The sequence below is a fragment of the Prosthecochloris marina genome (assembly GCF_003182595.1).
GTDB classification, from domain to species: Bacteria; Bacteroidota; Chlorobiia; order Chlorobiales; family Chlorobiaceae; genus Prosthecochloris; species Prosthecochloris marina.
In genome coordinates this window covers 230,687-287,843 of record NZ_PDNZ01000001.1, presented here as the reverse complement: position 1 = coordinate 287,843, position 57,157 = coordinate 230,687, and the positions used below count along the sequence as shown (strand labels likewise).

Genomic DNA, 57,157 nt, shown 5'->3' with positions numbered 1-57,157 from the left:
GAGACGATAGTCGGTATAGAATATAATCAGGATTTGTGTGGGATCGCTTGTAGAAATCTCTCCATTACAAAATGTAGCCGGGCAGAGTTATTTTGTAAGGATGTTTTTGAGTATGATGGTTTTGGCGACGATACGGTATATTTTGCATTCAACCCGTTCGATAAACAGCTTACTGAAAAAGTCGCAAAAACAGTTGGGTGCTACGGTAATGTGTATTTTATTTACAACAATCCTTCCTATAAGGAGGTTTTCGGGGGGTGGCAGCTCGTTGACAGAACCGTGGGTTACTGTCCCAATCGGGAGGTAGATATTTATTATCGTCAGGCGAGTCCCTGAGTGACAGATAAGAACAAAAAGAGCGTAGCTTCTTCGATTTTGGGTACCCCTGTTATTATTAACATACAAGAATGAATTGTAAAAAGCAGTTTCCTTTCAGAGTTGGTACAACTTCTTATATCATTCCTGATGAGATTATCCCGAATATAGAGTACCTGAAAGACAAGGTCGATGATGTCGAACTGGTTCTGTTCGAGTCGGACGAGATAAGCAATTTGCCATCGGAGCGTGATATTGCAAAGCTCTTTGCCATCGGCGAAAGGCATGATCTAACCTATTCGATCCATTTACCTCTTGATGTCTATCTCTGCAGTTCCGATTCCGCTATTCGTGAACGGTCGGTTGAGAAATGTCGCAGGGTTGTCGAACTGACGGAGGCGTTACAGCCTTCTGCCTATGTTATGCATGCTGAAGCAGGGCAAGGCATGAATGTCAATGATTTTTCTGAAGAGGAGAAAGTGGCGTTTGCAGACAGTTTCCGTGTTTCACTCGAAGGGCTTTTTTCTGCTGTTTCGGTGCAAGCGTCAGAATTTTGCGTCGAAACCCTCAATTATCCACTTCAGCTTCTTGAGAAGGTTATTTCGTCTTTCGAACTTTCCATAACCCTCGATATTGGACATCTTGAACTCTACGGCTATTCTGTTCAGGAGCATCTCGTCCGGTATCTGCCACGAGCACGTGTGATGCATATGCATGGTATAAAAAACGGAAAGGACCATAACGGGCTGCAGCACATGCGAGCTGAAACGCTCAGTCTGGTCATGCAGGCGCTGCATGACAATCGCGATCAGGCAAGGGTTTTTACCATGGAGATTTTTTCAGAAGATGATTTCAATGCTTCATGTGCCGAGTTGATGAAATACAGCACTTGATATCACTGTAAGTGATTTTCTCCATTTGTCAAGGATGTATCCGGCCTCGCTGTGTTTTTTTTCTCCGCCCTCGTTTCCTTTTCGTGTAAAACAGCGGGAGTTGTTTCTTCTCTGACAGTGAAGTCGATACCGTAGATGTAATCATCCTTAATGACTACCTCGTGCTTTACATCGGAAACGGATAGTGTGTAATCTCCCGGCTGGAGTCCTTTTGTTCTGTAGTAGCCAAAGAGGTTTGTCACGGCATGATCGATAACGTTACCTTTTTCATCCATGACGGTTACTTTTCTGTTTTCGAGAGCGATTGACCGGGTATCGGTAACTTGTCCGGCAATGGAGTATTCGACGAAAGCCGGTATGGTGATTTCGCTGACCGCACCGCTCATCACTTCGACATATGTTGTTTTGTTGGGTATGTTGAGTTCTAAAGGGAGGTTTTCGGCATCCACATCTACTGCATAGACGCCAGGTTTCAGATTGCCGACGAAAAATGAACCATCTACCTGGCGCTGGTTGAGCTTTTTCCCGTTGAGCAGGATATCGACGTTATTGATGTCGTCAGGTTTCAGAGTTGTTTCGTTGATGATTTTCATTGATCCGGCAAGCCCCCCTCGGGTATGGCTTATGGCGGTTCGGTTGATGGGGTAGAAGCGTTTACTCGAACGGCCAAGATCCCAGGTGAGGGCAAATGCGATGTACTGTCTCGCTTCAGGTGGGACAAAATTTGAAAAAGTGTCTTCCGTTTCAAGCCGTAAGGCATTGTTCATATTGTAACTGTATTGCAGACTTAGTTCAAGTCCGGCATTGATGAATTTGTTCCATGCGACAGAGTAGCCTGTTTGGCTGCCTGATGTAGAAGCCCCGAGCCGGATGAGATTGAAGCGGTTGCCTTTTGGATACCAGTCGAAGTATAGGCTGCTTACATTGTTTCCGGTGCTGAATGCATGTGAGTAGAGTGCTCTGCTCTGCAATGAACGGCTGAAATCATAATCGAGATCTGCTGCGATTATCTCATCCTCATAGGTGACGGAAAGATCACTCCGTGAAGTCACATTCATATTTGCTTCGTATCGGTATTGTTCTTCATCATTGGGAAGGGCGGACAACATGAGGCTTGGCATAACATACCAGTAGGCTCCGGGCAGCAGGTATTTTTCTGCAGGCTCGTTTCCTGTTTTGTTGTATCTGCCGTACAAAAGCAGGTCGAAAGGCTTGATGATTCCGGTGCTGAAGCGCAAGGAGTGGTTTTTTTGTTTTTCTTTACCGTCTTTTGAATAATTTTCCTGATTTAACCGCCCAAAATATGAAAGAGACCAATCTGTTCCTTTTCCTTCGAGTCTGAAATCCGTTGCGTAACGGTCATTGGATCTTCCGCCATAAAGTGCTATTCCCCAGTTACCGCCTATCGAGAGAACTGTCCCGGCAAATACTTCCCTGTTGATGTTTTCCGGGTTGTACTGGATTCCCGCTTCGATGGTCATCCGGTTGTGAACGCCGTAGATAATGTGACCGAACCCGGTCCATGATGTGCTGTCGCTTTCATTTTGATTCAGGGGGTTGCCAACTACCCCACCGCCAGCCCTTGCAAGGAGTTCTTTTGCCGGAAGCGTCCGGTTCAAAATCGACATTGTATAGTCAATGATTGTCAAAGGTTTCTCCCGCAATGTTCTTTCATAGATATAGACCTCGGTACGTCTCGGGTCGGACGTCATCCTGACATTGGGGAAGCGGAACCGGCCGTCAAGGCCTATTCGCTGTCTTGCGATAACAACTCCTTCGATCCTGAGTTCGGCGATAGATGCAGGAGGGGCGTTACCTTCAATGGTCCGTTGCTGTGTTCTGTCGAGAGAGAGGAAGGCATCAGAGTCACTGTATCGTTCAAAATCCAGTTGATTGAGAATTGTCTGGTTATTCCATCCTACCTGTATACCCGTAAAATCCAGATCATTTAGAAGAGAAAACAGGTCGGATGATCCGGTACCTGCTCTCAGGACCGAGTTGTTATTGTACGTTGTCCAGTGGTAACGCGAGGGTCGAAAGCGTGTTGTTGGATCGCCTTCAAAGGTTATGTCCCAGACACCGTTGGCGAATCTTCCTCCGGCTTCAATGAGCAAGTCTCTGTTTGTATTGTCGTTGAACTCATAGGAAACCTGTGGCTCGAATCTCAGAAAAGAGAGGGAACTGGATGGGGCCTGAATATCAGGAGTGATAACCGGTTTTGCAGCTTTTTTTCTCGAAGGCTTGCCGGAAGCCCATGGGACATCGAGCGCAAGAGCGAATACCGACTGTACAAAGCGTCCTTTGACATAAAAGGATTTTTCCAGCTGATCGAACGATATGCACTGAGTGTCTTCAATGACTTTCAGACTTTCCGGGTCATGGGAAAGTACTCCGAGAGTAGTTTGATAGCTGACTGTACCGTTTTCCGCAGGTTGACCTTTGAGCTTTGTTTGCTGAATGAAGAGGTCGAACGGAACCCAGTAGGTGTCCTGGTGACGATAGCAAATGAGGGTGCCGGCAGATTTCTTGTTGAAAAAAACTTCAACAAGAAGCGGTTCAGGCTGCCTTGAGTCAGCAGCCTGAACATAGTGTATCGCGCTATTGCTGTAGAGACCGGAGAGAAGGAAAGAAAGCGCAATGAGTCGCTTGGTGAAATCCATTGGCCGTTACCCTTTGCTGTGTCAGCGCGATACGGGATAGGTCTTTTCAATCTTTTTATCTCCAAGTTCTCCTGAAACTGCAACAATGTACGAGCCGGATTTTGGAAGAGAAGGGAGTTGAGTTATGATTGTACGGGTATTGCCGGGGAGCACAGGGGTCTGATTCAGCTGGCCCGATGCAACAAGCCCTTCAGGATTTTTATCGGCATCTTCATTCTTTACGTACTTTTCTGCATTCTGGATGCCGGGAAAGTCATCTTTTTTCCATATGGAATAACCGCCTGTCAATCTGGTGTGAACGTTTCCGCTGTTGATGATCGCCGCTTTCAGCGTATTGTCCGATTTATCGAGAGAGAGCGTTTTAAGCGTTGACGAGCGTTTCACGGGATTTGCATTTGCATATACTCCAACACCCAGCTTGAAGAGAACTTCTACCGGTTTTTTTTCTTCATCTGCTACGTTTTCCTCCATGGGTTCTTCTATGAAATAGATAAGTGCCCTGTGTTCTCCGGGATCGGGCTTGACCGGAGGACGAACGGATAAACGAACAACCTGGCTTTTTCCCGGCTCAAGGGTAAATGCGGTCGGGTTGATCAGCATCCATTGGTCAAGGGATTGTTCGGTTGGAGGCAGAAGTTTGACTTCGTTATTTTCATCGAGGGTCCAGTTATAAACCTCTACTTTTACGTTGGTCGGTGTTTTTTTCAGATTGAAAAGCCTGAGTGATTCGTTAACCGGTTCGGAACCGATCGAGAGTTCAAGCATCGAGGGAGATACACCTATCTGGCCGGGAGGAGCTGTTTCTTGAGCGTGAACATTGGCTGCCATTGTTACCATGGCAATGAGGAGCGCCGTGAGTAATTTTTTCATGATAGCGTTTAGATTGTTATGATTGTTATTTCGATGGTACCGAAATATTTTCCGGATTTTTTTGCCCGGGAGATGTCCAGATCCAGATCGACCCTGCCGAGACATCTGATCTTTTTCTTGTTTTTCCTTTCACACTCGATCGGTTTTTCGGTAAGGTACGCTTTGATTATCGACGAGCTGTCATTCTTGTGCGAAAGGGCATTTTCAACTCCGCTTCTGCTGAGAATTCTGTATTCAACATCAAATGCCCGGCCGCGGGAAAAACTATCATCATCGTCATCGTCATCACTATCGTCGAACTGGTAATACCACAGCAGCACGTTTTTACGGCTGATTCTCGTTGTGGTATATATTTGTTCCAAAAACAGTTCGGGGGTATCGACATCGCTGCTGTTCCATGTTACATCAGCTTCGAATGGACTGAGTGATGCAGAAACTCCGCTTTTTGATAAACCGATTTCACTCAATGTTACCTTGTCAAGCTTCCTGTTTTTGTAAATCTTCAGATTGTCTGCAGAAAAGGCAGGGCTTGCATGAGAGGTTGCCATTAGAAAAAAAGCGATTGTCACCAAAAGAGAGCGTTTGTTTTTTGGATCTGGCCACCGGATATTAGTCAATAGCCTCAACCTTATATCGTTGAAGCGGTTATAGTATACTGACCCCCGGCATGGCTGCCAGATCGGCTGGTTTCACTGAAATCAAGATCCAGCTCGATGCCTCCAAATGTTGCAGAGCTTTTTGCAATACCTCCAAGGTTGGCCTTGATCGAGCTGCCGCTGTTTTCTCCGTCGTTGACCTTCACGTTCGACATGCCGATTTTTGATTCCCCGTTTGAAAGCTCATCTCCTCCAGAAGGGATTGTTACGGTAACCTCTGCGTTGCCACTTTTTGAAAAACCTCTTACTGCCCAAACATTCGGCATTTTCACGGTTGTTTTTGTGCCATCGAGTTCAAGCTTGGCATCCATAAGACTGGCTGTCGAGAGTTCGTCTCCGGAGGCTGCGCCTTCCCATGATACTGCCATGGTATTGTCACCCTGATCAAGAGCTTCGGAAGTCGGGGTCTCGAAATTGAGCGTTAGGTTCGAGTAATAATGCAGCACGATGAATTGGGGGACATTTGCCGTGACTTTGGCTGTTCCGCTGCTCGATTGTTGTCCGCCGCCGACGACAGCATCTGCATTATCGATGGAAAATGCAAGAATAAGAAGAAAAACCGTACAGGCTTTTCCTGAAAATGATAATAACTTCATAATGAGAATTATTTAGGGGGTTAAAAGAAAGAAACTAAAGCACCTGCGTCTACCCTTGAATTTAAAAAAGATTTCCTGGATAGCGTGATGACAATTTACCGAGTCGCACTGATTTTTCAGCTTGTTGAGTATAGTCGAATCGACTGTTGTCCACTCTTCGGGTTCAGGAATCAGATTGTTTCTGCAGTGATTTTATATTGGCCACCGGTGTGAAGGCCCGCTTTGGTTGTTTCGGAAAAGTTCAGTGTTATGCGGACATTGCCGATGGTGGCTTCAGAACTTGTTATTCCTTTCAGACTTGTATTGATCGTTGTACCGGAATGACCGGCATTATCTTCTATTTGAATGTTCCCTTCACCTTCTTCTATGATAATTCTGGAGGAACCCGAGGTGAGAACATTGTTGTTGAGCGATATAGAAACTTTGGCATTTCCCGAAGGGGAGAGGCCGCGGATAGCCCAGACATTGGGTAGTTGCAGTGATACCCTGTCGGGTAAATCGATTTCTGTATTCTCGTCGTTCAGCTGGCTCGTGCTTTCGGCATCTCCGTTCCACTGAACATCGAAATCGGCCGAACGTCTGTCTTCTGCTGAGGAAAACTCTTCAAAATTAAGGGTCAGCCCGGAATAATAATGCAGGATAATGAGGTCCGGAAGAACGATGGAAATATTGGTACTACCCACGACACTTTGGGTTTTAGCGGGGCTTTCTGCCTTGGATGAATGAGGGTTGAGCAGAAAAATGCTCATACAGAATGCCATGAAAGTAAAGGCGCTTTTTGCCATCTCATTCTTTATGTTCCGGGGGGTTCAGGGGAACTCCAGAGGATACTTCGTATACTATCCTTTCTCTTATATTGTACTGAATTTCTGCTTGATCTCAAACATCCCTTCTCTTTATGTTCAAAGGACTGGTTTCGTAACACCGATCCAGTCAATGATTTTCGGTGCTTTTTATGGATTCCGGGGCATGACTCCTTTCTCCCGGTTATCCTTGGGCAAGCGAGAAGCGCGACTCGGGGATCCATTGGTTTTCCTGTTGCTCAGTATCGATGCCGCATCGAGTGCGGCATGACTCCATTCTCCAAGTCATCCTCGGGCAAGCGAAGCGCGACCCGGGGATCCATCTTCTGTCGAGAGTATCTATGGATGCATATCGAGTGCGGTATGATATTGTGGGGCGGAGAAGTAGTCTGAATGAAGCACATTACTGCTGTTCCCGGGACTCGGGTATGATAATGTCGACTTCAAACAGAAAGTCTTGAGTAATGGTAAAGTCTGTTTCCGTCACATGGTCCGGCTCGCCTTCTTTTGTTGTTGTTACCTTTGCCGTGTAGTTTCCTTGTCTCAGTCCGTCGATACGGTAGTAACCGAACTGGTCGGTTTTCGTCTGCTTTACGATTTTTCCGGCTGAATCGACGATACTGACCGGTACATTTGCAAGCATATGTTCCGAGGCAGTGCATACCTTGCCTGCGGCGCCATACTCCGTAAAAACAGGTATATTTACTTCAGTAACGGCTCCGCTCTGTACTTCGACTTTTATGTTCTGTTGCTCGATAACCATTTCTAATGGAAGATTTTCAGGATCGACCGAGACCGTGTATACACCCGGTCTGAGGTTCCCGACAAAAAAAGTGCCTCCAATCTGGCGTTGCCCCAGCTTTCTTCCGTTTATCAATATTGAGACATCATTGATCGACGATTGGCTGACATTTGTGTCGGTCATGATTTTCAAAGCTCCGGCCATGCCTCCTCTTGTCTGGCTTATAGCTGCTCTGTTGATGGGATAGAACCGTTTGCCGGAGTGTCCGAGATCCCATTTGAGGGTAAGGCTTATGGTGTGGTTGTCGTAATTATCCGATAGATAGGGGCTGTCTTCAATGGACAATCCGCTGGCATTGAACATGTTGTCGTAATAGGATAGAGCGATACTGAGCCCTGTATTGATATCCCGGCTCCACGAGCCGGAAAAGCCGAATCTGCCATGCATATGTGAGGCTCCGAGCCGGATACGGTCATTTCTGTTGTTTTGGGGATACCAGCTAAAATAGGCGCTCGAGGCATGCATCTCGTTTTTTGGCGCATAAGAGTGGTACAATTGCAGGCTGTTGCTGCCGTTCCTGAAATCGTAATCGACATTGGCGGTGATCACCTTGTCTTCGTAACGGAGTCGCACATCGGTATCTCTGCGTGGCCGCAGCGACGCTTCATAGTGGTAAGTGCCGTCACTATCGTATGGTATCGCCGACAATCTTGTTCGCGGAAAGATTTGCAGGTGAGCGCCCGGGAGAAGGTGACGGCTGATCACGCTGCCGTTTTCTTGCGTATAGTTGCCGTAGATAAAGGCGTTGAGCCAGGAAAACGGCCGTGCCTGCAGGCGCAGGATGTGGCGCTGCTTTCGCTCTCTGGTATCAAACCCGAACCCTTTTTCATTCCACTGGGATCGCTGGGAAACGCTCCATGTTTTTCCGTAGCCGTTAATCGAGACATCGGCTCCGTAATGTCCGTTTGACTGTGCGCCGTAAAATGATGTATTCCATCTGGAACCGACTGACATGACAAATCCCAGAAGCTGACCGATCGATTGTGCATAGGGATCATACTGTATGCTGCCTTCGAGCGTTACGCGCTCGTTCAGTCCGTAAAGCATATGAGTGAACCCTGTCAGGGAAGTGGAGCTCGAATAGTCTTCATCGAGAGGATTTCCCGATCGTCCTGCACCACAATGAAGTAGAATTTCATGCCGCGCGAGACTCCGGTTTGATGTCGATTGCGTGTAGTCGATAATGCGAAGAGGCTTTTCCAGGGTTGAATACTCGTAAATATAAACCTCGGTTATTCTCAGATCGGTTGTCATGCGGACATTGCTGAACATGAATTTTCCATCGAAGGAAATTCTCTGACGGGCAGCGACACGTCCGTCGAAACGCAACTCGGCGATGCCGGCAGGTGGGCCGGTGCCTTCGATTGTCCGGCGCTGTGTGCGGTCGATATTCAAAAGGGCATCGGAGTCACTGTAGTAGGTATCGTCCAGATTCTGTAATATGTTGCGGTTGTTCCATGCGAACTGAATGCCTGTATATTCGGAATTGTTGACAAGGTTGTATACCTGGCTTGTTCCTGTGCCTATTCTGAGAACGGTGTTTTTGCTGAGTGTTGTCCAGTGATATTGAGAAAGCGCCAGCTTGTCATGTTTGTATCCTCTTGTTCTGATATCCCACATGCCTGCGCCGATCCGTCCTCCGGCCTCTATTTCAAGAAAGTAATCACTGTTACTGTCGTGAAAGCTGTAGGATGCATCGCTTTCGACGTGGAGAAACGAGAGTGAGTTACGAGGGGCGGATATGTCGGGTTCAATGGCTCTTTTTTTCTTTCCTTTCAACGAGGTAACCGGTCGCCAGGGAACGAGGATTTTTATCGCGTAGAGATATTCGTTGAACAGCGGGTGGACATGAAAGGTTTCTTTCAGGGCTGTGAACGAAACGCACTGTTCTCCTTCGAACTCCCGCAAGGATGACAGGTCGAAATCGATGGGGCCGAGCGTTGTCGTCAGACGCATCTTGCTTGTGCTGTCCTCTACTGCCGGCAGGCGGGCATGTTGTTGAAACAGCTCGAAAGGAATCCAGAAATCGCCATTATGCTGGTAGCAAAGCTGTATGCCTGCGGACAGGTTGTCGAAAAACAGTTCGACCACGAGCGGTTGCTCCTGGTCGGCTGGTATTCGTTCTTCCGGAGAGTCCGATAACTTGTCGGTTGCGAAAAGAGGCGGTGCGTGAAAGAGCATACCGAGCGTCAGGAACGCAGATATCGTTTTCTGTGCTGTTGCTACCCATCGAATCAGCATGTTACGTTTGGGGTGCTACTGGGTAAGCTTGAACGTATGCAAACGGGGAACTCCGGCTAGTGTATCCTGAACGGCGACGATATAGTTGCCGTTTTCCGCCATACGGGGCAATGCGGTTGCAATGGTTCGCCTTGTGTCCGGCAGCACAGGAAAGCGGTTGAGACGGCCTCTAGCGGCGAGACCGTCCGGCTTCTCATTTTCCTTGTTCTTCGGAAATACTTTGTCCGGGTTGCTGCTTCCGGGAAAATCCTGTTCCTTCCAGATGGCGAAGCGCCCGCCGAACCTGACATGGATGTCGCCGGTATTCTCGATATCGGCGAGAAGTGTGTTCCTGTCCAGACGGAAGGCGTGCAGTTTGGCCTTTTTCTCTGCAGGGTCGGCAATTGCGTACACCCCGACACCGAGCCGGAACCTTGTCCTGATGGTTTGTTGCGCCGTCGTGTCGTTTTCAGCAGGAATTTCTGTGAAGTACACTATTGCGCGATGTTCGCCAGGTTCAGGTTGCATTCTCGGCCGAATCGAGAACCGTATGGGCCGGTTTTGTTTCGGCGGTACCGTGAAGTTCAGGGGATTGATGGTCATCCACTGGTCCAGCGATTGAGTGGTCGGTGGCAGCAGTTTGACCCTGTTACTGGTGTCGGTGGTCCAGTTGTGAACGCTGACCTCAACCCTGACCGGTTTATCTTTAAAGTTATAAAAACGGATGGTTTCGTTCACCGGCTTTGTGCCGATACGGATATCCTCGAAAATTTCCGGCGACAGCCCCACCTGTCCCTGAGGTATTATATCCTCTGCATACAGATCTTTGAAAGAAGCAACGGCTAACAAGAGTAAAACGGAAAGAAAAAAACGATATGTCATTATAATTATAACTCATAAAAAGGTTAGCGTTGTATGAACTGTTCCCGTGTATTCTCCGGAGCGGCGGGCCTTGGAAATATTAAAAGAAAAATGAGCCCATCCACAGAATCTGGTTGTATCCTCGTCGTCGTCATCGTAGTCATCGTCGTCATCCCAAGGAATAGTACGGGTTTCCAAAACTTTCACCTTGATCCACGAGCGTCGATCCGAGACATGGCTCAGTCTTCCGCTTCTGCCGTAGTCGTCTTCGACATCTATCGCCACATCGATCGATGGAACACGATTCCATTTCGTATCGCTGTCGTCATCATCATCATCGTCGTCATAAATGGTGATCTTCCAGAGGCAGGAACGGTTGCTATCCTGCCAGTGTGTCCATCGCGAGAATTTTTTGGTGTCATAGACACGTTTTATGTTACTGGTTGTAAGAGCAGGCTCAACGATGGTGCCATCCCAGGTGACGTCCGGTGAAAAAGAGCCCTCGTCTGCAAGATAGGTTGATGCATGATGGTTGTTGTTGAAAATCTCTCCCGGCATCATAGGCATGAACCTGATGCGTTTTTCGAAACGGACTGATATATAGCCGTTATTATCTTTTCCCAAAGAGTCTGACGGCTGTAGCACAGCAGTGGCAATAACGGTTATTGCCAGAAAGAACGCCAAGAGGCTCTCGTTGGAGAACCTCTTGCATATAATTGATACCATATACGCCATGAGCGGGGTGCTTGAGAAAAGATTACACTGCTTCAGCGGTTATGGTGTATACTCCCCCTGTGTATGTTCCCGTTGCATTGGCAGAACTCATATCAAGGGTGAGGTTGACATCACCGATTTCGGCTTGTGATTTGAGTATACCTCCAAGCGGAACATTGATTGGGTTGGATCCATTACTTGTAGAGCTTCCATGCTTGACCTGGGCAGCTGTAATCGTGATTGTCGCAGATGAGCCAGATGTTGTGTTCGTTATAGTCGGGGTGGTGAGCGCAACTGATACCTCTGCATTGCCTGAGCTGGAAATGCCGCGTACCGCCCAGACGTTGGGAATATGCACCGTTATCTTTCCATCTTCTGGTTCAGAGGCAGATGAGTCGAGGTTGCTATTAGTAAGACCTGCAGTGCCGGAAGCTTCGCCATCGGCCCAGGTGACATCCCATGTGCCAACTCCCTCATCGATGCCTACTCCTGATAAGTTATCGAAATTAAGGGTTATGCCGGAAATGTAATGAAGGATGACGATACCGCTCAAGTTTACGGATACATCCGTAGAACCTGTTGCTCCCGATACAACAGTAGCATGGCCGACTTTACCAAAAGAGGTAAGCAGTAATGCTGCGAGGGTAACAATTGCAAGTGTTTTTTTTGAGTTGTTTTTCAATAGAGTCTCCCTGTTTTTTTGTTTTTGAAATGATTACACTTTTAACTGATAAAATCATTTACTGCTTTTCGATGTATTATGTGTGCAAATATTGTGCCGTGTTTTTGTTATCAGGCAAAGTGGATATGTTTATTATATGAAGAGAATGCAAATTCTCTGCTATATGATATTTTTTTTAAATGCTTTGGAGCTTTTTCTGATTTGATGTTTCTGGTTGATGTGGTGAATTTGGCTCACGTTTGGTTTTGTCTGGGGCGTTATTTTTAGCGTAAGACTGTTTTGTTTTGAGTCGGAAGAGGTTTCGTTTTGAGAATACGGTCTCAATTCGGAGCGAAAGGTGAAGTTTTTTGTCTATGCTGTTATGGGGTTCTGTTTTTTTTAATTACAAGTATGGTTATTTCGAGGAACGTATTGATGAGAGACTTTTTTTCATTTTGATATAAAATTCGTTTCGCTATGGCTGATGTTGTTTTTCTTACGGGTGGTGCGAGAAGCGGTAAAAGTTCATTTGCTCTGAAACGCGCAGAACGATATGCTGAGAAAGCGTTTCTCGCTACAGCCGAACCTTTTGATGAAGAGATGGCTGCGCGCATCGATAAACATCGCGAGGAGAGGGGCGATCGGTTTGAAACCTTTGAAGAACCGGTCGATATAGATGCAACCTTGCGTGTTATACCGTCGTCGATCGATGTTGTAATTGTCGACTGCTTGACTGTATGGGCAGGAAACCTTTTGTATAAGCTCGGGTCGGATGAAATAATCATGAATCATGTCGATCGTTTGCTTGCTGTTTTGCAAAATCCTCCTTGTAATGTTATTCTCGTATCCAATGAAATAGGGATGGGGATCGTGCCTGAAAATGCAATGGCGCGGAAATTTCGTGATATAGCCGGCACCATCAACCAGAAAGTGGCTGGTGCTTCAACCGAGGCATGGTTGCTCTGTAGCGGTTTGCCGGTAAAGTTGAAGTAAGGCTCTTGGGTAATGGGGTTTAGGGTTTAGGAAAGAGGTCGTAGGGAATAGGGATCTCCGGAACCGCTCTATGAAGTCCTGACATAAATGTATATGAGGCGGCGGCTATTCATTCTTTCTTATAATAATAACGAACAGTGGAGTATATGTACGATCAGTTACAAGAGGTTCTCGGCAATATCAAGCCGGTTGATAATTCATTGAGGGGACCAATTCAGGCACACCTTGACGATCTCACCAAGCCAAAAGGTAGTCTTGGGCGTCTGGAGGAGATTGCGATGAAGTATGTTCTTGCAACGGGTTCCGATTGTCCGATACTGAAAAAGAAGAAAGTTTTTTGCTTTGCGGCAGATCATGGTGTGGCCGTGGAAGGTGTCTCGGCTTTTCCGGCTGAAGTAACCCCGCAGATGGTGTATAACATGTTGAACGGCGGGGCGGCGATCAATGTCCTTACGCGGCATGCCGGAGCTGGACTTGATATGGTCGATATTGGTGTGAACCATGATTTTCCGGACCATCCCGGCCTAAGAAAGTGCAAGGTTCGAAAAGCCTCTGCAAATATGGCAGAGGGAGCTGCCATGACTGTCGATGAAGCTCTGCAGGCGGTTATGGTCGGAATTGATCTTGCAAAAGAGGCTTATGCGGATGGGTACCATCTGCTTGCTACAGGAGAAATGGGCATAGCCAATACCACTTCCGCTGCAGCTCTGTTCGCTGTCCTGCTTGATCTTCCTGTAGAATCCATTACCGGTCGTGGTACCGGGATTGACGACTCGATGCTCGAGCATAAGATTTCGGTCATCAAACGTGCCATTGAAACCAACCGAGGATCACTCAGCACCCCTTTGGAAACGCTTGCGTCTCTTGGCGGATTTGAGATCGCTGGTATCTGCGGTCTTATTCTCGGGGCGGCATCGGTCGGGATGCCTGTGGTTGTCGACGGGTTTATTTCATCGGCCGGTGCAGTTGCGGCGATGAAGCTTTCATGTCAAGTGAGTGATTATCTTTTTTTCAGCCATTTGTCCAATGAACAGGGGCACAAAATCATAATGAACAAGCTCGGGGCCAAGCCTATTCTCGATCTTGATCTGCGTCTTGGAGAAGGAACCGGGGCGGTGCTCGCCATGCAGGTCATCGAGGGGGCGATAAAGATTTACAATGAAATGGCTACCTTTAGTGGGGCCAACGTTTCGGAACGTCAATAGAGCCTGATATCTACGCTCATGAATGCATTTCTGCAATTCCAGAAAAAATATGCTGATTCCGACAGCCGCTTTTTCGAATCCGGAGGTTTCAGGGTTCATTACAAGGTTTTCGGAAAAGGAGAGCCTTTGATTGTACTCCTTCATGGGAGTTTTCTCAGTGTTCGTTCATGGCGTGATGTTGTCGCTCCTCTTTCGGAGAAGACAACAGTACTGGTTTTCGACCGCCCGGCTTTCGGGTTGACTTCACGCCCGGTTCCTTCACCGGAAAACGATGTTCGCTATTCACCGGAAGCTCAAAGTGATCTGGTTGTAAGGCTCATCGAAGAGGTTGGCCATGAAAAGGCGATTCTTGTCGGTAATTCAACCGGGGGGACACTGGCCTTGCTGGTGGCCTTGCGGCACCCTCGGCAGGTACAGGGGCTTGTGCTTGTTGGTGCAATGGTGTACAGCGGGTATGCCACCAGTGAAGTACCGGCTTTCTTGAAACCGCTGCTTACAGGCATGAGCCCTGTATTTTCAAGGCTCATGAAGTTTCTTATAACCAAACTGTACGACAGGAATATTCGTGGTTTTTGGTATAACAAGGCCTTGTTGAGCGACGAAACGCTGGCAGCCTTCAGGAAGGACCTTATGATCGGAGACTGGTCGAGAGCTTTCTGGGAGCTTTTTCTTGAAACACATCACCTTGGTCTTGAAAAAAAACTCGGTAACCTCGAGGTTCCTTCTTTGGTGATAACCGGTGAACACGATCTGACCGTCAAAACAGAAGAAAGTTTCAAGTTGGCCAGAGAGATTCCCGGGGCGGAACTCGAGGTTATTCCCAATTGCGGTCATCTTCCTCAGGAAGAGGTTCCTGAAGCGTTTGTCGCTGCTGTTATGTTGTTTCTGGAAAAATCAATGAAGATGCTTTGAGAGGTCTGGTAACTGCATTGCGCACGTTGACGGTGCTGCCTGTACCGGGAAAAGAGGCGACTCGTTTCTGTAACGCTTTTCACTGGTTTCCCGTTGTTGGTCTTTTGCTTGGGCTGATCCAGGCGGGGGTAGGTTATCTGTTAATGGTTTTTGGCTGGAGTGAATTTGCAGCGGCTGGAGTGTTGCTTGCCGGTGTTTTGTCGACGAGAGGGATTCATGTCGACGGTTTTGCCGATGTCGCTGACGGTTTTTTCGGTGGGGGAAGTGTGGAGAGGCGTCTGCGCATCATGAAAGATTCGGCAGTCGGTTCGTTCGGTGCTCTGGCGCTTGTCCTGCTTTTTATCTTCAAGTGGGTTATTCTTGTCAAACTTCTTTCTCTCGGTTTGTATGACTGGGTTGTATCCGGAATTGTGCTCGCCCGTTTGTCTCAGGTATTGCTTGCGTCATCTCTTCCATATGCACGTAGTGAAGGTGGAACGGCTTCAGGCTTTGTCGAAGGTGCCGGTTTACCGCATTTGGTTTCTTCCGTCTCCGTCTCCGTTATCGTTCTTTTCGTTCTTTTTGACGGTATGCTTCTACCCTTTGGCTTTGCCTTGCTTGTTGCATCTGTGAGCGCAGGTCTCAGCGGTTTTCTCAGTCTAAAAAAAATTCAGGGAGTTACCGGTGATGTTCTCGGTGCTTCGAGCGAAATCACCGAAGCGTTGGTGTGGGGTGCAGGTGCATTGTTTTTCATGTCCCGTTTTTAATTTTCCTGGATAGCGTCAGTAGGGCAATTCTCAATACGAGTGTTGTAATGTAGGTTTGCTTATGTGGGGCGGTAGCCATAGGGCTTTTGCAAAAAAGGCTGTACAGCTGTTTCATGAATTTTTCAATGGTTATCCGTTTCTCATCATGCATTGCACCCTCCTGATTGCCGGCAGCTGTCGAAAATGCATGAGTCCACCAGGGCTTTCTGCCCTTTGTATGATCTGTCGGCAAGTGAAAATCATATGACGGCTGCTATTATTGCATGAGGCGCCGGCATGCCGATTAGATTACGGATCCGTTTTTTTATGATTTTGTTTTTTCCTGTTGCGAAATATCGGGCATATGCTTATAATTGCTTTTGTTGTGCTGCTGCTCTGGTAAGGTGTATCATGCGCTCTTGTTTTTCAGTTAAAATAGTGCATATTCATGCAGGAATATATGAGGCGCAAATAACTTTAGGGCATCTCTATACATTGTCGCGAGCGTTATGAGTACGAGGCGAACGGAGCCAGAGAAACCGGGATGTACACAAGTACATGAGGGTTTCGAGTGCCGAACAACAAAGTGATCATGGTGCGAAGCAAATTAATAGAGGGGCCTTTTATCTTTTATACTAATCAGGAAAAAGGAGCAACTGTCATGCATAACACCATGATTATAACTTCCGGTGGCGGTAAAAAAGTGAACGCGGCATATCGCGGTTTTACGATTGAAACCGACCAGTCAGAGAGGAACGGAGGAGAGGGGACGGCGCCGGAACCGTTCATGCTTTTTCTCGCTTCGATAGGAACCTGTGCCGGCGTGTATGTCTACTCATTCTGTGAGCAGAGAAACATTCCAACGGACAATATCCGTATTGTGCAGAAGCAGCATAAGAAGGAAGGTGGTAAGGGGATCGAGAAAATCTCTTTGGAAATCCAGGTTCCGGAAGATTTTCCCCGGAAATATCACGATGCTCTGGTAAAGGCCGCTAATCTCTGCGCGGTGAAAAAGCATATTCAGGAAGCGCCGGATTTTGAAGTTGTGACCAACGTAGTCGATGAGTAATATTTTTCAACCTTAAAATCAAATAAAGACGATATGAGCAACAATGCAGTGACAGCTGCAGAGGAAAAGAGCCTTCGGTTGCAAAATTTCCATATAACGTTTTTTGCTATCGTTCTCGGCATGGCTGGTTTTTCTCTTGCAGTTCAGAAAGTGGGAGGACATGATGGAAAAGGTATTCTTCCTGTTCTCGAAACACCGGCAACGATACTGGTGTATATAACGATCGCCCTTTTTGTTTTTGTTGGGCTGACTTATGCCGCTAAGTTGATGCGGCACCCCGGTACACTGGCCAAGGAGTTCAACCATCCGGTCAAGATCAACTTCTTTCCGCTGGTTGCAAAAATATTCCTTGTGCTGAGTGTTGCATATCTCGATCGTGATATGCAGGTATCTTACTATCTCTGGGTAACGGGTGCGATCCTGCAGTTTATAGCTTCCATTGTCATTATTTCAATCTGGATCAGGCATACGCATTTCAAAATAGAGCATATGACTCCGGGATGGTTCATTCCCATAGTTGGTTCACTTATTGTGCCTATTGCAGGTGTTCCGCATGGTTTTGTCGAGATTTCCTGGTTCTTTTTCTCTGTGGGTCTTGTTTTTTGGATAGCGCTGTTTACCATCGTGATGTACAGAATGATTTTCCATCCACCGATTCCTGATAGATTGTTGCCCACGCTATTCATTTTGTTCGCTCCACCTGCGATTGCTTTTATAGCCTACGTAAAGCTTGCCGGACTTGCTGGGCATGATGCAGGACTTGACGGATTTGCAAGAGTGTTGTACTACTTTTCACTCTTCATGTTTATTCTGATTCTTTTCAAGGTTCAGATTCTCGCAAAAATCAATTTCTTTCTTTCCTGGTGGGCATATTCCTTTCCGCTTGCAGCTAAGACGCTTGCGACAGTGGTGATGTTTCACATGACGCATAGTGTGTTCTACAAGAATCTTGTTTTGTTCGAACTTGCGGTTCTGACTTTGGTTATTCTGATTCTGATCGTTGTGACGGCCAATGCGATTTCAAAAGCTGAAATTTGTGTCGAGGATTGAGTTTCAACGAGAATGTGCGTAACAACCGGCATGTTCGCAAAACTGCCGGTTGTTGTTAAATTACCTCATTTAAATTTGGGGTGTTATCGAAAGTACAAAAGAGAAAAATCCTGTTATGGTTGCTAGATTGAGGCGTCAAGGGGCAGGGAGGCCGAAAAGTTGCCGGAGAGTCGAGGATATGCCGAGAGTTCGGTGTTTCAAGCCACAAAATACCCCGAGAAGTCAGCTCGAAGAAGTTGTCGTTACGGTCGATGAGCTCGAGGCGATCAGGTTGGCGGATCTCGAGAGGCTTTATCAGGCAGAAGCAGCAGAAAAAATGCATGTGTCCCGTCAAACGTTTGGGCGCATTCTTGAGTCTGCGCATAAAAAGGTTGCCGAAGCTTTTGTGTACGGGAAATCAATCGTCTTTGAAGGAGGTGTGTTTATGAAAAGTGAAGAAACCGGTGGTGCGGAAAAGGAGTTGTGTTTGTGTCCGAAATGCGGGTACGAGGCAGAGCACAATCCTGGTGTTCCATGCCGTTCTATGAAATGTTCCGAGTGTGGAGCGACAATGATAAGAAAAGGAGGGTGCGGTGTTGGCCGAAGAGAAGGTAAAGGGCATTGATCGTCTGTATCGCTGGATAGTGTCAGCGGGACTGGTGTTTCTGGTCGGGGGGTGTACCCTGGACGGCAGGAATATAGTGGATCAGAGGATAGCGGAGGCACGTGCTGTTCCTCCCGAGTCCCTCTATGTTGCCTATGAAGGGGGACAGTTCGGGTACATCAATCCTGACGGGGAAATGGTGATAGAGCCTCGCTACGAGATCGCTTATGTCTTTCGCGATGGTCTTGCTCCGGTCAGAGTCGGTGAAAAGTGGGGTTACATAGACTCGACGGGCAGGTATGTCATCGAGCCGGAGTACCTGAAGATAACCCCCTTCAAAAAAGGATTTGCAAGGGTTCACGTGGATGGTAAGCAGATCTATATTAAAAAGAGTGGTGCACGGATAGGAAGTCAGGCATATGATTTCGGTTATCATTTTTCCGAAGGGTTGGCCTTTGTGATGATTGACGGAAAATACGGGGCGATAGATACAACAGGGCGGATGGTGATCGAACCGGAATACGAGCTCGGTTATTTTTTTGCTCATGGACTGGGTTTGGTTAAAAAAGATGGAAAGTGGGGGTATATTGATAAAACGAACAGGTTTGTTGTTCCTCCGGTGTACGAAGAAGCTGACAGTTTCTGGGGAAGCAGGGCGAAAGTCAAGGTCGGGGATAAGTGGGGCTTCATCGACACGACTGGCGCAATGGTTATAAAGCCCAGCTACGAGGATGCCTGGAGTTTTATCGAAAGCCGTGCCAGGGTTAAATCAGACGGTAAATGGGGCTTTATCGATACAACAGGCGCCAGCGTTGTAAACTGCCGTTATGATACGGCTGAAAACTTTTCCGGTGGATATGCCCGCGTAGCGATGGGTACTAAGTGGGGCTTCATCGATAAAAGCGGTAAAGAGATCGTACCTTTGGAGTACAGAGAGGTCAAACCGTTCTGTTGTGGGCTCGCACCGGTACGAAAAACTACGAAGTGGGGGTACGTTGATACATCGGGTGCGATGGTTATCGAGCCACGTTTCAGTCGTGCGGAGAGTTTTCACAAGGGACTCGCAAAGGTGACTTTCAAAGGTAAGGAAGCGTATATCGATCCAACCGGGAAGATTGTATGGAGTGAAAAACCAATGTAAACACCCTAAATGGTCAAGGAGGGACTATGAATATCGCAGGAAAGAAAAACATTGTTGTCGGCACGGCCTACTTTGTTTTGACACTCGGGCTTGGGATGTTTTTGGTGAATATGTTGATGGGGCAGGATCCACTATGGATGGATAGTCCTGTCCGTGAAATGCTTGCGGCAGCGCATTCGCACGGTGGTTTGGAAGCATTGATCAATGTCTTGTTTGGCTACCTGATTTATCGATTTGGCGCAAGGATGCCGCTTGTCTCAAAAATTGCTTCCTGGCTTCTGCTCGGGGGTCTGCTGCATTCAGGTTCAGCATATCTTGCCGGAATCGGTTTGACTGCGGCAGAAGCGGTTGCTCCTTTCGGTGCAGTTTCGCTTATTACTGGGGTTGTTTTAATGCTGCCGGTTCTGGTGAAAGGTGTAGATTCTGAGAATAGTGGCTCTGCTTGATTTTGGCTTGTTTCGTCAGCCTCGTGTTTTTTTCGGTGAAGGGAAGCTGTTTCAACTTCCGGCTCTGATCGGTGAATTTGGAAGCAAGGTTCTCCTTGTAACCGGTGCGAAGTCTTTCCGACAGTCGGAGGATTTTTCTCTTCTCCTCGAGCGTTTGTCGACTGAATCTTTTTGGTTCCGCCAGTATACGGTTTCCGGAGAGCCTTCACCTGAAATTGTTGACCACGCTGTTGCGGACTATGGAAACACGGGTATCGATGTTGTTGTTGCGATAGGGGGCGGGAGTGTGATCGACGCCGGAAAAGCAATATCGGCAATGCTTATGAAGAAAGAACCTGTAGAGTTGTACATCGAGGGGTTACCCGGTTACAGAGCTCATGATGGTTCGAAAGTGCCGTTCGTCGCCGTGCCGACAACTTCAGGTACCGGAAGTGAAGCAACCAACAATGCTGTTATCAGCAAAGTTGGCTGGAGCGGTTACAAGCGCTCTCTCCGTCACCCTGCTTTTATACCCGAAGCTGTTCTTATCGATCCGAAGCTTATGCTCGATATGCCAGGCTGGCTTACGGTTTCTTCCGGTATGGATGCATTGACGCAGTTGATTGAAGCTTTTGTGTCACCTTTCGGATCACCTTATGTCGATGCGGTTGCTCTGAGCGGTCTCGAATGTTTTTCCAGGTCATTTATCCCGGCCTGCCAGGCTGAAACAAGGGATATTGATGCACGGTCCGGGATGGCATATGCGGCATTGATGTCCGGTATTGCGCTTGTTAATGCCGGACTGGGTATTGTTCATGGATTTGCATCCTCGATTGGCGGGTTCGTTGACATTCCTCATGGAGTTCTCTGTGCTACACTGCTTGGTTCGGCAACCATGGAGAATATGGTACAGCTTCGTGAAAAGGGTTGCGATCCCAATCGTTTTCTTGCCAAGTACGCTCAGGTAGGAAGAGTGCTATGCTCCGATCCTTCACTGGATGATGAAGAAAGCTGTTTTGCCTTGTTGAAAAAGCTGGATGCCTGGGAAAATGAGTTGAAATTTCCGAAACTTGGGGTGTACGGTGTTGAAGAGAAAGATATTGATGGTATTGTTTCGCGTACACGTAGCAAAAGCAACCCTGTTGCACTGGATGATGAAAGTATGAAAAAAATATTGAAGCAGCGCTTATAATGAAAACCAAGGGAATAAAGACCACGGCTATTGTATGTTTGCTGACGATGTTCCTGCTTGGCGGCTGTTCGCAGAAATTTCAGCGAGGTGTCAAGGACTTTCAGTCCAAATGGGTTGGCCTGAAGCGAAAGGTAACGGTTTACTCGGCTTCGGGAGAACCGGTTAAAATCTATGAGGGACGTATTGACATCGAGCCTACAGAGTACGGGAACAAGATAAAATTTGCACACGACGGTAACATGGTGCTCATATTCAATATGGGGGTTGTTGTAGAGGAACTGGAATGATTTGTTTTTTCAGGCGATTTCATTCATGTTTCGAGTTTCCCACCATTCACTGCCGTAATTGTAGAAAAGTTCTTCACCTTTTCGTATATCCCGCAGAGCGTAAATGATGAGTTCAGAGCCGAGCGGTGTTTCTTCGAGATAGTAGGCGACATTCGGGAAAGAGGAATGGTTGAAAAGCATACCGTTACCCATTGCGACCAATCTTGTTTTCTCGTTTTCTCCGTAAAATACATAGTTCAGCAGTTCTCCTCCGATATCTTCTTCACTGAGCTCGAGAACCGGGCAGCGTTCCAGGATTTCTCCGTTGTTTATGTTGCGGGTTGCAAATGCACCTCGTCCGCTTATGTTCGAGTGACCTATTCGAACAGGTTTTTCGGAAATGGTGTCCGCGGCAGGTTTGATTTTTTTGCCGAGCAGTACGCCCCCGGCAATACCGGTAATGAATGTTGTGACGAGCAAGGCGAAAAACGATGGTTCCATATAGTTACTCCCGATTGTTGAAAGCTGTAAGTTTACAAAAAAACAATAATCAGGCCTATATGGAAACGTTCTTGGGGTTTAAACGATCCTTTCAGGATCGCTTGTATCCGGCAGTTTTCCCTGGTAGCCGAAAAAGAACTGCAGGAGGCCGACAAGTGTTCCGGATTGCTTGCGGACGTACCATTGATCGGCGGCTCTTCTGTTTCCAAGTGCATAGGATGGGTAGGGGTGAATGGTATCGGACATTTGTCGGAGGGTAATTCCATTGCGCATTGCGAGCGCAAACTCGCTGATCAAATCTCCGGCATGAACACCCAGAATATCGACACCGAATATTTTGCCGTCGAAACCTGCAGCATAGATCCTTATCCAGCCTTCCGTTTCGCTTTCCGTAATGGCTCTATCTATTTTGCTGAACGGGAATCGATAGAGCTCATAGCCGACGTGTTTGCTTTGAAGAGCCTCTTCTGTTTCGCCGACATGCGCCATTTCGGGTTCCGTATAGGTACACCAGGGAACGTGCCGGTCGTCCGTTCTCATCGGAAGGTGGGTCAACATTTTACTCGCGGCGACTTTTGCCATGTGTTCGGCCATATGGGTAAACTGCGGGCCCCCTGCAACGTCTCCACAGGCATAGATATGGTGACGGGATGTTTGGCAACTCTCATTGACGACGATACCTCTTTTGTGCGTGTCCACTCCGATTGCCTCAAGGTTCAATGTTTCGATATTCGCTTGTCTTCCGGATGCAACAAGAAGTGTGTCTCCCTCTACACTAAAGGAGTTTCCGTTTTTTTTATCCTCAGCGGTTACTATTATACTGCCATTCTTTTTCTCCACTTTTTTAACTGTGGTGTTCAGCTTGAAGGTGATGCCTTCACCGGTTAACATATCATGCAGAATTGCTGTTAGTTCGGGGTGGTCTTTGGGGAGAATTCTGTCGTTGAAATCAAAAACAGTTACATCGGAGCCGAGCCTTGTGAATGCCTGGCCCATTTCGGTTCCAATTGGTCCGGCACCGATGACCAGAAGCTTTTTCGGCTGTTTTTCTATAGAAAAAATGGTTTCATTTGTCAGATAGGGAACGGTTTCAAGGCCTTCAATCGGGGGTATGACCGGTCTGCTTCCTGTAGCGATCACTATGTTTTTGGCACGAAGGGTCTGAGGGTTCATGCCCTCTTTTGTTATGATAACCGTATGTTCATCTGAGAAACTTCCCTGGCCTTCGACGACCGTTATGCCCATCTTTTCATAAATTTCAGGAGCATCGGCTTCATGATAAACGTTTTGCTGGACTGTATGGACCCGTTTCATGACTGTTTTAAAGTCGATAGTCGGATTGTCGGCTGTGATGCCGTACTTCCCGGCTTCACGAACAGTTTGTGCTACTTTGGCTGATTTAAGCAGTGTCTTGCTTGGAATACAGCCGTACCAGGTACAGTCTCCTCCCAGTTTTTTCTCCTCGACCATCGCGGTTTTCGCACCTAATGATGCTGAAACTCCAGCAGCTGTCAAACCTGCGGCCCCACCGCCGATAACGATAACGTCGTAATCGAAGTTCATCTGCTTTCTCCTGTTTGCGAAATCTGTTTGCTGATTTTTTTTATCGTTGACCATGCTCCCAAACCGACAAGCAGGATAATAAAAAGGTATACCCATAAAGGTACGTTCCTGCCTGCAATGATGAGATAGAGATAAGCTGAAATAAAAAAGAAGCCAGTAAGCAGCGCTGGTAGCACAGCTGGTTTTTTCTGTTTCAGGTTTCTGACAAGCCATGCAAGTGAGAGCGTGAAAAAAGGTATTGCGCCGATATATATTGCTCCAAAAATAAACGGATTGACTCCGTATTCAGCGCCAAGCCCCATGAACCATGTATAGAGAGCATCGGTGTCCATAGAGATATTTTTTTGAGTAAAGGGTATGCTGTTTTTCTGATAACGCTATGAATCCATCAGTTCGTTCCATAGAAATGAGTAGGGGAATTTTGTATCTTTTGCGTGCGATGTATTGCCCTGTGAATTTCGAAAAGATTATGTTTTTCTTTTTTTTCCGGCAATGGGGAGGAACTGAAAAATTTTGATGATCAGCTTGAGGTCTTCGGGTTTCATCGTTAACGATCGAAATCGGCTTCATTATCAGTGCTTTTCTGCCATTCCTTCATTAATGGCAGAAACACCGAAATGGATGTCCCTTTATCTTTTTTGCTCTCGACAGTTATTTCTCCGTTATGACCCTGGACGATCCCATAGACAACTGAAAGTCCCAACCCCGTTCCTTTACCCACTTCTTTTGTCGTGTAAAACGGATCGAACATTTTGTCAATTTCATCCTTTGCCATACCTTTTCCTGTATCTTTTACCGTGATTACGGCGTATTGTTGATTTTCCTTGAGATTTTTGTGGCTGGAGGCCATGAATTTTTCAATGATTGTTTTCTTGAGAACAACGGTGAGTATTCTGGGTTCCGTTTCCATTGCCTGCCAGGCGTTTGTACAAAGGTTCATGATGATTTGCTGGATCTGGGAAGCATCACACATGATCATATCGTCAAATTCTTCTATCAGTTTTTCTATCTTGACGGTGGTTGGAATGGAGTGTATCAGGAAATCAAGCGATTCTTTGATAAGTGGTTGTAGTTTCTGTGGCAGGAGATTTTGAGGTTTCTGTCTGCTGAAGGTCAGTATCTGCTGGACAAGCCTTTTGGCCTGCTTTGCGGCTTTCAACACAGCATGAAGATCTTGAACAGCGTCACTTTCCGGCGGCAGATTATGGATTGCGATTTCGGTAAATCCTATGATCGGAGTCAGTATGTTGTTGAAGTCGTGAGCAATGCCTCCTGAAAGTGTCCCGAGAGTTTCAAGTTTGTGACTGTTGTGAAGCTGATGTTCAAGCTTTCTTTTTTGTTCCTCCGCTTTTTTCTGTTCGGAAAGATCTATTGAAATGCCGATGATGCCCTCTGTTTCCCCCTGTTTATTAAACAGTGGGAATTTATTGGTGAGAACCGGAATAATTGTTCCATCCGGCAAAATCATCTCTTCTTCCATGTTTATGATCGGCTGTTTGGTTTCCAAAACTTTTTTGTCGTTAAAACGGTAGGTATTTGCTATTCCTTTAGGAAAAATATCATAGTCTGTTTTTCCTATCATCTGTTCAGGCGGAAAGATGTTATGTTGCTTGAGCGCATAGCGGTTGATGAATGTGTAATAAAGGTCTTTGTCTTTCATGAATATATAGGCCGGAACCGATCCGGAGACAGTTTCCAGCATTACGGTTTTTTCCAGAAGTTCCGATTCTGTCTTTTTTCGAGTGGTGATATCACGGAAGATACTGTATATGACATTGCGTTTGTCGAGCTTCATTTTGTGACGGATGATTTCGACAGGTATTGTATGACCGTCTTTATGCTGAACAGCGGATTCAATCGGTGTGCTTGTTCTGAATTTCCACGGTTCAGTTTCATGTTCAGAGAAAGATTCTGCGACGGTTTTCTGCTGATTTTCAGGGTGTAGTGAAGCTATGTGTCTTCCGATAAGTTTTTCTTTTGCAAACCCGGTCAATATCGACGCTTTCTCATTTGCTCCTGTAATGATGCCGCTTGATGCATCAGCAAGAAAAATAGCATCGGGTGATCCTTCGAAAAGAGATCGAAAACGTGCTTCGTTTTCTTTTAAAACGTTCTGGTAACGAACCTGGTTGGTGATGTCGATACTCGATACTCCGAACATTGATGGGGGGGCGTTCTCGAAACGTATAGGGAAGAGGACACTATGAAAAAATTGTTCATGATTGTTGATATGGATATGATCCCTCGCCATGATGGGGACATTTGTTGCGGTGACCTTTTCGATTCGTTTCAAAAATACCTTGACGAGTTCGGGGGGCAGCAGATCAGCAAGGTTTTTTCCAATAATTTTTTCTTTCGGCATCTTGAAAAATTCTGCTGTTGCTTTATTGACCATGAGGTATTTGCCTTCAGGTGAGCAGATGGTGATCAAGGTGGGAGTGTGGTCATAAAATGCCTGTATTTCTGCTGCAAGTTTTTCAAGATTTTTGCGCGATTGGAGGCTGCGTTCTATCCTTATGGTCAGCAGGAGGGTTCCTGCAAAAAGAATCAGGCCGGTGAAAAGAGGGAGCGTTACATAGTCGAGTTTTACCGGAAGGATTGCTTTTAGTTTGTTTGCCGGGATAAAGGAAACCATATACCAGTGGAAAATACCTGAATCGATGAGTGCGCTTTTTGGCAGGGGATGAATTTTTTTGAATGAGAAAAGCCCACTTTTTGTATGAAACTGGCTGTTTTCGGCGTCAATGATGCGTGCCCATTCATCGGGAAAATGTGTGGCGAAAGTGATTGCTTTTTCTGTTCCCGGGAACATGAAGCCCCAATTGTTGTCGTCCGGAGCTCCAGCCAAATAAAAGCCTTCATCGTTCAAGAGCATCAGTTCGTTGTGTCGGGTGGAAAGGTGGAAGCCAAGGGATTCTACAAGCGGTTTGCCTAAGAGGTTGATGATTGCGAAGCCACGTTTTTTGCCGCGTGAATCAAAAACTGATCTGGCAAAGCGAAGTGTTGGCTTATTCGGCTGTTCGATATTCCTGTGTTCGACGTTCAGGTCGAAGGGTGATATGTATACATCGTTACCCTTTAACGTTTGTATAGCCGTGAAATAATATCGATGTTTTTTTTCCTGAAGTTGTGATTCCTTGACGGCACGGGCTTTTTTTAACGGGTCATAATTGATGCGGATCACCTCTTTTCCGCTGTCGTCAAGAAAGCGAATCTGATCATAAGTGGTTTTAGCATTGCTGAGAGAGGTCAGGGTTTTTTTTAATCTTTCGGCAGCTGTTCCATGGAAATTTTCAAGAGCATCGGGAACTTCGGGTAGTGAAGCGATGAAATGCAGATCCTGGATTGTGTCTTCAATCTTGTCTGCCAGGCATCTTTCCTTGTCAAGCATGTTTTTTTCGGAAGCATTTCTGATTTCTTTCATATTACGTGACAGGTCGTTCCTGTAGATGTAGATACTCATCCAAACTATCACGGCCATTATGGGCAGAAAAATGAGTGCCGATTGAAGCAGTACTCTGGGGCGTTTGAGCTCCTTGGGCAAAATCGTTTTCATGGCTTCGGGGGTAAGGCCATTGTTTTTTGTTAAATACTTTTTTACTCGAGGAAAGCCAAGGTGGTGCACTTTTCCTCCACTTCTTTTTCCATGAAGTTCGTTGGGTTTTCTCATCGCATGCCGATCCTCTTTCAGAGACCGGCATGCGATGAGGTTGCTCTGATGCTTTCCCTCAATGTTTCAGAAAAAGACTCTGGGGGGTGCTTTTTTGCATCAAAAATACTTTGTTTGATGCTGGATTTCATTCCCATTTTAATCAACCATATATGGTATAGAATGCATCAAAATCCTTGCTGTTTCCTTTCTTTTTTTACAATGTACAGGACTTTTATAAAAGGGTAAAAACATCTGTCAGAATAGTGTTCGTCAGTTGTTTACTTGTTTTTTGTTTAGTGCATGACTTGAGATGTTTCGATGGAGGTTCGTTATATATGGCGAGAAGCGGCCTGCAAAAACTTGACTTTTCAACAAAGTGAACGGACGTGGGAGTGGTGAGTTCGGTGTATATTACAGTATGAAAATCAATGGAATAAGGCAGTTAAAGAGCGAAAAATCGGCTTAAACTTTTTATGGTGTATAACCGGACTGGCAAGGGCGAGGAAGTACTTCATTTGGATAGGGTGAGCAAGATCTACACGATGGGTGAGGTACAGGTCGAAGCATTGAAGCATGTTTCTGTAGACTTCTACGAAAGTGAGCTTGTTGTGCTTCTTGGTAGTTCCGGCAGCGGTAAGTCTACTCTTTTGAATATCATCGGTGGACTCGATGTGCCTTCGGAAGGACAACTTTATTTTCGTGGGAAGGAAATGACTGCGGCAACCGAGGATAATTTAACTGTTTATCGAAGAGAGTCCATAGGTTTTGTTTTTCAGTTCTACAATCTTATTTCCAGTCTTACCGCTCTTGAAAACGTCCAGCTGGTGACAGAAATATCCTCAAACCCCATGTCGGCCGAGGAGGCGCTGAGACTCGTCAATCTTTCAGAGCGGATGCATCATTTTCCTGCACAACTGTCAGGTGGGGAGCAACAGCGTGTCGCCATTGCGCGCGCGGTTGCCAAGCGTCCTGAATTGCTGCTTTGTGATGAGCCTACCGGGGCACTTGACTATGAGACCGGCAAGCTGGTTCTCGAGGTTATACGCAAGGTGAACGAAGAACTGGGGACTACGACGCTGGTGATTACGCACAATGTTTCCATCGCGGCTATGGCTGACAGGGTGATCCGCATGAGGAGCGGCGAAATTACCGAGATCGAGAGCAACAAGAAAAAACTGTCACCTTCTGAACTGAGCTGGTAGCAAGAGCATGAAACAGCTGAACAGGAAACTGCTGCGTGAACTGCTGCGCATGAAAAGCCAGATGCTGGCTGTAGCGGCGGTTGTTGCCTGTGGTATTTCTGTGTTCGTTTCCATGAGCAGTGTGGAATACTCGTTAAGAGAGACCAAAGTACGGTATTACAGCGACTACCGTTTTGCCGATGTTTTCATGCAGGCAAAACGGGCACCTGAAGTCATGCTGGAAAACGTGAGGGATATTCGCGGGGTCGCAGCAGTCAGGTCTCGTATTGTTGCTGACGTGACACTTGATGTGCCGGGCCTGAACGAACCGGCAAGTGGAAGGCTGGTATCGATGCCGGACAGGAAACGGCCGGTTCTCAACGACGTGTTTCTTCGGGAAGGCCGCTACATGGAAGCAGGGCATCCGGAAGAGGTGATAGCCAGTGAAACCTTTATGGAGGCAAATGGTCTTCAGATAGGCGATCGTGTAGGCGCGGTGATCAATGGGCGCTGGAAAGAGCTGGTAATCGTAGGCAAGGGGCTTTCTCCGGAATATATCTATGAGGTACAACCGGGAGCGTTTTTCCCGGATAACCGGCGTTTCGGGGTATTCTGGATGAGCCGTGATGCATTGGAGGCGGCGTTGGACATGACAGGGGCGTTCAACGACCTTTCCCTTACTCTTGCTCATGGCGCGTCGGAAAAAGATGTTATCCAGAGATTGGACGACATGTTTAGTCGTTACGGCTCTCTTGGGGCGTATGGAAGGAGTGAACAGCTTTCCGATCGGTTCATTTCCGATGAAATCAAGCAGGTGGGCATGCAGATTACCGTACTGCCGACCATCTTTCTTGCTGTCGCCGTGTTTCTGCTCAATATCGTACTGAAGAGGCTTGTGAGTACGCAGAGAGATCAGATCGCAGTGATGAAAGCCGTCGGATATACAAATGAGGAAGTAGGACTGCATTATCTGGGGTTTGCCATGGTTCCTGTGGGCATAGGTGCCGTGGCCGGTACTGCGCTCGGTGTCTGGCTCGGTCTGGGCTTGACCAAGGTTTATGAGGGTTTTTACAATTTTGCCGAACTGATCTACTATTTCCGTTTTGAAGAAGTGGCTTTATCGGTGCTGCTCAGTGCCGGGGCGGCGCTTGTAGGAGCGCTCAGTGCGGTTAGTCAGGCTGTCTCACTGCCGCCGGCCGAAGCAATGCGTCCCGAAGCTCCTGTTGTTTACAAACCGGGAGTTCTTGACCGTAAAGAGTTTCAGAAAAAAATTCCGGTTTCAGTACGCATCATCGTGAGAAATCTGGAACGGCGGATATGGAAAGCAGCTATTTCAGTGCTTATGATCGCTTTTGCCGTTGCGATTCTCATAGCAGGGCGTTACGGCTATGATGCGGTAAACCATATCATGCTGGTCGAGTTCAACGAGAAGCATCGAGAGGATCTCACGGTTATTTTCAACGAGTCAAGGCCGTATTCGGTGCAATACGATCTTGCTTCACTGGATGGAGTCCTGGAGCAGGAATTCTATCGAGAGGAGCCTGCAAGGCTGGTTTATGAGCACCGGTCGCGCCGCCAATCTATAACCGGTCTGAAAACTTCCAACGGACTGAAACGTCTGGTGGATGCGCAGAAGCGTCAATTTCAACTTCCGGAAAGCGGCTTGCTTGTAACCTCAACGCTTGCAGATGTTCTCGGAATATCTCCGGGAGATACCCTGACTGTCGAGTTTCTGCAAGGAAAACGGCGAACTGTGAGGGTGCCTGTTGGAGGTGTGATTGATGAACTGCTTGGACTATCGGCATATATGCGCATAGAAGAGCTGGACCGTCTCACGGAGGAAAGGGGAATAGTGAGTGCGGCCTACCTGAAAATTGACGAGGCCAAGTCTGAAAAGCTGTTCGCAGATTTCAAGGAAATGCCCGGTGTAGCTGGAACGTCGATGCTCAAGGCCATGCTGGAAAGTTTTGAGGAGCTGATAGCCCAGAGTACGACGGCATCGACGGTTATTTTCACTACCTTTGCAAGCATTCTGGCTTTTGCCGTGGTGTATAACGGGGCGAGAATTTCACTTTCTGAACGGGCAAGGGAGCTTTCAAGCCTTCGTGTCCTGGGGTTGACTAGACATGAGATTGCTGTTATCCTGCTTGGAGAGCAAGCGATTCTGACGATCATCGCTATTCCTGTGGGATTTTTGATCGGCATAGGTCTTTCTGTCCTGCTTGCTCTTGGGTTAAGCTCGGAACTGTACCGGATGCCTGTGGTTTTCAGCAACTTTAACTTTATTTTTGCGCTGATTGTTATCGTCGTCGTGGCTGTTTTTTCAGGTCTTATGGTGAACTTCCGGTTGAACCGGCTTGATCTGATAGCGGTTCTGAAGACGAGGGAGTAGGAAGATTGTTGATCTGTTGAGTCATTGAAATTGTAGGGGGGCCGACATGTCGGGATGCGTGCCCGTGTTGGGTGCTGAGCAATGTGGGGAGAACGTTATGTGCTAAGTGTTATGGTGGCCGGTTAACTTGGTAGCTGGATGGTTCGATAGCAGAAGCAGGATTGCGGGATTCCAAGTGGGACTTTGAATAAATGCTTTAATTAAAAAGGAGAATGAAACTTTCAAAGACACAGCGTATTGCGGCAATCTCGGGGGTGGTTGTTGCCGGTATTTTGATATTTGTGATGATGCCGTCGCCCTTACAGGTTGATTCTGAATCTATCCGGAGAGGGGAACTGACAGTGACCCTTGACGGCGAGGGCATGACAAGAGTGCGCGACAGCTTTACTGTTGCTTCCCCGGTGAACGGCAGGGTAGAGCGCATTACACTTGAAGAGGGTGATTTTGTGCAAAAAAACAGTGTTGTCGCCCGTGTGACACCTCCCCCGCTCAATACCCGCGAGTTTGAGGAAGCCGAAGCCAGATCCCGTTCGGCAGAAGCTGTGCTTGAAGCCGCCCGTGCAAGTGAACGGCAGGTCAAAGTTGATCTGGACCAGGCGGCCAGAAAATACAACCGCTACAAAAATCTCTACAGGAAAGGGGCTGTTGCAGCCGAGACCTTTGAGGATGTAAAAACGGCCTGGCAGGTTCTTCAAAAACAGCACCAGGCAGCTCTGCTCAACGTGGAGTCAGCCCGCTATGACCTGGAAGCAGCCCGTTCAGTTATCGGTAAGCCGGGAAGCGGCAACACCGTTGATATTCTTGCGCCCGACAGCGGCAGGGTGTTGAGGGTGTTTGAAAAAAGCGAGCGCGTTGTTTCTGCCGGAACTCCACTGGTTGAGATGGGCAATCCGGAAGATATTGAAGTGGTCATCGATGTTCTTTCTTCGGATGCAGTCAGGGTTGAACGTGGGATGAACGTACAGATCGAGGAGTGGGGAGGGAGCACTGCGCTCAAAGGGTTTGTCAAAACTGTCGAGCCTGCTGCGTTTACGAAAATTTCGTCACTGGGTATCGAGGAGAAACGGGTCAACATCATTGTTGATCTGGAAGAGCCGGAATCAAGGCTTGGCGACAATTACCGTATACAGGCAAAGATTATACTGTGGCAAGATGAGGGTATTCTACAGGTGCCTATCAGCAGTATTTTTCGGGGTGACCAGGGGTGGAATGTTTTTGTGATCAAAAAAGGCAAGGCAGTAAGGCAACCGATAACAATAGGAATGCGTGGGACTTACTATGCTGAAGTTCTCGACGGCCTTGAAGAGGAGGATGTCGTCGTGGTGCATCCGACGAATGATCTCGAGGAAGGAATGCGGGTGAAAGTGATGAAAAGGGGCAAATAAAAAAAGTCGATGGGAATGTTTGATGCGGAAGATTTCTGATACAGTGCATTCTGATGTCCTCATCATCGGTGGTGGGTCTTCTGGCATGTGTGCCGCCATTGCTGCAAGGAAAAAAGCCCGTAGTTGTGGCTTTGCTGATAAGGACTTTCAGGTAACTATTCTCGAGCGGAATCGGCGGCCCGGGGTAAAGATTGGCATTTCGGGGGGAGGTAAGTGTAACATCACTCACGATGGAACGGTTGATGAGCTGCTCGAAAAAGGCTTTTTTCGCAAGTCCGAACAGCGTTTTTTGCGACATGCTCTTTATGCTTTTTCCAATAAAGATCTGCTGGAACTGCTTGAACGCCAGGGGTTGCGAACGGTTGTTCGCTATGATGGCAGAGTGTTTCCTGGATCAGGGCGTGCCGATGATGTCCTGAAAGTCTTCGAGAGAGAACTCGAGAGCTCGTTGATACAGGTGCTTACAGGTGAAAGGGTGAAGCGTGTTGAGAACTTGAATGGTGTTTTCAGGATTATGACTGAAACGCGAGAATTCAGTGCGGATATGCTGGTAGTGGCTACAGGTGGAGTTTCGTACCCTCAAACCGGTACTCAGGGAGATGGTTTGAAAATCGCGTGTTCCTTCGGTCATAAGATAACGAAACCACTGCCCGCTCTTGCACCGATATATCTTGACAATGCTCCTTCACGGACGCTTGTGGGGGTTTCTCTTCGGGATGTCACCCTGAAGGTTGAAACGGATAGTAACAGTGTTGCTCGAACCGGAGACCTGCTGATAACGCACAAGGGCTTGTCTGGGCCTGCCTGTTTGTCTCTTTCTCGTGAAGTGGCTGAGATGCGGGTAGAGGCAGGTGAGAGCCGGGTAATGATTGATTTTTTCCCGAATTGTTCTGCAGAAACCCTTGGGAAAAAACTGCAGGAGCATGCATTTGCGAAAGGGGGACAGTTGATACGCAGGTTTCTTCAACAGCAGACCACTATTCCTTCTTCCTTTGTTCCCCTGATTATGCAGCGGTCAGGTATCGATCAGGAAGAGAAATGGGGGAACCTCACTAAAAAAGCAAGGCGGTCACTCGAGCTTGTCCTGCAGAATTTTGCTTTTGGCCTTGTTAAGGCAATTCCTCTTGAGGCCGGAGAGGTTTCGGCTGGCGGGGTAGTCTTGAAAGAAGTGAATCCGAAAACCATGGAGTCAAAGAAATGCAGAAACCTCTTTCTTTGCGGAGAACTTCTTGACTACACTGGTGAAATTGGAGGGTTCAATCTCCAGGCGGCATTTTCAACGGGTTGGCTTGCGGGTTGGTCGGTTCGTTAACCGGTGCATGCATAAGCAGGCAAACTCGTTTTGAGCGAATGTTTTCTTACATCGAACGAATAAAGATCGAGCCTGAAAGGCGCGCTGTTGTTGAAAAAAACAGCATCTTTTTCAAAACGTATTTTCAGTGGTACGCTGATTTTGCGTTCATCTCCGCATACGTTGTTTTTCACTCCCGGTTTGAAAATTTGTTTGCCGCCACCTGGAAAATATACTGATACTTCATTGTCTATTGTGCTGAGACCAGAGACCAGCCCATCTTTGTTGAACTGAAGTGAGTTCAGATCGCCATGTATTCCGTTAGGTTCATTGTCGAACGCTATCATTATGCCGATAGGTGTTGGTATTTCCGTTTTTTTCTGCGGTTCGAAGGAGCGCAACGTTCCGTTTTCGTAAAATGCAGCACCTTTTCTGAACACTTTTTCCCCATATGGGGTTGAGATTGTTGCTTTCTCGCCCGGCCATAGTGTCAGGCTTTTGAGTCCCCCCTGTTCATAGAACTGTAGCGATAGCAACTTGGCTTTTATGTATCCGGTTGGCGTGTCCAATGTTGATTCCTCTGCAAGCGTCAACTCATTCTGCCATGACCAGAAACCGCTGAGCTTCCCGTCAAGTGGAAATATTCTTTTAATGGCCCCGCTTTCGTAAAACGTGATCAGTTCGGCTGGAATTTCTCCGAAAGGTGTTTTTACCTTTGTCTGATGTTGGAGCGGGAGTGATTTGACAGCCCCGCTTTTGAAGAAATAGACGGGTTTTTTTGATCGTCTTCCAATATCTTCGGTTTCGAATTGCGGTATGAGTTCACCGAACGGAGTGGTGAGAATGTTTTTTTTCGAGACAATACAGCCGTCAACTTTTTTGGTGGAAAAAAGTGGATCGAACGTTACTCCGGCGAGCCGACCGTAAAGAGTGTCGATGGATGTCATGGCAAATGAGTTGAGTGCTTGAAAGTCAGGACTTGTGAAAACATCTTCTAAACGTTTAACATCAAAATATGTGCCAGACTGTTGTTTTTCGATTAATGTGTTGTAATGAAATTGGTTATGATATTATCAGATTGGGAGGAAGAATGGAAAAAGAATACTGAAATGTGGGAATAGGTGAATTTATTACATTTTTGTGGGTAGGCGAGTTGGCATGGATGAAGGGAGGATCAGATGGATGATGGGTTTTTCTCTTGATCTTTCAGTTGTTTTCCTGGGTAGATATCGCAGCTCATTCCGTATAGATCACATGTGTTTACGGATCTGCCTGTCATTTTAAGATAGTAGTATAGCTGCTCTTTGTGCTGGTTGAGATGCAATATCATATGTAAAAGACGCTGGCCGAGTATCATGGGATGTCTTGTCCAGGGAGCCGGTGCATACTTGCCGGCCAGCTCTTCTTCTGTGCATTTTTTTAGGCTTTTCAAGGCGAGCTTTCGATCTTCGGAAAGCAGTTTTCTTGCATCTGCTACGGTGTTGATCATGGGGAGCATGTTGGCCGGTGGGAAAATCTGTTGCATGTCAAGGTCATTCAGCGCATATTCTTCGCGGATATCCCATGCCCCGCTGATCAGTCCGTCGAAAGTACTGCCACATGCATCGGTCATATGCATGAGCAGTTGCCCCATACTCATCCAGTTGCTTCCGTGATCGGGTTTCCAGTCCAGTTCATCATCCCGGACCAGGCTTATAAGGTGGTCTGTTACGCCGTATGTATAGTCGATTTCCACTGAAAGAAGATCCTTCCATTTCATACGATATGAATTCGAATTGAGGGGGTTGGGATTTTTCAGTGTATAATATACGCAAAATCGCAGTCTGTTTTCATCGTTCGGAATTTTTCTGCGGGCAAAACGAGTTTCACGTGTCGAGTGGTCCGTAGTAGGCTATGACTGTATTCGAAGGGGAGCCTACAGGTTCACCCATGGCATCGAGTGCAATAACACGAATATAATAGGTTATGGCTTTTTTTGAGGTTTCACCGGCTTGCACATCGACGAATTCCTCGAATTCAATCTCGAAAAAATTGATATTTCCAAGATCGAATTGACTTATAACCGGGCCGCTTGCTACGAACCCGTCGGGTTTTTTCCAGTCAAGCAGAGTGTTGGTGAACGGAGATTCAGCCACCTGCCAGACAGCGAACTCTGCTTTATTGTCCCTTTGCAATCGAAACCACCAGTTCAGTTTTTCACGGCTACTACCAATAGTGGCTTTTTCATTGAAGGTAAACAGGTTTTGTTGAGCGATGGTTCCGCTTCCTGTCCAGATTTGCAGATACATGCTGGTGTGTTCGCTGGCGTGTTCTTTTTTTTCAACCAGGGCGGTGTCTTTTGCGCTTTCGTCTTTTTCTTGTGAAAAAAGCCGGAGAATCGGATGGCTGCCGTATGGCCCTGTATTTGACGGGATAGAACCGGTCAGTATAGTCAAAGCGACGAGGGGGATCAGTAGATGTGTCAAAAGTACATTCTCCGTTTTTAAAATTTTAATATAATGAGGTCAAGATGTATTATTGCTGTTGCAAGGCTTTTTCAGAAATTGCTTGTTCGATACTGGTCGATATAGTAAGACTTTTCAACAATTCAAGCAGATTCTGTTCGACATTCAGGTTAAGGTGGATAGGCCTACCTTCCTGGAATGAGGGGTTGACACCTTTCAGTTGAAGACGAATAACTGATTGTCCATCCGGGCTCATACTGATAGAGGAGATCAGTTCGGAATAAAGAAAATTACTCAAAGCTTCATAAGTAAGTTTCAAACTTTCGTTTGCAGCCGCCCTTTCCTCGGGGGTTGTTGAATAGATTATCTGGCCGGTTTGATCGGCATCCATATTACCTGTGGGGATTTCAAAAAGCTGATCTTTGATAATCACCGGGATTTTTCCACGAACAGTTCCTGTCGCATAGATTTTTTTCATGCCTTGCAGGTCAAGCAGTTTCTGCAGGGGTATACGGTCTAAAATCAGTTCTGTTTCTGCCGTATGTTTTGCCATGTCGAAATCTACATGTTCTATCGCAACCAGGCCATCCATAAATCCTGCTGAGAACTCTGAAAGGGAAATCATGGATGGGTTGTTTTTTACATGCCAGAGGTCAAGGATTCCTTTTGGGGACAACAGCTCCAACGTCCCTCCTGATGTTTTGCGTGTCATTTGTTTCAGCTCGAAGTCGATTGTTGTTTTTCCTTCAGTATCTCGAGAGAGCTGTAAGTCGGGCTCACTGTATGTGTAAGTGGCATCGGATGTTTGCGAACTGAAAATAGTATCCTTTTCACCTTTTTTCTGACGAGGAGGAGTGTGAAGAATGGAGCCATTGCCTTTGGACGACAGACGAGCATTGTTTATCGCAAATTTTCCCTCCATTATGCTCAGCGGTACCGTACCGCTGACTTCTCCTTTCAGAGATCCTTTGAAGTCACCATGCAGGCGCATTTGTTCGGGCAGGTGAATGTTTTCCAATTTCAAAATGAAAGACTGTTTTTGCCGGGCTGCGTCATAGACAGCAGGTCCTGAACTCAGGGTTCCGCCGAGAAAACCGGTGGATAGGCTTTTTAATGCTATACCCGGAAGGTTTGCATTCTCGTTGTTCAGAGCAAAGGTCGCGTTGAGATTGGTAAAAAGATCATGTGGATTTTTGCTTGCTGGAGTGATAATGGAAAGCCAGGGGAGGCCTTCCAGGGAGTAATACATCAGTTTTGTGCCGGGATTTGCTCGAATGGTCGCATTGTGAATTCTGATCACGGAATCTCGGAACTCTATCGGTATGGATCCGCTCAATTCTCCTTTGGCGAAAGGCCTGTCGGGTTCGGTTCCCTTGAAACCGGGTAGTTTTTCAAGTGGCAGGCTATCCAGGAGCAGGGTGAAACTGGTTTCCTCTTCGAGCGGATCATAATCTATTCTCGGTGTTTTTGCCCTGAGACCGAACAGGTCGACAGAGCATTCTTTAAAAGTTATTCCGCAAATGTTTTCCGGGTCCTGGGTGAAACCGAAAAGTGCTTCAAAATTGGCGAGAGGAACTGATTGACCATCTGAATGCAGGGAAGCAACGCTGAGAAGAGCAGGTTTTTGGATCCATTCGCCTTTGCGGTCGATCGTGAACCTGTAGTTGATACCTTCGAATCTGAGGTTGTTTATAGCGAGAGAACCGTTTTCAATACCGTATTGGAACGATTCCGGTTCAAAAGTAAAGGTTAATCCCTCCTTTCGGGTAATATTCACATTCCCTGTCACAGAAGGATTGCTTTCTTTGAACGACAATCCCCCCTCCTGAACGATGTTGATCGAGTCAGCTTCAAGTTCAAGATCGAGAGATAGAATTTTCGGAATCAATCCGGTTGCACTGGAATTGTTGTTTTGCAGGCTTTTCCAGTGCAGTTTGCCGTTATGAACAGTAAGCCGATATCTGGCAGAACTGTTTGTGCATGAATCGGGCGGAGTATCGAATACAGCCTCGAGCCTGTCGAATGTTATTCCGGAGAGACCTTGTAAGCCGGAATTGCTTATCTGTATACTGATATTTGTTCCCTCGACGGCCCTGTCGATCAAAGACTGGGCATATCGAGGAAACGTAAGCCATGCAACTGCTGTAACAGTAATGATGACAAGCAGTGCGGCAATGAAAATGCGTAATACCCATTTCACGGTGAACAGTTTACTTTTGCATCCACCTTCCCTGAATCTTTACCCAGGTTCCAGCTGGAAATTCAGGATAGCGCTTTTCAAACGTTGCTTGGCCGGCGATTTCAGGAGAGACACCATTTTTTTTCGCAAGGGAAGCATAAGCGGTGCGCCGTTGGTTGTTGACTGAGCTCACGAGTGGCTGTGCCTCCTTTGTCGCTCCGGGTGGAATGGCGAGATAACCGTTATCAACTTCTCCAGCCAGACCTTTTGAAAGGGCGGTTTGGAGATCGATTGCAAAAAGTCCGGGACTGAATGAGAGCAGTAACGTTATGAAAAGCACAAATGTTTTCAGGCTACGAGATGCAGGTGTAAATGTTGATGTTTTCATGTCAGACCTCCCTGGTTAAAAAATATCTGTTCTTTCATCGAGCATGTTCTCGATGTCCTTGTCGAGCCTTACCCTTATTTCATGATCGATCTTGATATTCATGTTGATCGTTATGGGTTTTTCCGGCGCCTCGACTTTGACCGTTGGTTTGCAGGAGATGAGGGCAATACTGCATAAAAGGCCTATCATGGACCCTTTTGCGATGGATGGTGTTGTTTTCATATTTTTCCGGTTTACTATGTGGTGAAAATATCGCTATAAATACATCATGTCTATCACCATTGATATGTTTTCCCGATCGAGAACAAAGCCCGATTCATCGAACTTGGGCGGGCCGAACCTGACTTTTGGGTTATTGGAGGTTCCGAATCCTTCTTTTGGTTTGCCTATCCAGGTTTTATCCATTTTTTGATTTTCGTTTTCATCATGAAGAACACTGAGTGCATAGGTCCCGTAAGGAATGTTTTCTATAACGATTTCACCGGGTGATTCCTTTGTTGCAATACTTGCAAGAGCAAATGCCTTTTCTGGTTTATCAGGAAATCCTTTTTCACTGGTAAAAAGGGCAATGTTCAGAGCTCCCTCGGAATTTCTGATGTTGTCGATGCGGATAGCGATACGGCCTTTTGGGCCAGACAGATCTTTTGTTTCAGCGAGGTCGGTGAACTGAACGGGAACAGTTCCGTCAACATTCCTTTGCTCGGCGGCCAGAGGTGGAGTAATAAAAAGAAACAGGAGCAGGATTGATAAGGATAACGTACTTTTCATGGGGTTAAAACATGCTTTTTTCACTTTCGGTAACGGCTTTGTCTATTTCTGTTTTCAATTCAGGCGGTAAGCCCATGATGTCGATGTTAAGGAACCCTCGAACAATTGCTGAACTTGCTTCTTCTTCGTCCAGTCCACGGATCATGAGGTATTCAAGTTCTTCTTTGGCGATTTTTCCAACAGCGGCTTCGTGCGAAAGCTCAACGCCTTCGGCGCGTCCGTCGAGTTCCGGAATGGCTTGTATGATGCCGTTATTGAGCAACAAGCCCTGACATTCGAGATGTCCTTTTGCCGGGGAGCAGTTTGCCTGGATATGTCCACGCGCAATAATGTGTCCACCTGCGGCAATCGCATGTGAGATGATTTCTGTTCTGGTATCAGCTGCATCGAGGATAACTCGATTGCCGACGTCCATGAAAGTGTTTTCGGTAGAAACCAGAACGGAGTTGAAACGGGCGACCGATCCAGCACCTTTCAATGTGATCAGCGGGTTCATCTGAAGGTTGCGTACCGGTTTGAGGCTGACATAATTGCTGAGGAAAATCCCCCCGGCTTCGACCTGACCGGCTGAACGTGGGCGCACCTCGACATTTTCACCCCAGTTATGAACCATGGTGAAGGTAAGGCTGGCATTTTTTTCAACATAAAATTCGGATATACCGATATGTGCGGCAGACTGGTCGGCTTCCGTCGTTGTGCAGCCGGAAAGAATGTGCGCTTCGGCACCTTCTTCCACGATGATGAGGTTATGAACGCTCTGGCCAACCTTGTTCGTGTGCATCATCAGACAGGATTGTACCGGAGCGGTGAGTTTGGCTCCTTTTTTGACGCGTATGACATAGCCGCCGTGTGTGTTCTCCGCGGCAAGTTTTGTGAACTCGTCTTTATCGGGTTTCAGCAGGTTCCACTGCAGGTCGGCCAATCCTTCATGTATAGAAAGGGCTAAACCGAGAGGGAGTATTTCGACTCCGGGGTCATAGGATTTACAAAATGCATGATTATGGTCAATCTGCACGAACGAGGCGCTGGTGTTTTTTTCCGATACGTCGAATCCGGCCATTTTCATGCTTGCCTTTTCGCCTTTTTCAAGCCTTTTCAGATCGTCAATCTCTTTGCTTTCATGATCGGAAAACTCGTATTTGGACAGATCAACTTTCACCGTTAATGATTGTTTACAGGTGGTTCAAAAATTCAGTTCAAAGTGTGCTGTACCATACTTTACTAAATAAGACGGTTTTATCGTTCATTTCCGTCGGTACAAGGTTAGAATCTCTCAGCTGAGACATCTGATACATTCTTTATAGCCGTATTTTTTCAAGTGATCCAGAATTCGTTTCGGATTGTCGGCACAGCAAAGGTGGCCGTCATAAAGAACGTGGCCGCGGTCAGCAGCAATATAGTCAAGAATATAGCCGGTATGTGTGATGATCAGGCCGGATGTTTTCCGTTCATGCATGAGTTCATGCATGGTATGCTCTGCATCCGGTTCAGAGGTTCCTTCCAGGAGCTCCCTGATCATGTTGCCTATCAGGTCCATGTTTTCCACATCGACGCCTGACTCCGGCTCATCGAACAGCAAGAGGTCGGGTTGCTGGGCCATCAATTGAAGGATTTCTGAACGTTTGATCTCCCCGCCGGAAAAGCCCAGATTGATGTCCCTGTCCAGAAAAGTTTCAAGGTTGACTTTTTTTGCCAGAGTATCGATGTCAATCTTTCTTTCCCCTGCGCACATTTTGACGAGTCCCCTTGTTTTCAGGCCATGGATTGACGGAGGACGTTGCATCGACATGCCGATTCCCTTTCTTGCACGTTTATGAACCGGAAGGTTTGTAATGTCTTCACCGTCGAAGAGGATTCGGCCTTCGGTAACATCGTAGTTACCTATTCCCATGATGGTGTACAAAAGGGTGGTTTTGCCTGAACCGTTCGGCCCGAAAAGAATAACGGTTTCTCCATCATCTATCGATAGATTGATGCCCTCGAGTACAGGATTGCCCTGGATGGAAACATGAAGATTTTCAAGAGTAATCATATGAGAATGGGTTCAAAGATGATTGAGCTGCCGGCTTGACATCGAGCGGTATCTCATTGCAAGATAGAAAACTTGATTTTTTCATGGACGGGTAACCCCATGTTTTTTTGCATATGATCATTATTTTCCTTTGAGCACAGTTGAGTCTATGTACAAATATTTCAACAAAGAAAAAATATGCAAGAAAATACGTTTGATTTTAGCCGTGATGTTATAGGGAAGAGTAAGGATATTCCGGTTCTCGTTGATTTTTGGGCGGAATGGTGTGGGCCTTGCAGAATGCTCGGGCCGGTGCTTGAAAGCGTTGCAGCAAAACATGCTGGAGAATGTATCCTTGTAAAAATCAATACCGAAGAACATCCGGACGTGGCACGTGAGTACGGTATCATGAGTATTCCCGCTGTAAAGCTCTTTATTGATGGTGCGGTTGTTGATGAATTTGTCGGGGCTTTGCCTGAGGGGCAGATAGAGCAGTGGTTGAGGAAGTCACTTCCGGGAAAATATGCCGATCGGCTCAAGGAAGCTGAGCTGCTTACCATGAAGGGAGATGAAGCTGCTGCAGTTTCAATTTTCGAGGAGATACTTGAAAATGAACCTGGAAATGTACGTGCAGCATCGATGCTTATGAAACTGAAAATTTTCCCTGCACCCGAGCAGGCAGCTGACCTTGTTGACAGACTTGAGGGTGATTTCGATTATGCAGAGCTCGTTGGTGCTGCAAGAACGCTCATTGCTCTTTTAATGAAAAAGGCCGATGATTTTCCGGAAGACGGCATCCGGAATCATTATCTTAAAGCGATAAATGAGTTGAGGGAACAGGAATTCGACGCAGCTCTTGACGATTTCATCGAGGTAATCAGAGAAAACCGTTATTACGATGACGACGGTGCCCGTAAAGCATGCATTGCAATCTTCAAGTATCTTGGTGAAGACCATCCGGTTACGTTGAAACATCGGAGAGTCTTCGATAGAGCACTTTATTAGTGCCTGAGGCTTTGCAAGTGAATATGACATTCTCTTTCTCGTGTGACTGAATGGCACATAAACGCTAACCTTTGACGTATGGGAAAACCTGAAAAAAGTAAGCCAGTCATCGGGGTGGACCTCGATGGGGTCTGTGCTGATTTTTATGGGCGAATGCGGGAGATTGCCGCAGAATGGTTCGAACTTTCCGTTGACGAGTTGACAACTGATGTTTCTTATGGGTTGAAGGAGTGGGGTATTTCAGGGAAAAAGCAATACGAGAGCCTGCATCGGTACGCGTTGAACCAGAGGGGACTTTTCAAGACCATGCCCATGATTGTCGGAGCGAGAAAATACCTGAGAAAGTTATCCGATGAGGGGTTCCATATCAGAATTATCACTCACCGGCTGTTCCTCCACTATTCGCATGCTTCAGCTGTGGAGCAGACTATTTCATGGCTTGATGGTCATGGCATTCCTTACTGGGACCTTTGTTTCATGAAGGAGAAGTCGGAAGTTGGTGCTGATATCTATGTTGAGGACACGCCGGATAATATCGAACAGTTGCGGAAAAAAGGTCTCTACACCATTTGTTTTGCCAACAGTACCAACAAGGCTATAACCGAACCACGCGCGTCTTCATGGAAAGAGGTGTATGAATTGGTGCACTCTTTTTCTGAAAAATCTTCTGCATGATAAGGTTTTGACTCTTGTTATGTCATAGGGTTGTTGTCGAAAAGCTGTCATGCAGAAGATTTTCAATGGCTTGTGCCCATATGCCTCACATCTCGTTGACATAGAAGCAGGCGAACTTGAGGTAATGAGTCTCGGGCATGGAGAGCAGTATAGGGTGATCTGCGGGTTGGGTATTTCTGAAGACCTGGCGTAACTGTTTTTTTTGTGTGAACGAGGCTTGACGAATGACTCCAAGAAAGTCCTCTTCTGAAACATGGTGCGAGCATGAGGCGGTTGCAAGAAAGCCGCCGTTTCTGACGAGCTGAAGCCCGAGTTTGTTGAGCTTTTTATATGCATGCAGTGCTGATGGCAGGTTCTTGCGGCTTTTTGTAAAACTTGGCGGATCGAGAATAACCAGGTCGTAAGACTTTTTTTCCTCAACCAGCTGGGTTAGAACGTCAAAAGCATCTCCTTTAATCAGTGCGTAGTTCGAGAGCTTGTTCAGGATGGCATTTTCTTCTGCACGTTGTAACGCATCGGTAGATATATCGACCATGGTGGCGGATTTGGCTCCTCCAAAAAGTGCATTCAGTCCGAATCCTCCGTCACTGGTAAACACATCGAGAGTTTCCGCTCCGTGAGCGATTTTACGGACGATGCGCCTGTTGTCCCTCTGGTCGAGGAAAAAGCCGGTTTTGTGTCCCTCCAGAAGATTGATGAGGTACTGCAGCCCGGTGTCATGGATGGTCTGAACAGCATCTGCAGAAGTGCCATGCACGATTTTTTTATACAAGGGAAGCCCTTCGAGTTCCCGGAGAACGGATTCGTTTCGAACAACGACAGAAGATGGTTGAAAAAGGTCGAGAAGGACATCGCAGATAAGCGGCAGATGACGATCCATGCCGGCCGAAAATGCCTGCACAGCGATGGCTTTGTTGAAACAATCGACAACCAGACCTGGGAGACCATCGGACTCGCCATGTATGAGTCTGAAAGCGTTTGTATCGGACTCGGGGTAGAGTTTCTTTCTCAGGTCAAGGGCATTGAGGATTTTTTTTCTGAAAAAATCGCCGTTTGGAATCTCTCCTGTCCTTGACAGCAACCGGAAGGCAATAAGGGAATGAGGATTGTAGAACCCTGTGCCCACGAACTTGTTGTCGTGAGTATAGAGTTTGACGGTTTCTCCTGCAGTAATATCTTTCGGGAGTGATTGCAGTTCGTTACTGAATGACCAGAGATGGCCCTTGAACAGCCTGCGATGTTCTTTCGGTTTGAGGTACAGAGAGTCCATAAATAAAGCGGGTCGAATTTTGGTGACGCAATTTGCGTATTATATCAATGAATTAATGTAGGGATAAAAAAAGAACAGCTTAAAAAAAGAATATTCGCCATATTCTCAATATTCTTGACCTATTCATTATCCAAGATTTTTCGATGAAACAAGCCTTTAGAGGGTTCCTGTACGTTTTTTTTGTGTTTTTTGCCGCAGGGTGTGCGGATTTCAGAACAGTTACAATTGAAGAGTGGCCTACAGAAAGCGTTGAGCTTAGCGAGGATCTCGCAGAGCTTTATCGTGATGTTTCGGAGGCGTCCAAAGTGGTGGCTGCCATCGATGGGTATGCCGATATCTGGATCAGGACACCGAAAAGAGGGGAGCACTTATACTGTACCGTACAGCTTGAACGATCAAAAGACACGCGCATAATAGTCAGTGCGGGAGTTGTTGGGTGGCCGGTGGCCGATATGCTGTTTCGGCCTGATTCCCTCTTTGTTCACGATATGCTGAACAACCGGCTTCTTGTAGGAAGAAACCATCCTGATAATCTTGAGAAAATTCTTGGATTGGGGGCTGGTTATGAGTTTCTGTCTGATGTTCTGGCCGGTGTAGTGGCTGTCGACGAGCCTGTTCAGTCAATAGAAAGGGTTTATAAAGGAGCGGGAAAAGTTAGTTTTGTCGTTGTTGTAGAAGGTGGAAAAAAAGAGTTGCTGGTAAATCCATTGACACGAAATATCGAAGGATTGCTTTTTATCGACTCTCGTGGTCGAAAACAGGTGGAAGTGCACTTCAGGCAGTTCTCGCCATATGCTCTCGAAGGCAAGACGGTCAACCTTCCAGGTGAAATTGATGTCATGATGTTCAATCCTGGTGTGGATGGCAACGGAAAGCATGAGCTGGTCATCGCATACGATGAGCGTGTCGTCAATCCAGCCGATCTCGATATTCAGTTCAAGATGCCGGAAAAAGTGAAAATTATCGATCTGGACAGGGTTGTTCAACTTCCCTGGATGTAGAACTTGCCGGAACATATGTTCCGGCTGCCTTGCTCTCGAAACATCGGGGGCATGCATTCATGGTTGATGATTCGGCAGGTATTTTCTGCGCTTTGAGATGGGTCCATATGAGCTTCATACGGCTCATAAGTCAGGAACAGGAACCAGCAACGGCTTCCATAGAAGAGTCGAGTTGCTCCGAGAATTAGAAGTGCAGACTTCACAGGTGGTATGACTTTTTCCTGTGACTGATGAATGGAAATTGATGGCTGTGAGGCTGCCCTTTTGAGACAGCCTCTTTCACTTAGTCATGGATTGTGATTCAGCTTTACACCTGAGCGTTGAGGAAGTTCTGTGAAGCGAAGTCCCAGTTCAATAACTCGTCGATGAAAGCTGTTATATAGTCAGGGCGACGGTTTTGATAATCGAGATAGTATGCATGTTCCCAGACGTCAATGGTCAGGATCGGATGCATACCGCTTGTCAGAGGATTTTGTGCATTGGGGGTTTTAACGATTTTCAGCTGTCCGTTGTCAAGAGCGAGCCATGCCCATCCACTGCCGAATTGTGTTGCAGCGGCATTGGCAAATTCTGCTTTGAATGAATCGTAGCCGCCGAAATCAGCATCGATTTTATCCGCTATTTCCCCGGACGGTTTTCCCCCTCCGTTCGGAGAGAGACTGTTCCAGTAAAAAGAGTGGTTCCATGCTTGTGCACCATTGTTGAACACTCCGGTTTTTTCCGGATCGTTGACTACTGCGATGAAAACATCTTCTATGCTTTGATCGTCATGGGCGGTGCCAGCTACCATGTCGTTGAATTTTTTTACATAGGTCGCATGATGTTTACCGTAATGAAAGCTTATGGTGTTAGCTGAGATGTGGGGTTCAAGAGCATTTTCAGCATAGGGTAGCGCCGGTTGTGTGTATGCCATGAGAGTTGAAGGTTTAAATTAAAAGTGCCATTAGAACGAGATGTGGTTTTTTAACTCTTGCCATAAAGATTTAGTTTCTCTTGCAGATGAATTTTTTGATAATTCCTTTTCTTGTCGATACTTTTGTCTTCTTTTCAAGATTTTTGCAGCTTTTTTAATCGACATCGGATAGGTTAATCTAAAAGGAGTCGTCATGAGGTCTCGAAAAGCCGGAATGTATGCTCTGTGCGGTGCTGTTCTTCTTTTCATATTCTTTGGGCAGGGATGTACTCGAAGTGAACAGCCTGTTCTGAGTGAGGCTGACAGAAAATTTGCTGCGTTTTATGCAGATTATTTGGTGCTGTCCGGGGTGACTGTCAGTGAATCGGAAAATGTCTCTCTGATCGGAGGCAAGCACATTGATTCATTGTTTGAGATACATGCATTGACCTTCGAAGGTTTTAACGAACGGACAGATGTCTATAAGGAGAACCCCAAGCTGTGGCGGGCGGTTTTGCTTCAGGTAAGAAACAACCTGCAACAGGATGATCGTTGAAGCAAAGACAGTGCAGCGTGCTCCTTTGCTTGTCGGTATAACGGGAGGGCTTGGTTGTGGAAAAAGCAGTGTGAGCAGTATATTTGCCGAAATGGGGTGTGCTGTTTTTGAGGCTGACAAGGTTGCCAAAGAGCTTCAGCTTGAAGATCCGGAAATAGTTGCAGGGATAAAAAAGCTTTTCGGTGACGAGGTGTATTTTCTGGATAAAGCCGGAGAGTTGGCATTGGACAGACGGCATATCGCCCGGAAGGTTTTTGTTGATTCCTCTTTGTTAGGGCAGTTGAACGAATTGATTCATCCGAAAGTTTTCAAGGCTTTTCAGCGTGCAGTTCAAAAGGCTTCGAGGTCAGGGGTGAAAATACTTGTAAAAGAAGCGGCGATCCTGCTCGAGTCTGGTGGCGATAAAGGGTTGGATATGGTAGTGGTTGTTGTGGCTGATCTCGATAAAAGGGTGGATCGCGCGATGAAGAAAGGAATGGGAACCCGTGAAGAAATCATGCATCGTATTCGGTCTCAGTGGCCCCAGACAAAGCTGGTCGAGCGGGCTGATTTTGTGATAGAAAACAATGGTTCGTTAAAGGAACTTGAAAGAGCTGTTCATGAACTTTATCACAAGATCATGAGCCAGGCCGAATTGAGCTGACGAAGCCGAAAGCCTTGCTTTTACTGCTTATTTTGAGGTGACTTTCGGTGCACTCGCCAAAGCATCGTTTTTCCGGTTCACATAGCCTGAAATACCAATACTGAGTTCGTAGAGCAGGATCATCGGTATCGCAATGACAAGCTGTGTAACGATATCGGTAGAGGGGGTGACGACGGCGGCAAGGATTAAAAGTGTGACAATGGCATGCTTGCGGTAGAAGCGCATGAAGGCGGGAGTCAGCAGTCCTATCTTGGAAAGAATATATGAGATGAACGGCAGTTCGAAGACAATGCCTGTCGTGAGAAGTGCTCCAATGAAGAAGCTGACGTAGTCTTGAACAGCGATGTTGTTTTCGATAAGAGGGGTTCCGAATCTGGCAAAAAACTTGAGTGAGATCGGCATGAAAATGAAGTACCCGAAGGCGATGCCTGCAAAAAATGAAAGCGAAATGAAGGAAATGATAAAACGTGTTGCAGCTCTCTCTTTTTGCTTCAATCCGGGTAACACGAATTGCCAGATCTGGTGGACGAGATAAGGGAAAGAAAGTATGAAACCCGAAAAAAATATTACTTGGAGATACAGAGAAATTTGTCCGTACGGCACGAGGTTTTGCAAAACAACGGTGTCACTACTGTTCTTTAATGGCGCAATAAGAACCTGATTGACAAGCGTGTCCGAAAAAAGTGCACAGAGAGCCATTACCACGATAAGCACAATTCCACTCTTGATGAGTCGGCTGCGCAGTTCATCGAGATGCTCGATAAAATTCATTTCTGTAATACCGGAACTGTCATCCTCTTCATGCTCGTGTTCGGCAAGATCACGCTCTCTTGCTTCAATTTCAGCATCCATCAGCTGCGAAGCAGGTGATTTGGATTTTGAGGATTCTGTTTCATTGCTCATGCTGCACAACAGCTTGTTTGTCGGGAACTCGTTTGCTTTTCCTTGCTTAGGTAAGCCAGGGAGCAAGCTGGTTTATTACTGAACCGAAACATACTAATAAACATACCAATCGTGAGCAAATTGTTTTTTAGAGGTTGATCTGTTGGTTGATAACGTATTGATGGATAATATTTTACTAAAACCTTTGCCCGGTAATGGTTGCTGGTTTACAAGCAGTGAACGGGGTGGATTTATCGGTTCATGGATAAGCACGATACAAAAATAACGAAGAAGTGATATGATAAAAAGAGAGCGTGGAGGTTCACTATGAGCTTTATCTGACATAGTGTCGGCTGTATAAATAAGAGAGAAGTGTAATTGATGATTTTTTTTCTCGTTATTTGAATATTTTTGCGACATAAGGAATTTTACATCCGGTTTCAGGCTTTTTATTTCGGAGAGAACTGTTATACTAACAGATTGTTACAACTGATTACATAAGTGCGCTTTGAGCCGCTCGCAACAAACAAAGCCTGTGAATTTACAAGAAGTTGTTTTTCCTGTGACCGAAGAGCTGAACGCTTTTCGGCAAAAATACAAAACAGCACTGAATACGGACAACAGTCTCGTTGACAAAGTTGTTCGTTACATATTGAAGCAGCAAGGGAAACAGATTCGCCCTCTGTTGGTTATGCTTGGGGCAAAAGTTTGCGGTGGAGTGCAAGAGAAGAGCTACCGGGCAGCTATTATGGTGGAGTTATTGCATTCTGCAACACTGATTCATGACGATGTTGTTGATGGTGCTGAAATGCGAAGAGGACTGCTCTCGATCAATGCCCTGTGGAAAAATAAAATTTCCGTGTTGATTGGTGACTATATGCTTTCAAAGGGACTCCTTTTTTCGCTCGATAACAAAGATTATCTCTTTCTGCATATGGTTTCGGATGCTGTTCGACGCATGAGCGAAGGTGAAATACTACAGATTCAGAAAACGAGAAGTCTTGATATAACCGAAGCCGATTATCTGAGGGTTATATCGGATAAAACAGCTTCTCTCCTTGCAACGGCAAGTGCTATGGGAGCTGCAAGCACTACGGACGATGAAGAGAAAATCGAAGCGCTGAAGAGTTACGGAGAGTACCTTGGACTTGCATTCCAGATTCGTGATGATTTGCTCGACTATACTGGTGATTCAAAAAAGACAGGTAAACAGCTGGGGATCGATATTAAAGACAAGAAAATTACATTGCCGCTGATATATGCTCTTCGTAACGCTGATCGTGCTGAGCAGAAAATGATAAAAAGCATACTGAAGAGTTCGAAAAAGAGAACTATGAGAAGTCGTGAGGTTATAGCGTTTGTCAAAGAGAAGGGCGGACTGGATTATGCGGCGGAAGTGGCCGAGGGTTTTGCCGACAAATCACTGGCTGCGATAGAAAGTGTGGAAGAAGGTGATGCAAAACGTTCTCTCAGGCTGCTTGTTGATTTTGTTATGAAACGTCAGAATTAAGAAGGCTCGGACAGTATAATGAAGAAAGTTCTTGTGGTTGTTGTTCTGCTTGTTGCAGGATACGTTGTGATGGATAAATTCATAATGATTTCATATACCCGTCAGGGGCAGAGTGTATTTGTGCCGAATGTAGAAAAGATGAGCTATAATAAAGCTCTCGGTGCTTTAAAGTCTGCCGGGCTTACTGGGAAGAAAAGTTATAACGTGCGTTACTTGCCTGATATCGATTCAAACACCGTCATTGTTCAGCGACCCGTTGCAGGGTCTGAGGTAAAGCCGGGAAGAACGGTTTATCTGGTACTGAACAAACGGGAAAAGCCGAGGTTTTCAATACCTGATTTTTATGGGAGGCCACTTGATGAAGTGCGCCAGATTCTTGATCGTTTTGATGTCGCTATAACAGGAGTGCAGGTGCAGTCGGTCTATGATCCTGCGGAAGACGGTAAGGTACTGAGTCAGTCGGTAGCGCCTAAAACCGTTGTTTCCTCGGGGTCTTCCATTTCATTGATCGTGGGAAAGGCAGAAGTGGTGGAGACTGTTCAGAAGATTCCTGTTCCGGATGTTTTGGGAATGTCACTCAAACAGGCAAGAACGGTTATAGTTGAAAACGGCTTCAATACCGGCAATGTTTCATATGAGTATTCGTCGCTTCTTGTACCTTATACGGTGATTAATCAGAAACCGGCGGTGAATGCTCTCGCCGAGCCGGGTAAAGTTGTTGATCTCACTGTGGTTGTTGATGATGAGTAAATAAAATGGATGGCAAAACGGGTTGTTTCGGATTGAACTGTGAAAATTTTCCGTTTCAACGGTAATTCGCCTTTTTATATTCATCACGAAGGTCTTTTATGCCGGTTGTTCTGTCGTTGCCATCGCTGATGATTCCGAAATATTCGAGCACGATCCTTATTACAAGCCATATGCCGGCAAAAAAGATTTTGATACTGCTGAATAAAGTACTGAAGAGGGACATTTGTATACGTTTTGCATTGGAATATGAAAGCCATTCCTCCGAATGGCTTTCTATAACGTGTTTGCGCTTCTTTAATTGGTCATTTCTTTTTCAGCCTGTAGCCAGTCTTCAACATCAAAACCATGGATTCCTCCTCGTTGTTCCCAGCGGTAATAGGCGGCGATTCTGACAGTTTCATGATTTTCTGCTGTCATTGGAGTGATTGATGCAGCCTTTCTGGTTTGTTTTTTTGTTGTGGAGGAAGTTTTCTTTGCTGTTTTTTTGGGGGTGGCTGTGCTTTTGGTTGTTGATTTTGCCGCCGTTGTTTTTTTCTTTGTCGAAGCTGTTGCTGCTGAAGTATTCTTTGCAGCTTTTTTGGAGGCTTTTTCGGTACGTTTTACTGGCATAATTATAGAAACAAGTTTAAGATAAACGGATCATTCTTCTTAAAAGCGATTGAAGATAAAAAAATAAATTGTATGGTGAATATGCGGATGATTTTTCTTCTTCTGCCCAATATGCATATCCATTCTTTGTGAGTTGAATTCCTATTGATGAAAAGCCCCTCGAAAATAAAAGGTAGCTGGAGCAGGAAAGTTCTTGCCATCCTGTATATACTGTTTAGAAGAAGCAGATATTTTAGGGGGACATCGCAGAAGTTTTTCAAGCTGACATTGGAAAATATCCTGATTCAGCTCAATCTCAATCAGGATCTGCCTTTTCTGTTTATTGCTGTTTTTGTTGGGGTTACAACCGGTTACGTTGCGGTCATTTTCCATGATGCTATCAAGCTTCTTAGTCACTTTTTTTTCGGTGGACTCGAAGTTTTTGGTACTTCATTTATAACAGAGGGATATTGGGGGCTGTTGATGCCCTTTGTGCCGGCTGTGGGTGGATTGCTTGTCGGGCTTTATAACGCGTATGTCGTCAAAACAAGGCCAGGGCATGGCCTCGCAAGTGTTATAAAAGCAGTTGCACAGAACGAGGGGAATCTTCCTCGGCGGTTGTGGCTCCATCGAACCATAACTTCCGTTCTGAGTATAGGTACGGGTGGTGGTGGTGGACGCGAGGCTCCAATCGCACAGGTTGGTGCGGCTCTTGGGTCTTCTGTCGCTCAGGTGCTTAAATTTTCGCCGGACAGGAAACGAACTCTTCTTGGGTGCGGGGCGGCAGCCGGTCTTGCTGCGGTTTTCAATGCACCGATTGGTGGCGTTATGTTTGCTATCGAGGTGATCCTTGGTGATTTCAGTGTCAGAACCTTTAGCCCGATCGTTATTGCTGCTGTCATAGGCACAGTTGTTTCTCGTAGTTACCTCGGTAATTCACCAACGTTTCAGGTGCCGGATTATAGTCTTGTTTCCAACACGGAACTCCTGTTTTATTTTGTGCTCGGCGTTTTGGCCGGTCTTTCCGCCGTGATGTTCATCAAGGTGTATTATCGAATAGAAGAGACATTTCTGAAAGTCGAAAAACAACGCAACATACCGGCCTGGGCAATGCCTGCAATCGGCGGGCTTTTAACCGGTTTGGTCTGTATGTGGTTACCGGGACTCTACGGTTACAGCTATGAAGTGATCGATAACGCTGTAAGAGGCACCGAGTCATGGCTGAACATGGTTGGCATTTATCTTTTGAAGCCGGTTGTTGCGGGCTTCAGTGTAGGTTCCGGCGGTTCTGGCGGTATGTTTGCCCCTGCAATGAAAATGGGGGCGATGCTGGGGGGTATGTTCGGTAATCTGGTTCATACACTGTTCCCTGGCATAACTGCTGCATCCGGAGCATATGCCCTTGTCGGTATGGGGGCTTTGACCGCAGGCATCATTCGTGCTCCTCTTACGGTAATTCTGATTCTTTTTGAGGTGACAGGGGAGTATGAAATTGTTTTGCCAATCATGTTTGCTGCTGTTACCGCTGCATTGATTGCCCGTCTTGCATATAGCTATTCTATGGAGACCTATGTGCTTGAGAAAGAAGGGGTCCGTGTCGGTTTTGGTATTGCGCTTTCCGTAGCGGAGAATATAAGTGTCCTGGACATCATGCGAACCAGTTATGTCAGGTTTCGTGATGTTACAAGGGCTGAAAAAATTATCGATGTGTTTCACAATACCCCGGAATCGAACTTTCTCGTAACAACAGAGAGCGATGAGTTCGTCGGGGTTATAAGGCTCGAGGAAATGAGCATTTTGCTCAGAGAGGGACCGTTGACCGGTCTTATTGCCGAAGATATTGTGAAAAAAGATATTCCCGTCCTATATGAAACTTCAAAACTGGACGAAGCACTGAAGCTTTTTGAGCTGACAGATTATGATATTCTTCCGGTGCTGTCACGTAAATCGGATAAACTGCTTGGCGTTGTGCGTCAGGAGCAGGCATTTTCCTACTATCGTAAGCAGATGAATCTTTATGGCTCTGATCTTGATTCCGATCCTGACAAGTAGGTTGCAAAGGTTGTGCGAAGAGAGAGCGCTGATATCTTACGACAGCAGTTTTGCAGATCCACGTTAACTCATTCAGCGTAAGGTTTTTGTTAGTACCAGTATCATCAGAATTGTAATTGCCTGTACCATCATGAAAATGTCTTTTGGTACGTAAGCATTGACAGTCAGACCTCCGTATTCCAGAAACCCGAACAACAGGGCGGAAGCAACAAGCCATAAAGGATGAGCCAGAGCGAGTAGTGCTACAGCGATCCCGATGAAGCCTATTCCGCTTGTCAGCCCCGCCTCATAAAAATGCTTGTAGCCGAGTACGAGGTTCGTCGATGCAAGGCCAGCCATAGCGCCACCTATGGCCATCGCTTTCATGATGTGTGTGTTTGTACTGATACCGGCATATCCTGCGGCTTCGGGTTGCAGGCCTACGGCCCTCATTTCATATCCTGTAGTGGTTTTGAATATCATGATCCATGATAAAAGACTGGCGGTAAGTGCAAACAGAGTGCTGATATTTGCCGGGGATTTTCGCCAGATACCGATTACGCTATCGAACATTGGCACTTGTGCCGACTGGATGATTTCAGGGGTATGAACGGTTGATGGGACGGCAAGATGCCAGGTCAAGAGGTAACCGACAAAAGCATGTACGATGAAATTCAGCATGATTGTCGATATTACTTCGTTGATGCCGAATCGGACTTTCAGCCACCCGGCAAGGAGACCTATGGAACTTCCTGCAATCATGGCTGATGTTGAGCAAATCGATATGGCAATGAGCGGCGGTGTCTGGGGGGGAAGCATGATGCCGACAAAAGCAGCTGTAAATGCGCCGGCAAGAACCTGGCCTTCACCTCCGATATTGAGCAGTTTTACCTTGAAGGGGATAGCTACAGCCAGTCCGGTCAGGATGAGGGAGGTTGTTCTGAATACGATCTGTCCGGTTCCATAATCCGAACCGAATGTCATCGAGAACATTTTCTGATAGATCATCAAGGGGTCTCTTCCTGTTGTCATGATCAGCAATGCACTGATAACCAATGCAACTGCTGTCGCAAGCAGTGGAATGACAAACTTGATAGAACGGTTTTGCATGACTGATAGTCTTTTCAGGTAATGAACATGCCAATTTCTTTTTCGAAATCCTGTTCGGAGGATCTTCCTTGACGGACTTCTTCCATGGAAAACTCATGCCGGATAGTTCCTTTGTAAAAGCAACCGATTCTGGACGATAACGAAATGATCTCATCGAGTTCGGCAGAGATGAGAAGTATGGCAACACCTCTATCTCTTGTCTCGATGATTTTTTTGTGGATCATTTCAATGGCGCCGATATCGACTCCACGAGTAGGCTGGGCAAGAATGAGCAATTTGAGATCAGGACGATCGATTTCTCTTGCCAGTACTATTTTCTGTTGGTTACCACCTGAAAGGCTTGCAAGGGATGGGTTGTTTTGCAGTTCACAACGTACATCGTAGAGGTCGATCATGCTTTTTGTATAGTTGTTGACGGCGGTTGCATCGAAGCCCGCGAACTTGAGAAATTTGTCTTCCCTATGGCGACCGAAAATGATGTTTTCGCTTATAGAGAAATTGGATATCACAGCGTGCTTCAGGCGATCTTCAGGAATGTGGGAAACACCTGATGATGCAATTTCTGCTGAATTTTTCCCTAAAAGGGATGCTCCCTCGAGAGAGACAGTGCCTTTCGTTATGTGTTGTGGTTCAGCCATCCCCCAAAGCAGGGTAAGCAATTCACGCTGTCCATTTCCCTCGACCCCTGCGATGCCGTATATCTCACCTGCATTGACTTCGAAAGAGAGGTCATTGAGTCTTGAGCGTCCTTTGGAATCGGTGAGACTGACATGAGAGACTTGCAATATGCGTTTTCCTGGTATTTCCAAGGGGTTGTCGACTTGGAGCAGAACATTTCTGCCTACCATCAAATTGGCAAGATCACTCTTCGTGACGGAGCTCGTTGTTTTTGTTGCGACAATTTTTCCCTTGCGCATCACGCTTACCATATCGGAAACCCTCAGAACTTCATCGAGTTTGTGGGTAATCAAGATTATGGTTTTGCCCTCTTGCTGAAGAGATTTGAGTGTCTTGAAAAGCTGTTCTGTCTCAGAAGGAGTAAGTACAGCTGTTGGTTCATCGAGAATCAGTATGCTGGCTTCGCGGTACAGTAGCTTCAGAATTTCAACTCTTTGTTCTTCTCCGACGGAGAGTTCGGATACAAGCATATCAGGGTCGAGAGCAAGCTCATGATTTTCAGCGATGGACTGAATTTTCAGCGAAGCTTCTTTTTTCTTCAGTGGGGCAAAAAGTGGGCAGTGCTCAGCTCCAAGTATGATGTTTTCCGTAACGCTGAGCTCCGGTATCAGCATGAAATGCTGGTGGACCATACCGATTCCTTCGGCAATGGCTTGGCGCGGAGTGCTGAAACGTATGTTTCTTCCTCTGATGGAAATGGTGCCTGACGTTGGCGTGGAAAGGCCGTAGATTATTCTGGTCAACGTGCTTTTCCCGGCTCCGTTCTCTCCGACGATGGCATGAATCGATCCGGTTTGGATATCCAATGAGATGTCGCGGTTAGCCCATAACTCACCGAACTTTTTTGAGATACCCGATAAACGTATCGCTGCATCATTCATGTGCTTTAAATCCAGCTGATGACGGTTTTAATCGCATCTTTGCTGTCAAGAGCGACCCTGTAGGCAAGCTCGAATTGATTGACAGCGTAAACGTTGGTGAAAAATTTCTCGCTCTCGATACCTTCACTTTCAAGAAGTTTCTGGGAAGAAAGGAGATGCTCGTAAGAGGTTATATTCGAACAGATAATAACCGGTTCTTTATGCTGGATCAGGCGATAATCGTAGGCGAGTACTTCATAGTTTCCCATGAGCACTATTTTGCCTTCTGGCCTGAGGAGCCGAATTGCTTTTTCAAGGAGTAGTATCCGACCGGTGGCCTCGATAACGATATCATAGGAGTCATTGAAATCACTCGTGAAATCGTTGATTTGCATCGCGATGTTTTTTGCGCAGGAAAGCTGACCGCGAATACCGAAATTTTCAAGAGCGTCGATTGATTCGACACCTTTACTCCGAAGATACTCTGCTGCCATCAATCCAACTGATCCAAGCCCGAGAATAAGAACACGGCTGGATTTGTCGGGTCGAGCCTTTTCGATCGCTGCTATAACATATCCTAAGAGACCGGTGAGAAGGTCCCTGTGTATTGGCTTGCGACCCAAAGGAAGAACGTTTTCCTCTGAGGTGGGAACAACTTCGGCATGACAGCCATAGTACGTCTCGATTCCTGCCCAACGGTCGCCTTTGAATGTGTAGACAAAGTCGCCGGGTTTAACTGCCGATACTTCCGGTCCTGTTTCCATAACTTGTCCGATCATTTCACTCCCGAGTATGATCGGATAGTTCAATACCCTGTGTGATACCGGTTTATTGGTTAGGATCAAACGATCGACGCCCGGTGTAATGGTGGTTGCAATTGTTTTAACAAGGATGTCGTTCGGGTTATCGGCGCTGTAGAGTACCGAGTTGAGTTTGAGTTTGTTTGCTTTGGGAAGAATAATTGCTTCTGCTTGACCTTGCATGATGATCTGTATGCCCTGAAATTTATATGTTGAAAATAGAGCTTAACATCCAGGATACGAGACTGATGACCAGGGAGCCAAGAACAGCCCATCCAAAACTGTTTACCGAAAACCCGTCAACGATTGCAGCAGCAAGCATGAGCATGAGTGCATTGATAACCAATAGAAAAAGCCCTAAGGTAACGATGATGAAAGGGATGGAGAAAAACACCAGGACTGGTTTAACAATAGCATTGACCAGACCGAGTACAAGGGCTACAATGAGAGCAGCCCAAAAACTTTTTATGTAAATGCCCCCCAGAAGGCTTGCAGTAGCATAGACCGACAGGGCATTGATGAGCCACATAAGTAGTATA

Annotated in this window: 57 protein-coding genes (2 of these 57 cut by a window edge); 26 read left to right on the top strand and 31 right to left on the bottom strand. The window is 46.5% G+C overall.

The window, feature by feature from the left end; all coding sequences use genetic code 11:
- Positions 1–336 carry the final stretch of a class I SAM-dependent methyltransferase gene (locus tag CR164_RS01375; protein ID WP_110022120.1) on the top strand. 339 nt of this gene lie to the left of the window's left edge, so only the last 336 of its 675 coding nucleotides appear in the window; the start codon falls outside the window, past its left edge; the stop codon is at positions 334–336.
- A 71-nt stretch (positions 337–407) separates the two neighbouring features.
- A complete protein-coding gene (gene cbiR, locus CR164_RS01370; RefSeq protein ID WP_110022119.1) occupies positions 408–1,208 on the top strand; it encodes a cobamide remodeling phosphodiesterase CbiR in 801 nt (266 codons plus the stop codon).
- Between the two features lie 2 nt (positions 1,209–1,210).
- On the opposite strand, the gene CR164_RS01365 is transcribed toward cbiR, so the two are convergent.
- From CR164_RS01365 to CR164_RS01320, 9 genes are all read right to left on the bottom strand, one after another.
- Positions 1,211–3,868 (bottom strand): MSCRAMM family protein, encoded by a 2,658-nt coding sequence (locus CR164_RS01365; RefSeq protein ID WP_110022118.1) that lies wholly within the window; start codon positions 3,866–3,868, stop codon positions 1,211–1,213.
- 21 nt (positions 3,869–3,889) lie between these two features.
- On the bottom strand, positions 3,890–4,738 hold the full coding sequence (locus CR164_RS01360) for a fimbrial biogenesis chaperone (protein ID WP_110022117.1): 849 nt from the start codon (positions 4,736–4,738) through the stop codon (positions 3,890–3,892).
- A gap of 8 nt (positions 4,739–4,746) precedes the next feature.
- Positions 4,747–5,286 (bottom strand): hypothetical protein, encoded by a 540-nt coding sequence (locus CR164_RS01355; protein ID WP_110022116.1) that lies wholly within the window; start codon positions 5,284–5,286, stop codon positions 4,747–4,749.
- Positions 5,287–5,366: 80 nt separating this feature from the next.
- Complete coding sequence (locus CR164_RS01350; RefSeq protein ID WP_193525186.1) at positions 5,367–5,990, bottom strand: hypothetical protein; 624 nt, start codon at positions 5,988–5,990, stop codon at positions 5,367–5,369.
- A gap of 170 nt (positions 5,991–6,160) precedes the next feature.
- Positions 6,161–6,775 carry a hypothetical protein gene (locus tag CR164_RS01345; protein ID WP_204901773.1) on the bottom strand — a complete coding sequence of 205 codons (615 nt, stop codon included), beginning with the start codon at positions 6,773–6,775 and terminating at the stop codon, positions 6,161–6,163.
- A gap of 421 nt (positions 6,776–7,196) precedes the next feature.
- Complete coding sequence (locus tag CR164_RS01335; protein WP_110022113.1) at positions 7,197–9,836, bottom strand: carboxypeptidase regulatory-like domain-containing protein; 2,640 nt, start codon at positions 9,834–9,836, stop codon at positions 7,197–7,199.
- A gap of 15 nt (positions 9,837–9,851) precedes the next feature.
- Positions 9,852–10,697, bottom strand: coding sequence for a fimbrial biogenesis chaperone (locus CR164_RS01330; protein WP_110022112.1), 846 nt, complete (start codon positions 10,695–10,697; stop codon positions 9,852–9,854).
- Positions 10,698–10,709: 12 nt separating this feature from the next.
- Positions 10,710–11,411, bottom strand: a complete 702-nt coding sequence (locus CR164_RS01325) for a hypothetical protein (RefSeq protein ID WP_110022111.1) — start codon at positions 11,409–11,411, stop codon at positions 10,710–10,712.
- Positions 11,412–11,433: 22 nt separating this feature from the next.
- The gene (locus tag CR164_RS01320) at positions 11,434–12,072 is read right to left on the bottom strand and encodes a hypothetical protein (protein ID WP_110022110.1); all 639 of its coding nucleotides are present in this window, start codon (positions 12,070–12,072) and stop codon (positions 11,434–11,436) included.
- A gap of 456 nt (positions 12,073–12,528) precedes the next feature.
- Here CR164_RS01320 and cobU point away from each other — a divergent pair, with 456 nt between their 5' ends.
- The 11 genes from cobU to CR164_RS01265 all read left to right on the top strand — a co-directional run bounded on the left by cobU (position 12,529) and on the right by CR164_RS01265 (position 21,633).
- Positions 12,529–13,044 carry a bifunctional adenosylcobinamide kinase/adenosylcobinamide-phosphate guanylyltransferase gene (gene cobU, locus CR164_RS01315; protein WP_110022109.1) on the top strand — a complete coding sequence of 172 codons (516 nt, stop codon included), beginning with the start codon at positions 12,529–12,531 and terminating at the stop codon, positions 13,042–13,044.
- A 146-nt stretch (positions 13,045–13,190) separates the two neighbouring features.
- Complete coding sequence (cobT, locus tag CR164_RS01310) at positions 13,191–14,249, top strand: nicotinate-nucleotide--dimethylbenzimidazole phosphoribosyltransferase (RefSeq protein ID WP_110022108.1); 1,059 nt, start codon at positions 13,191–13,193, stop codon at positions 14,247–14,249.
- Between the two features lie 18 nt (positions 14,250–14,267).
- Positions 14,268–15,161 (top strand): alpha/beta fold hydrolase, encoded by an 894-nt coding sequence (locus tag CR164_RS01305; protein ID WP_110022107.1) that lies wholly within the window; start codon positions 14,268–14,270, stop codon positions 15,159–15,161.
- The gene (locus tag CR164_RS01300; protein WP_110022106.1) at positions 15,158–15,907 is read left to right on the top strand and encodes an adenosylcobinamide-GDP ribazoletransferase; all 750 of its coding nucleotides are present in this window, start codon (positions 15,158–15,160) and stop codon (positions 15,905–15,907) included. Before CR164_RS01305 ends, CR164_RS01300 begins: the two co-directional genes overlap by 4 nt.
- Before the next feature lie 640 nt (positions 15,908–16,547).
- The gene (locus CR164_RS01295; protein WP_110022290.1) at positions 16,548–16,955 is read left to right on the top strand and encodes an OsmC family protein; all 408 of its coding nucleotides are present in this window, start codon (positions 16,548–16,550) and stop codon (positions 16,953–16,955) included.
- Positions 16,956–16,988: 33 nt separating this feature from the next.
- Positions 16,989–18,005, top strand: a complete 1,017-nt coding sequence (locus CR164_RS01290; RefSeq protein ID WP_110022105.1) for an SLAC1 anion channel family protein — start codon at positions 16,989–16,991, stop codon at positions 18,003–18,005.
- 115 nt (positions 18,006–18,120) lie between these two features.
- Positions 18,121–18,609, top strand: a complete 489-nt coding sequence (locus tag CR164_RS01285) for a DUF134 domain-containing protein (RefSeq protein WP_110022104.1) — start codon at positions 18,121–18,123, stop codon at positions 18,607–18,609.
- The gene (locus CR164_RS01280) at positions 18,578–19,729 is read left to right on the top strand and encodes a WG repeat-containing protein (RefSeq protein ID WP_239994416.1); all 1,152 of its coding nucleotides are present in this window, start codon (positions 18,578–18,580) and stop codon (positions 19,727–19,729) included. Before CR164_RS01285 ends, CR164_RS01280 begins: the two co-directional genes overlap by 32 nt.
- Positions 19,730–19,755: 26 nt before the next feature.
- Positions 19,756–20,175: a hypothetical protein gene (locus CR164_RS01275; protein ID WP_110022103.1), complete on the top strand. Its 420-nt coding sequence runs from the start codon at positions 19,756–19,758 to the stop codon at positions 20,173–20,175.
- A complete protein-coding gene (locus CR164_RS01270) occupies positions 20,162–21,346 on the top strand; it encodes an iron-containing alcohol dehydrogenase (RefSeq protein WP_239994415.1) in 1,185 nt (394 codons plus the stop codon). Before CR164_RS01275 ends, CR164_RS01270 begins: the two co-directional genes overlap by 14 nt.
- On the top strand, positions 21,346–21,633 hold the full coding sequence (locus CR164_RS01265; RefSeq protein ID WP_110022101.1) for a hypothetical protein: 288 nt from the start codon (positions 21,346–21,348) through the stop codon (positions 21,631–21,633). Before CR164_RS01270 ends, CR164_RS01265 begins: the two co-directional genes overlap by 1 nt.
- A gap of 9 nt (positions 21,634–21,642) precedes the next feature.
- Here CR164_RS01265 and CR164_RS01260 read toward each other — a convergent pair whose 3' ends face one another.
- The 4 genes from CR164_RS01260 to CR164_RS01245 form a co-directional block, all read right to left on the bottom strand.
- Positions 21,643–22,113, bottom strand: a complete 471-nt coding sequence (locus CR164_RS01260) for an SET domain-containing protein-lysine N-methyltransferase (protein ID WP_110022100.1) — start codon at positions 22,111–22,113, stop codon at positions 21,643–21,645.
- A 78-nt stretch (positions 22,114–22,191) separates the two neighbouring features.
- Positions 22,192–23,676, bottom strand: a complete 1,485-nt coding sequence (gene lpdA / locus CR164_RS01255) for a dihydrolipoyl dehydrogenase (protein ID WP_110022099.1) — start codon at positions 23,674–23,676, stop codon at positions 22,192–22,194.
- Positions 23,673–24,008, bottom strand: a complete 336-nt coding sequence (locus tag CR164_RS01250; RefSeq protein WP_110022098.1) for a hypothetical protein — start codon at positions 24,006–24,008, stop codon at positions 23,673–23,675. The genes lpdA and CR164_RS01250 overlap by 4 nt, the downstream gene beginning before the upstream one ends.
- 215 nt (positions 24,009–24,223) lie before the next feature.
- A complete protein-coding gene (locus CR164_RS01245) occupies positions 24,224–27,346 on the bottom strand; it encodes a PAS domain S-box protein (protein ID WP_110022097.1) in 3,123 nt (1,040 codons plus the stop codon).
- Between the two features lie 455 nt (positions 27,347–27,801).
- Here CR164_RS01245 and CR164_RS01240 point away from each other — a divergent pair, with 455 nt between their 5' ends.
- The 4 genes from CR164_RS01240 (at position 27,802) to CR164_RS01225 (ending at position 33,598) form a co-directional block, all read left to right on the top strand.
- A complete protein-coding gene (locus tag CR164_RS01240; RefSeq protein WP_110022096.1) occupies positions 27,802–28,530 on the top strand; it encodes an ABC transporter ATP-binding protein in 729 nt (242 codons plus the stop codon).
- Between the two features lie 7 nt (positions 28,531–28,537).
- Positions 28,538–30,901, top strand: a complete 2,364-nt coding sequence (locus tag CR164_RS01235) for an ABC transporter permease (protein ID WP_110022095.1) — start codon at positions 28,538–28,540, stop codon at positions 30,899–30,901.
- A 212-nt stretch (positions 30,902–31,113) separates the two neighbouring features.
- A complete protein-coding gene (locus CR164_RS01230) occupies positions 31,114–32,286 on the top strand; it encodes an efflux RND transporter periplasmic adaptor subunit (RefSeq protein WP_110022094.1) in 1,173 nt (390 codons plus the stop codon).
- A 22-nt stretch (positions 32,287–32,308) separates the two neighbouring features.
- Entirely contained in the window at positions 32,309–33,598 is a 1,290-nt protein-coding gene (locus CR164_RS01225) for a BaiN/RdsA family NAD(P)/FAD-dependent oxidoreductase (RefSeq protein WP_110022093.1), read from the top strand.
- Here CR164_RS01225 and CR164_RS01220 read toward each other — a convergent pair.
- The 9 genes from CR164_RS01220 to CR164_RS01180 all read right to left on the bottom strand — a co-directional run bounded on the left by CR164_RS01220 (position 33,595) and on the right by CR164_RS01180 (position 41,388).
- Entirely contained in the window at positions 33,595–34,524 is a 930-nt protein-coding gene (locus CR164_RS01220) for a hypothetical protein (RefSeq protein WP_110022092.1), read from the bottom strand. The two genes, CR164_RS01225 and CR164_RS01220, sit on opposite strands and share 4 nt — an antisense overlap.
- A gap of 227 nt (positions 34,525–34,751) precedes the next feature.
- Positions 34,752–35,336, bottom strand: a complete 585-nt coding sequence (locus CR164_RS01215) for a DinB family protein (protein ID WP_110022091.1) — start codon at positions 35,334–35,336, stop codon at positions 34,752–34,754.
- A gap of 106 nt (positions 35,337–35,442) precedes the next feature.
- Positions 35,443–36,042, bottom strand: coding sequence for a hypothetical protein (locus tag CR164_RS01210; protein ID WP_110022090.1), 600 nt, complete (start codon positions 36,040–36,042; stop codon positions 35,443–35,445).
- 49 nt (positions 36,043–36,091) lie between these two features.
- Positions 36,092–38,221, bottom strand: a complete 2,130-nt coding sequence (locus tag CR164_RS01205) for an intermembrane phospholipid transport YdbH family protein (protein WP_110022089.1) — start codon at positions 38,219–38,221, stop codon at positions 36,092–36,094.
- A 10-nt stretch (positions 38,222–38,231) separates the two neighbouring features.
- The gene (locus CR164_RS01200; RefSeq protein WP_110022088.1) at positions 38,232–38,588 is read right to left on the bottom strand and encodes a YdbL family probable chaperone protein; all 357 of its coding nucleotides are present in this window, start codon (positions 38,586–38,588) and stop codon (positions 38,232–38,234) included.
- 15 nt (positions 38,589–38,603) lie between these two features.
- On the bottom strand, positions 38,604–38,810 hold the full coding sequence (locus CR164_RS01195) for a YnbE family lipoprotein (RefSeq protein WP_110022087.1): 207 nt from the start codon (positions 38,808–38,810) through the stop codon (positions 38,604–38,606).
- A 33-nt stretch (positions 38,811–38,843) separates the two neighbouring features.
- Entirely contained in the window at positions 38,844–39,356 is a 513-nt protein-coding gene (locus CR164_RS01190; protein WP_110022086.1) for a DUF2141 domain-containing protein, read from the bottom strand.
- Positions 39,357–39,360: 4 nt separating this feature from the next.
- Complete coding sequence (locus tag CR164_RS01185; RefSeq protein ID WP_110022085.1) at positions 39,361–40,515, bottom strand: SufB/SufD family protein; 1,155 nt, start codon at positions 40,513–40,515, stop codon at positions 39,361–39,363.
- 114 nt (positions 40,516–40,629) lie between these two features.
- Positions 40,630–41,388: an ABC transporter ATP-binding protein gene (locus CR164_RS01180; RefSeq protein WP_110022084.1), complete on the bottom strand. Its 759-nt coding sequence runs from the start codon at positions 41,386–41,388 to the stop codon at positions 40,630–40,632.
- 177 nt (positions 41,389–41,565) lie between these two features.
- On the opposite strand from CR164_RS01180, the gene trxA reads away from it, so the two are divergent.
- On the top strand, positions 41,566–42,372 hold the full coding sequence (gene trxA, locus CR164_RS01175) for a thioredoxin (RefSeq protein ID WP_110022083.1): 807 nt from the start codon (positions 41,566–41,568) through the stop codon (positions 42,370–42,372).
- A 78-nt stretch (positions 42,373–42,450) separates the two neighbouring features.
- On the top strand, positions 42,451–43,047 hold the full coding sequence (locus tag CR164_RS01170) for a 5' nucleotidase, NT5C type (RefSeq protein ID WP_110022082.1): 597 nt from the start codon (positions 42,451–42,453) through the stop codon (positions 43,045–43,047).
- Between the two features lie 85 nt (positions 43,048–43,132).
- Here CR164_RS01170 and CR164_RS01165 read toward each other — a convergent pair whose 3' ends face one another.
- A complete protein-coding gene (locus CR164_RS01165) occupies positions 43,133–44,317 on the bottom strand; it encodes a class I SAM-dependent rRNA methyltransferase (protein ID WP_110022081.1) in 1,185 nt (394 codons plus the stop codon).
- 143 nt (positions 44,318–44,460) lie between these two features.
- Here CR164_RS01165 and CR164_RS01160 point away from each other — a divergent pair, with 143 nt between their 5' ends.
- Positions 44,461–45,318, top strand: a complete 858-nt coding sequence (locus CR164_RS01160) for a DUF4292 domain-containing protein (RefSeq protein WP_110022080.1) — start codon at positions 44,461–44,463, stop codon at positions 45,316–45,318.
- A 307-nt stretch (positions 45,319–45,625) separates the two neighbouring features.
- Here the strand turns inward: CR164_RS01160 and CR164_RS01155 are convergent, their stop codons facing one another.
- Positions 45,626–46,231 carry a superoxide dismutase gene (locus tag CR164_RS01155; RefSeq protein ID WP_110022079.1) on the bottom strand — a complete coding sequence of 202 codons (606 nt, stop codon included), beginning with the start codon at positions 46,229–46,231 and terminating at the stop codon, positions 45,626–45,628.
- A gap of 193 nt (positions 46,232–46,424) precedes the next feature.
- Between CR164_RS01155 and CR164_RS01150 the strand changes: the two genes are divergently transcribed.
- Positions 46,425–46,766: a hypothetical protein gene (locus CR164_RS01150; protein WP_110022078.1), complete on the top strand. Its 342-nt coding sequence runs from the start codon at positions 46,425–46,427 to the stop codon at positions 46,764–46,766.
- A complete protein-coding gene (gene coaE, locus CR164_RS01145; RefSeq protein WP_110022077.1) occupies positions 46,756–47,409 on the top strand; it encodes a dephospho-CoA kinase in 654 nt (217 codons plus the stop codon). Before CR164_RS01150 ends, coaE begins: the two co-directional genes overlap by 11 nt.
- 27 nt (positions 47,410–47,436) lie before the next feature.
- Here coaE and tatC read toward each other — a convergent pair whose 3' ends face one another.
- A complete protein-coding gene (gene tatC / locus CR164_RS01140) occupies positions 47,437–48,312 on the bottom strand; it encodes a twin-arginine translocase subunit TatC (protein ID WP_110022076.1) in 876 nt (291 codons plus the stop codon).
- A gap of 514 nt (positions 48,313–48,826) precedes the next feature.
- Between tatC and CR164_RS01135 the strand changes: the two genes are divergently transcribed.
- Complete coding sequence (locus CR164_RS01135) at positions 48,827–49,801, top strand: polyprenyl synthetase family protein (protein ID WP_110022075.1); 975 nt, start codon at positions 48,827–48,829, stop codon at positions 49,799–49,801.
- A gap of 18 nt (positions 49,802–49,819) precedes the next feature.
- The gene (locus tag CR164_RS01130; RefSeq protein WP_167392926.1) at positions 49,820–50,551 is read left to right on the top strand and encodes a PASTA domain-containing protein; all 732 of its coding nucleotides are present in this window, start codon (positions 49,820–49,822) and stop codon (positions 50,549–50,551) included.
- A gap of 55 nt (positions 50,552–50,606) precedes the next feature.
- Here CR164_RS01130 and CR164_RS13090 read toward each other — a convergent pair whose 3' ends face one another.
- Together CR164_RS13090 and CR164_RS01120 are read right to left on the bottom strand one after the other, a co-directional pair.
- Positions 50,607–50,774 carry a hypothetical protein gene (locus CR164_RS13090; RefSeq protein ID WP_110022073.1) on the bottom strand — a complete coding sequence of 56 codons (168 nt, stop codon included), beginning with the start codon at positions 50,772–50,774 and terminating at the stop codon, positions 50,607–50,609.
- A 71-nt stretch (positions 50,775–50,845) separates the two neighbouring features.
- The gene (locus CR164_RS01120) at positions 50,846–50,968 is read right to left on the bottom strand and encodes a DUF2934 domain-containing protein (RefSeq protein ID WP_110022288.1); all 123 of its coding nucleotides are present in this window, start codon (positions 50,966–50,968) and stop codon (positions 50,846–50,848) included.
- A gap of 4 nt (positions 50,969–50,972) precedes the next feature.
- On the opposite strand from CR164_RS01120, the gene CR164_RS12920 reads away from it, so the two are divergent.
- A complete protein-coding gene (locus tag CR164_RS12920; RefSeq protein ID WP_146204122.1) occupies positions 50,973–51,185 on the top strand; it encodes a hypothetical protein in 213 nt (70 codons plus the stop codon).
- A gap of 122 nt (positions 51,186–51,307) precedes the next feature.
- Positions 51,308–53,191 (top strand): chloride channel protein, encoded by a 1,884-nt coding sequence (locus CR164_RS01115; protein ID WP_110022072.1) that lies wholly within the window; start codon positions 51,308–51,310, stop codon positions 53,189–53,191.
- Positions 53,192–53,263: 72 nt separating this feature from the next.
- On the opposite strand, the gene CR164_RS01110 is transcribed toward CR164_RS01115, so the two are convergent.
- The 4 genes in view from CR164_RS01110 to CR164_RS01095 are tightly spaced (at most 22 nt apart) and all read right to left on the bottom strand, a layout consistent with a single transcriptional unit that may run on beyond the window.
- Positions 53,264–54,280 carry an ABC transporter permease gene (locus tag CR164_RS01110; protein ID WP_110022071.1) on the bottom strand — a complete coding sequence of 339 codons (1,017 nt, stop codon included), beginning with the start codon at positions 54,278–54,280 and terminating at the stop codon, positions 53,264–53,266.
- A gap of 14 nt (positions 54,281–54,294) precedes the next feature.
- Positions 54,295–55,839: an ABC transporter ATP-binding protein gene (locus tag CR164_RS01105; protein ID WP_110022070.1), complete on the bottom strand. Its 1,545-nt coding sequence runs from the start codon at positions 55,837–55,839 to the stop codon at positions 54,295–54,297.
- A gap of 5 nt (positions 55,840–55,844) precedes the next feature.
- The gene (locus CR164_RS01100) at positions 55,845–56,801 is read right to left on the bottom strand and encodes a zinc-dependent alcohol dehydrogenase (protein WP_110022069.1); all 957 of its coding nucleotides are present in this window, start codon (positions 56,799–56,801) and stop codon (positions 55,845–55,847) included.
- Positions 56,802–56,823: 22 nt separating this feature from the next.
- Positions 56,824–57,157: the 3' portion of a phage holin family protein gene (locus CR164_RS01095; RefSeq protein WP_110022068.1), read on the bottom strand. Its footprint extends 8 nt past the window's final position; only the last 334 of its 342 coding nucleotides appear in the window; its start codon lies beyond the right edge, outside the window; the stop codon is at positions 56,824–56,826.

What these genes read in the sequence shown, in the direction of transcription:
- CR164_RS01195 (WP_110022087.1), bottom strand. Translation starts at nt 38,810, where the DNA reads ATGAAAACAACACCATCCATCGCAAAAGGGTCCATGATAGGCCTTTTA.
- CR164_RS01345 (WP_204901773.1), bottom strand. Translation starts at nt 6,775, where the DNA reads ATGGCAAAAAGCGCCTTTACTTTCATGGCATTCTGTATGAGCATTTTT.
- CR164_RS01215 (WP_110022091.1), bottom strand. Translation starts at nt 35,336, where the DNA reads ATGAAATGGAAGGATCTTCTTTCAGTGGAAATCGACTATACATACGGC.
- CR164_RS01190 (WP_110022086.1), bottom strand. Translation starts at nt 39,356, where the DNA reads ATGAAAAGTACGTTATCCTTATCAATCCTGCTCCTGTTTCTTTTTATT.
- CR164_RS01180 (WP_110022084.1), bottom strand. Translation starts at nt 41,388, where the DNA reads ATGATTACTCTTGAAAATCTTCATGTTTCCATCCAGGGCAATCCTGTA.
- cbiR (WP_110022119.1), top strand. Translation starts at nt 408, where the DNA reads ATGAATTGTAAAAAGCAGTTTCCTTTCAGAGTTGGTACAACTTCTTAT.
- CR164_RS01110 (WP_110022071.1), bottom strand. Translation starts at nt 54,280, where the DNA reads ATGCAAAACCGTTCTATCAAGTTTGTCATTCCACTGCTTGCGACAGCA.
- CR164_RS01240 (WP_110022096.1), top strand. Translation starts at nt 27,802, where the DNA reads ATGGTGTATAACCGGACTGGCAAGGGCGAGGAAGTACTTCATTTGGAT.
- CR164_RS01360 (WP_110022117.1), bottom strand. Translation starts at nt 4,738, where the DNA reads ATGAAAAAATTACTCACGGCGCTCCTCATTGCCATGGTAACAATGGCA.
- CR164_RS01105 (WP_110022070.1), bottom strand. Translation starts at nt 55,839, where the DNA reads ATGAATGATGCAGCGATACGTTTATCGGGTATCTCAAAAAAGTTCGGT.
- CR164_RS01275 (WP_110022103.1), top strand. Translation starts at nt 19,756, where the DNA reads ATGAATATCGCAGGAAAGAAAAACATTGTTGTCGGCACGGCCTACTTT.
- CR164_RS01170 (WP_110022082.1), top strand. Translation starts at nt 42,451, where the DNA reads ATGGGAAAACCTGAAAAAAGTAAGCCAGTCATCGGGGTGGACCTCGAT.
- CR164_RS01285 (WP_110022104.1), top strand. Translation starts at nt 18,121, where the DNA reads ATGGTTGCTAGATTGAGGCGTCAAGGGGCAGGGAGGCCGAAAAGTTGC.
- CR164_RS01265 (WP_110022101.1), top strand. Translation starts at nt 21,346, where the DNA reads ATGAAAACCAAGGGAATAAAGACCACGGCTATTGTATGTTTGCTGACG.
- cobU (WP_110022109.1), top strand. Translation starts at nt 12,529, where the DNA reads ATGGCTGATGTTGTTTTTCTTACGGGTGGTGCGAGAAGCGGTAAAAGT.
- CR164_RS01245 (WP_110022097.1), bottom strand. Translation starts at nt 27,346, where the DNA reads ATGAGAAAACCCAACGAACTTCATGGAAAAAGAAGTGGAGGAAAAGTG.
- CR164_RS01350 (WP_193525186.1), bottom strand. Translation starts at nt 5,990, where the DNA reads ATGAAGTTATTATCATTTTCAGGAAAAGCCTGTACGGTTTTTCTTCTT.
- CR164_RS01155 (WP_110022079.1), bottom strand. Translation starts at nt 46,231, where the DNA reads ATGGCATACACACAACCGGCGCTACCCTATGCTGAAAATGCTCTTGAA.
- CR164_RS01330 (WP_110022112.1), bottom strand. Translation starts at nt 10,697, where the DNA reads ATGACATATCGTTTTTTTCTTTCCGTTTTACTCTTGTTAGCCGTTGCT.
- CR164_RS01325 (WP_110022111.1), bottom strand. Translation starts at nt 11,411, where the DNA reads ATGGCGTATATGGTATCAATTATATGCAAGAGGTTCTCCAACGAGAGC.
- cobT (WP_110022108.1), top strand. Translation starts at nt 13,191, where the DNA reads ATGTACGATCAGTTACAAGAGGTTCTCGGCAATATCAAGCCGGTTGAT.
- CR164_RS01100 (WP_110022069.1), bottom strand. Translation starts at nt 56,801, where the DNA reads ATGCAAGGTCAAGCAGAAGCAATTATTCTTCCCAAAGCAAACAAACTC.
- CR164_RS01165 (WP_110022081.1), bottom strand. Translation starts at nt 44,317, where the DNA reads ATGGACTCTCTGTACCTCAAACCGAAAGAACATCGCAGGCTGTTCAAG.
- coaE (WP_110022077.1), top strand. Translation starts at nt 46,756, where the DNA reads ATGATCGTTGAAGCAAAGACAGTGCAGCGTGCTCCTTTGCTTGTCGGT.
- CR164_RS01235 (WP_110022095.1), top strand. Translation starts at nt 28,538, where the DNA reads ATGAAACAGCTGAACAGGAAACTGCTGCGTGAACTGCTGCGCATGAAA.
- lpdA (WP_110022099.1), bottom strand. Translation starts at nt 23,676, where the DNA reads ATGAACTTCGATTACGACGTTATCGTTATCGGCGGTGGGGCCGCAGGT.
- CR164_RS01225 (WP_110022093.1), top strand. Translation starts at nt 32,309, where the DNA reads ATGCGGAAGATTTCTGATACAGTGCATTCTGATGTCCTCATCATCGGT.
- CR164_RS01305 (WP_110022107.1), top strand. Translation starts at nt 14,268, where the DNA reads ATGAATGCATTTCTGCAATTCCAGAAAAAATATGCTGATTCCGACAGC.
- CR164_RS13090 (WP_110022073.1), bottom strand. Translation starts at nt 50,774, where the DNA reads ATGTCCCTCTTCAGTACTTTATTCAGCAGTATCAAAATCTTTTTTGCC.
- CR164_RS01150 (WP_110022078.1), top strand. Translation starts at nt 46,425, where the DNA reads ATGAGGTCTCGAAAAGCCGGAATGTATGCTCTGTGCGGTGCTGTTCTT.
- CR164_RS01335 (WP_110022113.1), bottom strand. Translation starts at nt 9,836, where the DNA reads ATGCTGATTCGATGGGTAGCAACAGCACAGAAAACGATATCTGCGTTC.
- CR164_RS01160 (WP_110022080.1), top strand. Translation starts at nt 44,461, where the DNA reads ATGAAACAAGCCTTTAGAGGGTTCCTGTACGTTTTTTTTGTGTTTTTT.
- tatC (WP_110022076.1), bottom strand. Translation starts at nt 48,312, where the DNA reads ATGAGCAATGAAACAGAATCCTCAAAATCCAAATCACCTGCTTCGCAG.
- CR164_RS01115 (WP_110022072.1), top strand. Translation starts at nt 51,308, where the DNA reads ATGAAAAGCCCCTCGAAAATAAAAGGTAGCTGGAGCAGGAAAGTTCTT.
- CR164_RS01260 (WP_110022100.1), bottom strand. Translation starts at nt 22,113, where the DNA reads ATGGAACCATCGTTTTTCGCCTTGCTCGTCACAACATTCATTACCGGT.
- CR164_RS01220 (WP_110022092.1), bottom strand. Translation starts at nt 34,524, where the DNA reads ATGACATCCATCGACACTCTTTACGGTCGGCTCGCCGGAGTAACGTTC.
- trxA (WP_110022083.1), top strand. Translation starts at nt 41,566, where the DNA reads ATGCAAGAAAATACGTTTGATTTTAGCCGTGATGTTATAGGGAAGAGT.
- CR164_RS01230 (WP_110022094.1), top strand. Translation starts at nt 31,114, where the DNA reads ATGAAACTTTCAAAGACACAGCGTATTGCGGCAATCTCGGGGGTGGTT.
- CR164_RS01365 (WP_110022118.1), bottom strand. Translation starts at nt 3,868, where the DNA reads ATGGATTTCACCAAGCGACTCATTGCGCTTTCTTTCCTTCTCTCCGGT.
- CR164_RS01250 (WP_110022098.1), bottom strand. Translation starts at nt 24,008, where the DNA reads ATGGACACCGATGCTCTCTATACATGGTTCATGGGGCTTGGCGCTGAA.
- CR164_RS01295 (WP_110022290.1), top strand. Translation starts at nt 16,548, where the DNA reads ATGCATAACACCATGATTATAACTTCCGGTGGCGGTAAAAAAGTGAAC.
- CR164_RS01290 (WP_110022105.1), top strand. Translation starts at nt 16,989, where the DNA reads ATGAGCAACAATGCAGTGACAGCTGCAGAGGAAAAGAGCCTTCGGTTG.
- CR164_RS01120 (WP_110022288.1), bottom strand. Translation starts at nt 50,968, where the DNA reads ATGACAGCAGAAAATCATGAAACTGTCAGAATCGCCGCCTATTACCGC.
- CR164_RS01130 (WP_167392926.1), top strand. Translation starts at nt 49,820, where the DNA reads ATGAAGAAAGTTCTTGTGGTTGTTGTTCTGCTTGTTGCAGGATACGTT.
- CR164_RS01200 (WP_110022088.1), bottom strand. Translation starts at nt 38,588, where the DNA reads ATGAAAACATCAACATTTACACCTGCATCTCGTAGCCTGAAAACATTT.
- CR164_RS01355 (WP_110022116.1), bottom strand. Translation starts at nt 5,286, where the DNA reads ATGGCAACCTCTCATGCAAGCCCTGCCTTTTCTGCAGACAATCTGAAG.